The following is a 41,179-nucleotide window of genomic DNA, read 5'->3' as shown; positions in this document are numbered from 1 at the left end:
GATAAAATGCTTCCTTGTTTCCATTTTGAAATTCCAACATCAAATTTGACTCGCGAGTCATGGTAAAACCTCCTTCTCCCTTTACTGAGTTGGTAAAAGGGGATCTGCCGACACTATATAGTCGACAGAAGTCAATAATTGGTTCAATGTTTGAGGTTGTTGATAAGAGTCGAATTATGTAAAATGTTTCCAAGTTTGTTTCGACATCGAATTTATAGAACAAATTGTATAGTTATAGACAGAAAAAAAGAGATAGGGATTGACTGCTGTCTATGAATTCATTATTAATTGAACCTTTAAGTAAGTCGATGAAATCTCCAGATTATCGCAATGTTCTTCTGTCCACTAAAAGACGAAAAACCATTGATTCCAACAAAGCGTTGAGCCGGCAAATCAATCGAAAAAAGGCGACAAACAACAAGATTATTAATAAGTTTTTGCTTGAACAAATAATAGAAGATCTGCGAAAGCGATTAAACCAATTGGCAAGTGAAAGAAGCCTTTCGGATCACCTAGTCATTCAATTAAGCCAGGAGCTAGATTTATATATCGTACAGTATCAGAAAATGACTCAGAAAAGAGAGTACGATAGATAAATAAATGGGAATGGTAGGTGTCGGTTTTGGCAGAGCAAGACATACCACAATACATAGCAAAAGTGTTGCTAGAAAAATATTTGCTAGACAGACTTGATTTCAAGCGGTTAGAAGAAACGTTTCGATTTGGGGAAGAAATGGCAAGTTATCTTCCCTATTTGACTAGAGAAGATCAGATCACCTATTATTTCAAAATGTCGCTTCATGCATTTAATACCAAAAGGTACAAGCAATGTGTTGAATTAACAGAGATTGGTATTGAATTATCCAGGGAAGACAGTGAACTCAAGGCAAGAGCATACATTGCAATGATCAATTCGCTTCTTTATTTAGGGGAATATGACGGGGCAGAATCTTATTTGCAAGAATTTGAAGCCTTTCCATACGATTTCGTGCAAGAAACGGCGGAGCTGTCCAGGGCATGCATCAAAGCGAAGAAAAAAGAATATGATGTTGCGATCCCCATGTTAAAAAAATGCCTGAATAAAATAAGGGAGAGTTCCCGAATCCATGTTGTAAATGACTTGCTGGAAATATATTTGGATATAGGCGATTATACAGCATGTGCTGAACTCATTGAGCGGGAAAAAGAGTTTCTCACCTTTGAACCTGATACTCCTTTCAAACATTATTCTTTAGGTCTTTACTTTCATAATAAAGCGTTTATCCTGACGAAATTAAAGTCGTTTGAAATCGGTAAAGAGAGTTATTTGAAAAGTCTGATCTCGTACGGGGAAGTCAATGCCATTCCTGAAATCACGGCTTGTATGAATGATATTCTTTCACATTATACTTTCCTTTTACAGCAGATGACCAAAGAAAAAGCTTTATTGGATGATACGGTGGTCCAAGTTAGCCAAGAACTGGATTGCTACATTGTCAAATACCAACAATTGGTTCAAAGAAAATATGAGTATAAGTAAAAAACCGTCAGAGCGCGTCTGACGGTTTTTCTATTTCAAGCGTTACTTAACCTACAGTTACTTCGTTTTCGTCTTTCAGTTGACGAAGAACAGTTTGGAGGATACCGCCATTGCGATAGTAGTCGATATCAACCAGGCTGTCGAGACGAACGATTACGTCGAACTCGAATGTGCTTCCGTCTTCACGAGTTGCACGAGCTTTAACTGTTTGACCTGGTGTTACTTGATCGCTCAAGCCAACGATGTCGAATGTTTCACGACCAGTGATACCAAGATCTTTCCAGCTTTTGCCATTAGCAAATTGAAGTGGAAGAACACCCATACCTACGAGGTTCGCACGGTGGATACGCTCGAAGCTTTCAGCAATTACTGCTTTCACGCCGAGAAGGAATGTACCTTTCGCTGCCCAGTCACGGGAAGAACCAGTACCGTACTCTTTACCAGCAAGAACAACAAGTGGAGTATTGGACGCTTGGTACTTCATGGAAGCATCATAGATTGACATTACTTCACCAGTTGGGAGGTAAGTCGTTACGCCGCCTTCTGTTCCTGGAGCTACCTGGTTGCGGATGCGGATGTTTGCGAAAGTACCGCGCATCATTACATCATGGCTACCACGACGAGCACCATAGGAGTTGAAGTCTTTGCGCTCAACGCCTTTGTCTTGCAAGTAGATACCTGCCGGGCTGGTTGGTGAGATGTTACCTGCAGGGGAGATATGGTCTGTTGTTACAGAATCGCCCATGAGTGCAAGTGTTTTCGCACCTTTGATATCTTCAATGTGTCCGATTTCTCCCTCAAGATTTTGGAAGAAAGGCGGTTCTTGAATGTAAGTTGATTCCGTATTCCACTCGTACAGATCGCCTTGTGGAGTTGGGATTTCGTTCCAACGTTTGTTAGCAGAGAATACATGCTCATATTCTTGACGGAACAATGCTGGGTTCATTGCTTTATCCATTGCTGCGTTAATCTCTTGCGGAGTTGGCCAGATGTCTTTCAAGAATACAGGTTGACCGTCTTTGCCAGTACCGATTGGGTCTTTGGTCAAGTCGATATCAACTGTTCCTGCCAACGCATATGCGATTACGAGTGGAGGAGATGCAAGGTAGTTTGCTTTTACCAATGCATGGATACGACCTTCGAAGTTACGGTTACCAGAGAGTACCGCAGCAACGGTCATGTCGTTATCGGTGATTGCTTTGGATACTTCATCTGGAATAGGGCCGGAGTTACCGATACAGGTAGCACAACCGTATCCAGCTACGTTGAAGCCGATTTGCTCAAGGGAATCAAGCAAGCCTGTATCAATCAGGTACTGTGTAACTACACGGGAACCTGGAGTGAGTGAGCTTTTCACGTATGCAGGTTTGGTCAAGCCTTTTTCAACCGCTTTCTTCGCAACAATACCTGCGCCGAGCATTACGCTTGGGTTGGACGTGTTGGTGCAAGAAGTAATGGCTGCGATAACAACCGCACCTGTTTTCATAGTGCTTGTTTCACCATTTGCATGGTTTACAGTCACAGATTGGTTGATCTTCTCATCTGTAAGACCGAAACCGCCTTTATCGATAGAAGTGCGAATGCTGTTGTTGAAGGATTCCTTCATTGCAGTCAATTCAACACGGTCTTGTGGACGTTTTGGACCAGCCAAGCTTGGTACTACAGTGGACATATCCAATTCAAGTGTCTCGGAGAATACAGGATCTGGAGTTGCATCTGTACGGAACAAGCCGTTTGCTTGCGTATATGCTTCAACCAATTGGATGGTGTTTTCATCACGACCAGTTTGACGGAGGTAGTTGAGTGTCTCACCATCAACTGGGAAGAAGCCCATTGTTGCACCGTATTCAGGAGCCATGTTCGCTACAGTTGCACGGTCAGCGAGTGAGATGTTGGAGAGACCAGGACCGTAGAACTCAACGAATTTACCTACAACGCCCTTCTTACGGAGCATTTGTGTAACAGTAAGTGCCAAGTCAGTTGCTGTAGCACCTTCAGCAAGTGTACCTGTCAATTTGAAACCAACTACTTCCGGAGTTACGAAATACATTGGTTGTCCAAGCATTCCTGCTTCTGCCTCGATACCGCCTACGCCCCATCCAAGAACACCAAGACCGTTGATCATGGTAGTGTGGGAGTCAGTACCTACGAGAGAATCAGGGAAAGCAACTGTATCGCCATCTACTTCACGAGTAGCAACTACAGTAGCCAAGTACTCAAGGTTAACTTGGTGAACGATACCTGTTGCTGGAGGAACCGCACGGAAGTTATCGAAAGCGGTTTGTGCCCAGCGAAGGAAGCGATAACGCTCTTCGTTACGTTCAAACTCAAGATTCATGTTTGTATCAAGTGCATCTTTTGTTCCGAAAGCGTCAACCATTACGGAGTGGTCGATAACGAGATCAACTGGAACGAGCGGGTTGATACGCTTTGCATCTCCACCGTTACGCTTCATGGCTTCACGCATTGCAGCCAAGTCAACAACGGCAGGAACACCAGTGAAGTCTTGAAGCACGATACGTGCAGGCATGAGCGGAACTTCTTGGTTCGCGTCACGGCCTTTGGTCCAGTTAGCCAATTGGTTCACGTGTTCTTTGGTAATAGCGCGAGCGTCGAATTGTCGAACAGCCGCTTCAAGCAAAACTTTGATAGAGAAAGGAAGTTGGGATACATTACCGATACCTTGCTCTTCCAAGCCTTGCAAACGGTAATACTGGTAAGTTTTGTTGCCTACTTGTAAAGACGATTTTACTGAGAAAGCGTCATTTTTAGCCAAGCGGATTACCTCCCCTTTAGAATAAATTCATTTTAGAAAAAGAAGCGTGTTTCATCAGATGAAACATCGTTTCGATTCTTACTCTACTTTCATTATACTTGAAGATTTCTGATACGACCACCCTAAATTCACACAACTGTCAAATTTAAATTTAAGGATTCAAACGTTTTCTGGGACCATACGCAAGAATTTAACATTGCATGCCAGAAGTCCCCTTCCTCTAAAGGTGAGGGATGAATGGCATTTTCTTCTTTTTGTACTCTCTTTCCTTATGGTACCCTAAAAGAGAACGTACATTCTCTAGAAAGGAGGCATTCTCTTGATCCGAACCATGAAAACAACCTTTATCACAAATTCCTATGATTGGGAACGTCTTTTTGCCTGTAATCGGACTTCTGCTCATGTATGGAATGATTGCTTAGAGATAGCGAAACAGTATCATCTGGAACAGGGAAAATGGATTGCGAAGACAGAGTTACAGAAAGCAACAAAAGGAAACTACGCTCTCCATAGTCAAAGCATCCAGGCGGTCTGTCATAAATACCTATGGTCAAGAGATAACACGAAGAAAGCAATAGACCAGGGAATTTCATCTGCCAGATATCCTTGCAAACAAAAGAAACACTACAATACCAAATGGGCAAAAGATGGATTCAAGCTACATTCGAATGGAAAAATAGAGTTATCGTTAGGGAATCAACAGGGAAAACGAGTAAAACCAATCGTTGTTTGGATCAGGAATATCCCACAGGGTCAAGTGAAAGAAATTGAACTTGTTTTTGACCGCACACTGAAGGTTTGCCTTTCGTATGAAGACGGGATACAACCAGACAAAAATGATAACCGACATACCGCAGCGATAGATCTGGGGGAAACTCACTCGATTGCAGCTGTTTGCGAAAATAACCAGGCGCTCATCATAACGGGCAGAAAATTGAGAAGCATCAAACGGTTGCGCAACAAGAAACTTGCAGAGATCCAAAGAAAAATGAGCAAGTGCAAGAAGTACAGTCAGCAATGGAAGAAATATAATCGAGCGAAACAATTTATTATGAGTAAAAGCGAAGCCCAATTAAAAGATACTTTACACAAAACCACGAAAAACTTCGTCGATTGGTGTGTCAAACAACAAGTGAAACAGGTGGTTGTTGGAAAAGTAGAAGGTGTACAACGTCAAACGTCTGCCAGAAAAAAGAAAAATAAACGAAAGTTGAGAACCACGGTAAGCCAGAAACTTTCGCAATGGCAGTTTGGCAAGATCAAGGAATACCTTACGTACAAGCTGGAAGCCAAAGGAGTCTCCCTGTCAGAAATAAATGAAGCGTACTCATCACAAACATGCCCTGTTTGTACCAGACGAAAAAAAGTGTCTGGAAGAATCTATTCATGTCCATGTGGCTATACACAACATCGAGATATCCATGGAGCAAGCAACATATTATCACAATCACTTTATGGAGTGTTCCAGCAGGTGGTTATGAATATACAGACAAAGTATCTACGAGTATCGTAAGAGAAAGTAGTAGATGGTGTGTCACCACCCTTGCCAAAAGGCAAGTTGCTGATTTCTCCAACGATATAGACTCATATCCATCAGGGATAGGACGGTTCGAATGAATCGTCGTTGAGATATATAATTGGTAAGATCAGAAACCCCCACCTCTGCGGCGTAAGCCGAGGTGGAGGGAGTGTTCATCTTCCTATATATCTGTCATACAAAGTACGTGCTACAGAGGCATCATCTGTCCCTTGAACGAGCACCCTTCCATCAGGAAAAATGACAAGCGTATACGGTTCCTGGTGAAAGCGAAGCAGAAATTTGTTACGCTCTACCGTTCCGATTGGAGCCAGGCGCTGTTCCATTGCTTCCAGATTCAATCTGGCGTTTTCACTTGGTGAAATTTGCACTGTGTTGCGACCGCAAAGGGAAGCGGCCATATTCGTTTGCGATCCAGGCTGGAGATACGTGAATTCATGTTTTTGACAGCAAGGGCAGTCCGGGCGACGCATTTTCCCAACACGCATTTGGGAATGTTGGTTTTGCCAGATGTCGAAGTGCTCGAGATTGGGATTAAAGGCATCTTCTGCTCCGACTAGAATTTTGAAAGCTTCTGTTGCTTGATGGGAGGCTACAATATGTATGATTGGCCCAATGACGCCAGCGGTATCACAGGTTGGGGCATCTCCCGCCTGAAGGGGTTCTGGAAACAGACAGCGTAAGCAAGGAGTGATGCCTGGACGAATACTGGTGAACATTCCTTTGGAACTGACTGCGCCACCATACACCCATGGAATAGTATGCTTAACAGAGACGTCATTGATTAAATATCGAACGTGAAAATTATCGGTTGCATCCAAAATCAAATGCACATCAGTGAGAAATTCTTCCGCATTATAAGCGGTAAGGTCGGCGATAATTGGCTCGATGGTCACTTCTGAATTGATTTTGCGAAGCTTTTCAAAGGCAGCCATCGCTTTGGGGAGATGCTGATTGGCATCTTCCTCGTCGTACAGCATTTGTCGTTGCAGATTGCTTGGTTCTACGAAATCACGGTCAATGATTCGAACGAAGCCAATGCCAGCACGCACCATATGATTGGCGAGCACCGTGCCAAGCGCACCCATGCCGACGATGGCCACACGACTGTTCGAGAGCTTTTCTTGTCCGCTTCGCCCAATCGGGGAAAACAGGATTTGGCGGGAATAACGGGTTTGCAAGAGGAAATCCTCCTTTCAGCAATTAGCTTTCGTTAGGTAGGTATGATGGGGGCCCCATCAGACACCCGCTTTAGCTTTCGTCTGATGGGTACTCTAGCGGATTCCAAGGGCCTTGTTGATGACCTTTCCACTCGCTTCCATCTTCCCAGTTTTCTTTTTTCCAGATCGGTACGATTTGTTTGAGACGTTCAATGGCATATCGGCCTGCTTCAAATGATTCGTTGCGATGCGGCGTGGCTACAGCGATTACAACAGCAATGTCTTCGATTTCCAAATGACCGACACGGTGCTGCATCGCTACTTGTGTGCCCGGCCAACGTTCCTGGATTTCCTGATCGATTTGCTTCATCTTGGCGACAGCCATCGGTGCATACGCTTCATACGTCAGTGCAACGGTGCGTTCCCCATGGGTAAATTCACGTACTGTTCCTACGAAAGTAAGGATGGCGCCAGCATGTGGATTGGAGACGAGCTTCACTAGTGCGTCTGCTGAGAGAGGCTTGTCCGAAATAGAAAACCGAGCCTCTTCTCCTCCACTAACTGGGGGTAAAAGTGCAATTTCGTCTCCTTGCTTGATCACTTGATCTGGAGTGGCATATTCATGATTTACGGACACGAAGCAGGTAGGCACAAGAGAGGCGATCGATGGTTGTTCGGTCGAGATTTGGCTCAACAATTGGCTGACCGTGGCTTGTTCCGTCAGCTCTACTGTGATTTGACGGGTTCCTGCCCGCTCAGCAAGCCCAGCAAACAAATGGATAGTTACTTGCATAGTAATTCCTCACTTTATTTTTGGTTTCATTCGATTATTTCAGAAATTCCTTATCTCAATTAGACGATAACATAAACATTCGACACGTGCCAACGAACCATAGAAATATCAGGGGATTGCGTATTTAAAATCAGGGAATAATCAAATGAAAATCAGGGAGTTATCTGCATGTTGATGTTGTTAAATGTATTGATTTCTGGCAAGCAGTAGGGTACGGTTAAGGGTAAGAAAACAGGAATGGGAGGGGAGCCAAATGACAGAGCAATTAATTGACCGTTATGGGCGAATCCATGATTATTTGCGCATCTCCGTAACTGACCGGTGTAATTTGCGTTGTGTGTACTGCATGCCTCCAGAAGGGGTTGAGTTTCAACCTCACGAACAAATCCTGCGCTACGAAGAGATTGTTGAAGTAGTAACTGTGGCTGCTAGCCTTGGGGTAAGAAGGCTTCGTTTGACTGGCGGAGAGCCGCTTGTTCGAAAGGATATTGAGAAGCTCGTCGCAATGCTTGCGGCTGTTCCGGGGATTGAAGATATTGCATTAACAACAAACGGCATCTTTTTGGCACAAAAAGCAGAGAAGTTGAAAGAAGCTGGCCTGACTCGTGTGAACATCAGCCTTGATTCAATGAAACCGGATCGTTATCGGGAGATTACCAGAGGTGGGGACCTTGGACGTGTAATGGAAGCGATTGAAGCGAGTGTCCGAGTGGGATTCGAACCCATCAAATTAAATGTAGTAATGATGAAAGGCTTTAACGATGATGAGATTGAGGACCTCCTGCGACTGACGATCGAACAGCCGGTGAATGTCCGTTTTATCGAATACATGCCAATTGGCGAAGCGTCTGACGAATGGCGCACCCGCTATTTGCCATTGTCTACTATACTAGAACGGGCGAAAGCGATGGGACTGACTGCAGATGCCTCGGAAAAAGTGTTTGGCAATGGGCCAAGCGAGAATTACCGCCTTCCAAACGCCAAAGGAAGCTTCGGCTTGATTCATCCGGTAAGCGATCATTTTTGCGGAAATTGCAACCGTTTGCGTCTGACCGCAGACGGCAATCTTAAGCCCTGTCTGTATTGGATTGATGAATTGAACGTACGTCCTTTCATCGGTGATCCAGAGGGGATGAAAGAATTGTTTTACCGTTCGCTCGCCATCAAACCAGAAACTCATGAAATGGCGCAAGCGTTGGAGAAACAGACACAGACCCATACGCCGACCTTGCGTCGGATGTCACAGATTGGGGGATAACGAGACGTGGTAATGGAAGACCAACTTACTCATTTTAATGAACAAAAAAGAGCGCAAATGGTTGATGTATCACTCAAAGATGTAACTGAGCGGATTGCCATTGCCCGCAGTCAGGTGCAAATGAAACCAGAGACACTGGCCCGAATTCAGGCGGGTCAAATTGGCAAAGGCGATGTACTCGCTGTGGCGCAGGTTGCTGGCATTATGGCAGCCAAGAAAACATGGGAACTCATTCCGATGTGTCATCCATTGCTGTTAACAGGCGTGGATATCAGCTTTGAGTACAGGGATGAAACGACGTTAGCACTGAGTGCAACGGTGAAAACTACAGGAAAAACAGGCGTTGAAATGGAAGCACTGACGGCTGCAAGTGCCGCAGCACTCACGATCTATGATATGTGCAAGGCGATGGATAAAGAAATGATCATAGGCCCTACCTATCTGTCCAGCAAAACAGGCGGGAAGAGTGGGGAATTCAAGAGAACGGATGAACTGGCTTAGGTTATTCACTATAGACTCGTCACATCAAGCAAGGATTGCTAATGTGCAAGTATCTACGAAAATCTAATTGTATTACCTGGGTACATCTGGTACGATTGTTTAAAGAAAGCAATCGTACCATTTTTTATCAAAACTGTATATACCGGGAGCTTGGAGAAAACCAGGCTGAGAGGATAACTAATCTGTTGTCGACCGTTAACCTGATCTGGATAATGCCAGCGGAGGGATCGTGCATAAGTCACGTTTCACAATTGTGACGTACATTGCAAATGGTAAGCCGCTGATCGTAGCGGCTTTTTCTTTTTCTCTTCGAAGTCCCGGATGTCGTGAAGAAGGAGGTATGTAAGCGGGGAAAATGATGCACTAATCAACAAGCATAAAAGAGAAATCAGGAGAGAGGGATACATAAAATGAATCGGAATCGGTTATTGGTGTTATTGGAGATTGCCATTATGTCGGCACTTGCCTTCGTGCTGGGAGAGCTGAAGCTGTATGAAATGCCACAAGGAGGATCGATCTCCCTTGTGATGTTGCCTATCGTGTTGATTGCTCTTCGTAGAGGTCTGGTCGCAGGTTTGGCAGCTGGATTTCTCGTAGGGGAGTTGAATCATCTCATCGGTGGCTATGTCGTTCATCCTATCCAGCTTATCCTCGACTATCCACTTGCCTATACAGTAGTCGGGCTGGTAGGGTTGGTTCGTCATATTGGCTGGGAAACGAAGCGGATTGTGATGACCTGGACGTTTTTACTGTTTGCAATCAGTTGCCGCTTTTTGCTTCATTTTACGTCGGGTATTATCTGGTTTGGAGAATATGCGCCAGAAGGTGTTGCTGTAACAACGTACTCATTCTTATACAATATTTCATACTTGCTTCCCGAGTTGATTATCACAGGAACAGTATTGTCGATCCTGTTGAAAAAAGCGCCGCACTTGTTTATTAGCCCTGTGCAGACGGGAAGGGTCTTTACACAAGAAAAATTCAACTAACGAAAAAAAGCAACCGCTACCGATTGAACAGTCGATGGCACAAAACAGATGATGTTCGGTTGAAAATGATGATGCTGTCCAATTAATAACACCCTGTTACATGGTGATCACGTAACAGGGTGTTTTCGTTTTCTTAAGTCTTATAACTTCTTTTCATCCAGGGTAACGACCTGCTCCTTCAATTCTTGCAGGTACCTCTTTATGGTCTCTTTTGTCACACGGTATTTGTCTGCTGCCATTTGATCGACCATCCACTCGTTGATCTTGCGGGAGTGGTGAGCCAAATCCTTATAATTGTTTAAATCAAACGTAATTTTTTGTTCATGCTGAAATTCGTAAATCTTCACATTCGGCAAGCTGCCTACCTGATCAAACAAATACTGTTTGACGTAGAGCTCATTTTCGAAAAAGGCAGGGTCTTTGTCGTAAAAGTAGCGATGCTGCAAGATTGAATAAGGTGGATAGAACAGGACGAATTGAACCTCAGGGTGTGCCTTGATTACGGAGAGGACATTTTCGTCCATGTTTCGTTGCACATTTCCTAATTCATACTCACTCGGTTTGAACGAACCGCCTTGCTTCAGCTTGTCCCATTCTTTCAACACATTTTGTTTTCCGAATAACCCAGGGGTTTCCCACGTGTTCAGTCGGTTCAGATCAGGATTCTTCGATTTTGCCATTCCAAGAGAGACTCCGAGCGAACGAAATGCCTGTTTGGACGTGTCCAGGTTAATCAGATAGTTCAAATCGTTGAATGGATTGCGATCATACAGATAATACGGAAAGGCACCGAACTCTTGGCGTACACGGTCTGGATCGCCACGCAGCGAGAAGTAGTCCACTCCCCACATGACTGTCTTCACTTTTCCGGTACCAATAGCGAGATTCGTAATCATGTTTTGTTCCTTGGCGGTTGATCCCGACATAGAAAGCTTCATCAGGTTCGTGCCAAGCTTTTCCTGGACATAGGAAGGCCAAAAGTTCTCTGTCATTGATGAGCCAACCATAATCGTGTCATAGTCATAGTTCCTGGCAAGACCAGGGTTTTGATAGCGCTGCTGGTCAGAAAAATCAGGTGTCAGATAGGTTTTATGATAAAACTGAAGCGGATCTACCCAGTAATTGAGTCCAACCAATAAAAGCAGCATGCTGAGGGTGGCATATAGTACCGAGGTGCCCCATTTTTTATACGATTTCATATAGCACCTCCCGTTAGAATTGGAAATACAGGAATTCGGAAACCCGATTCAGACCGAAAATACCGGCAATCAGCAGTAGTGGAACGATGATGCCCCACTTCCAGTTCGGCTTGAATTCCTTTTCCCATTCCAGACTGTTTTTCCAGGTAGATACGAACAGATAGGTAATAGCAAGAATCGCTACTTCCTTGATCCCTGCTGGCAGGGCTGGAGAGATAGCCGTCATTGAAAACCCGATATTTTGGATATTCACCATCCCTTGTAGTACAACCATCGCCTGCTGGAAGCTTTCTGCACGGAAGAACACCCATGCCACGACAACGAATAAGAACGTGAGCAGTCGAGCAGGCAGCCAATGCATTTTGAATCCGAGGGAACGCCAGAAATGGTTGACGACCAATGCTAGCCCGTGCATCAATCCCCAGACGACAAACGTCCAGGCAGCCCCATGCCAAAGCCCGCCCAAAACCATAGTAGCCAGCAGGTTCACATGGCGACGGAATTTTCCTTTGCGGTTTCCGCCCAAAGCAATATATAGATAATCACGCAAGAAGCGAGACAACGTCATATGCCAGCGACGCCAGAAATCGATGATCGAATCAGCCTTGTACGGCGAATCAAAATTTTGCGGCAAACGGATATTGAACAGAAGAGCGATACCGATCGCCATATCAGAGTATCCGCTAAAGTCAAAATAGAGCTGGAAGGTATAGCTTAAGGCAGTCGACCAAGCCTCGATAAACGTGAGTGAAGCGGCTTGAAATCCCGGACTTGCCCAACCTGCCAGTGTGTCGGCGATTAAAACCTTCTTGCTAAGACCGATAGCAAAGATCAGGAGACCGTGAGCGATGTTTTGCCAGTTGATCACTTTTTTGCGTGTCGAAGCAAACTGCGGCATCATCTCTTTATGATGAAGAATCGGTCCTGCAATCAAATGCGGGAAGAAGGTGACGAACAAAATGTAATTGATTAGATTGTACTCCTTCACTTCTCCACGATAGGCGTCGACCAGATAAGCGATCTGGGTAAAAGTAAAAAAGCTGATTCCCAGCGGCAAGACAAGCTGCAGCAACGGAAATTGAGTCGATAAGGCACTGTTCAGATTGGTGAGGAAGAAGTCAGCGTATTTGTAATAACCCAAGAGAGCCAGGTTGCTCGCAACACCGAATGTTAACAATAGCTTGTTACTGCTTGTCCCGTGTCGTTTGGTCAGGAACGTACCGACCACATAGTTGAACAGGATGCTGCCCATCATTAATGGGAGATTGGCAATGTTCCACCAACTGTAAAAAAAGAGAGAACAGACGGCAAGCCAACCGATCGCTACCTTGGTCAGACGGTATTTGTTTAACAGGAAATATCCAATAAAGGATATGGGCAGGAACAAAAAGATAAACTCGTACGAATTGAATAGCACGACAGCGCATCCCTTCGAATGTAGTTTTAGAGGAAGTTTATCCTCCTTTTTGAACAAGATCTTATGTCAAATTTTTTTTACTTAACTAAATATAAACGTGACACTTGCGAGCGTCAACGTTTGGCAGATGTTGGATGGGTTAGAGAGAATAGCTCTGTCAAAAGCTACAGGTGGAAGAACTCGTACTCAGATTGGAGCGATACATCAATGGAAACGGTTGTTGTACAAGGTCCCAAGGGGCGTCCGATCACAGGGAATCTGGTGAAATTTCGTCAGGACCCGCTCAGTTTTTTGCAGGCGGCAGCAAACGATTTCGGTGAACTGGTCAGTATTCGTTTTGGACCGACCCGAACCATTTATCTGATTAACAATCCGGAGCTGATCCGGGAAATCCTGGTTGCCAAAGAGAAGCATTTCAAGAAGGCAAAAGGCTTGCAGGTAGCCAAAGTGGTGGTAGGCGAAGGGATCCTGACGAGTGAGGGGGAGAAGCATTTACGGCAACGCCGATTGATGTCGCCGTTTTTTCAGAAGGGGAAAGTATCTCGTTACGCTGACTCCATGGTTGAACATACGGAAAAGGTGATCGACCGGTGGAGAGATGGCGATGAACGAAATATTAGTCAGGACATGATGGAACTGACGCTGTCGATTATTACAGAGACGATGTTTGGTACAGATGTAAGTGACGAATTGGCCGACATTGGCGACTCGATTGAGATTGGTTTGCATTACGTCAGTCGCAAAGCAAGTTCCTTTCTTGACCTGCCTTTGTCATTTCCGACTAAAATGAATCGGCAATTTCAACAATCTGCTGAGACGCTGGACAGAGTCATCTATTCCATCATCGAAAAAAGACGAAACTCTCCGGATCAAGAGCGGGAAGATTTATTGTCCAAGCTGCTCTCAGCTCGTGACGAAGCGGATGGGACAGGGATGACCGACGAGGAGGTACGGGATGAAGTGATGACCATTTTTTTGGCTGGTCATGAAACGACTGCCAATACACTCTCGTGGACATGGTATCTGCTCGCTACTTATCCAGAAGTAGAGCATAAATTCTGGGCAGAGCTTGACCGTGTACTTGGCGGACGCAAACCTACCTATGAGGATCTGGAGAACCTGCCATATCTAAATCACATTATCCAGGAATCACTTCGCCTTTATCCGGCTGCGTGGGCGATCAACAGGGAGGTCGTGGAGGACGTAGAAATCGGCAATTACCGATTTGCCAAGGGAGATACCGTGATGATGAGCCAATTCGTAATGCACAGAAATCCCGATTATTTTCAGCGTCCAGAGGATTTCATCCCGGAGCGTTTTGAGGAGGACCTCCTGAAAAAGATTCCACCATTTGCCTATTTCCCGTTTGGCGGAGGCTCTCGGGTATGCATCGGCAATCACTTTGCGCTCATGGAGACAGCATTGATTCTGGCTACGATCGGGCAAAAATACGAATTGCAGTTTTTGGGAGACCCGGCAACTGTGGAGCCCGAGCCGCTGGTTACCCTTCGGCCCAAAAACGGGATTCCGATGACGGTGAAGAAGAGAAAATAACCCTAAGATGGCTGTCCCAAGCGGAAGCCATCTTTCTTAATGTGAAAATATTTCTTGATGCGAAATATTTTTGCGTATGCAATACTATTTCGTGTGACGAAATACTTTGCAGGAGGAATCTATGGATGGTTTTAAAAATCTGAGAGTCTTGTTACCCAAAGTGAACAATACGTTTTTCAGTATAGTAAAAGATGAACTGGAACAATGCGGGATAACACTTCCACAAATATTTGTGTTAGGCGAGCTCAAGGACGCTCCCAAAACCATCGGTGAGATTGCCAAGTCTGTTGGCCTGTCCTACAGCACCGTATCGGGCATTGTTGATCGCCTGGAACGGGACGGATTTGTCCAGAGAGAAAGAGATCACAGAGATCGCCGGGTGGTTTGGGTATCTGTAACAGATAGTCCTGAATGCTTTGATCAAAAGGTTCCGTTTATGAAAGAAAACTATATTCCAGACATATTTGACGGCATCAAAGATTCAGAACTGGAACAACTGAATCAATCATTGGAGCTATTAGACAACTTCCTAGAAAAGAAGCGAGCATCACTCGCCCAGGAGAGAGGTAGTGAGAAAAAATGAGTCTGTCGGGCATTTCGATAAAAAGACCAGTCACCATCGTCATGTTAGTCATGGCCCTGCTCATCTTTGGATTCGTGTCATTGCCTAAACTTGCGGTAGAACTGTATCCTGAGTTGAATTTGCCTGTTGCGGTTGTCGTTACAACTGTGAACGGCAGTTCTCCCGGTGAAGTGGAAAAGCTAGTATCCAAGCCGTTGGAGGAAGCGTTGGGTACTGTTGCTAACGTAAAGGAGATCAGCTCCAACTCCATCGAGGGCGCTTCACAGGTCATTCTCCAGTTCAACTGGGGCGTCGATATGGATCAAGCCACGCTGAACATGCGTGATAAGGTTGACTTAGTTCGTGGATTGCTCCCTGATGAGGCAGGGGCACCAAGAATCCTAAAGCTTGACCCGAACTCCATGCCAGTCATGACGATGACATTGAGCGGTGACAAGGACGTAGAAAAACTGAAGTCAATTGCTGAGAATCTGATCAAACCGAGACTGGAGAGAATCGAAGGGGTCGCTTCAGTTGGGATCAACGGGGGAAAAGACCGGATCATCGATGTTGAACTGGACCCGGCAAAAATCGCTTCATATGGCATTACCATCGATCAGGTTCAACAGGCTATGATGAGCACCAATCTCTCCGGTACAGCAGGTGCGGTACGTGAGGGTGACCAGAAGGTAAGCATTCGTGTGGATGGCGAATTCGAAAACGTCGAAACGATCGGAGAAACACCAGTCCGTGTCGGCAATGCGACCATCCCACTGAAAAATATCGCAACCGTCTCAGATACGTTTAAAGATGTAACCCAGAAAACGTATATCAACGGAGAGCCGAGTGTTGGCTTATCCGTCACCAAAGCATCAGGTGGCAATACCATCGAAGTTGCTGATGCTGTGAAAAAAGAGTTGGAAGAGTTAAAGAATGAGCTTCCTGCCGGCGCCAATCTGACAATGATTATGGATACGTCGACATTTATCAAGGATTCGATCTACACGGTGGGAGAACACGCCTTGATCGGTGGTTTGCTCTCCATTGTCGTTTTGCTCCTGTTCCTTAACAGTGTCCGTTCTATGCTTGTAGTAGCAGTCGTAATTCCGATCTCGATCGTTGCGACCTTTAGCTTGATGTATTTCACAGGTCAGACGATCAACCTGATCTCATTGTCCGGTTTGACGCTCGGTCTCGGGTCACTCGTTGACTTTGCCGTCGTTATTCTGGAAAACATTTATCGCCATCGCCAAGAAGGAAAAGGAATGATGGAGGCTGCCAAGCTCGGTTCAAGTGAAGTTGGAACGGCCGTTATGGCTTCTGCACTAGCACAGATCGCAGTATTCTTGCCAATCGTTTTCGTAGAAGGACTTGCATCTGAGTTGTTTGGACCATTGGCTCTGACAGTTGTGTATTCCCATATTGCAGCGTTGTTAGCCTCACTGTCACTGGTGCCAATGCTAAGTTCTCGCTGGTTGAAAAAAGTGCCGGAACATGATTCGTATGAGTCCCATTCGTATAAAGGGAAAAATCCGATGATCTGGTTCAACATTGGCTTCAACAAATTGGCCAAAGGGTACGGACGTATTCTCGGCTGGGCACTTTCACATCGGAAAACGGTGTTTGCTGCAACGATTGCCATGTTTATCGGAGCGCTAGCGCTGACACCGCTGGTTGGTGCCGAGTTTATCCCGAAAATGGACCAAGGGAAAATCACGGTCTCTGTCGAGTTGCCAAGTGGAACAATGCTTGCCGAGACGGAGAAAGTGGTCTCAGAAGTGGAGAAACACCTGACCAAAATTCCTGAGATGACTCAGTTGTATTCATCCATCGGTAGTAGCGGTGGCCCTGCCCTGATTGCATCATCGTCGGGGAACAAAGCGCAATTGGAAATCTCACTGAGTGAAAAAGAAAAACGCACCCGTTCTACTGAGCAAGTCATCGAAGAGTTGCGAAAAGAGCTTGCCATTCCGGGAGCAGAAATTACAGTGAAAGAAACAGACCAGTCTGGTGGCCCTGCTGGCTCTGCCATTGATATCAGCCTGCGTGGTGATGATTTGGGTGTACTGGAAGAGATCAGCGCGATCATCGCTGAAGAAGTGAAAACCGTTCAGGGTACACGGAATATCACGACTTCACTGGAAGATAAGGTAAAGCAATTCCAGGTAAAAGTTGATCCACAAAAAGCAAGTCAGTACGGTCTCTCTACTTCACAAATTGTTACGAGTGTGAGAACAGCTTTTGACGGAACAACCGTCAGCCGTTTCCGTACAGGTGATGATGAGATCGACGTGCGACTCAAGCTTCCAGAGAGTTTCCAGGAGGATATCTCTTACCTGAAAAACCTGCGCATTACGACGCCAACAGGCGGTCAAATTGCACTTTCTTCTGTAGCTTCCATTGAACTGGAAGACACAGCGAACATGATTACACGTACCAATCAGTCACGTCAGGTTCGCATCACGGGGGATATTGCTGAAAGAGACTTGAACTCGATTATGTCAGACTTGCAACCTAAACTGGATGCCTTGAATCTGCCGGAAGGCTACTTCATCGAGATTGGGGGTCAAAGCAAGGACATGGCCGAATCGTTCGGAAGTTTGGGACTGGCTATTGTCTTGTCCATCGTGCTCGTCTACATGGTTATGGCGAGTCAGTTTGAGTCATTATTTAGCCCGTTCGTTATCATGTTCTCCATTCCACCTACGTTTATCGGGGTTGTGGTTGGTCTCTTGGTAACAGGAAAGGCACTCAGCGTTCCTGCATTGATCGGTTACATTCTGTTGATTGGTATTGTCGTGAACAATGCGATTGTCTTGATTGACTACGTAAACAACCTTCGTGAAAAAGGAGTTCCTCGCAACGAAGCCGTCTTGCAAGCAGGACCGATTCGCTTGCGACCAATCCTGATGACAACACTGGCAACGATATTAGCGATCCTGCCGCTTGCTTTTGGTGGAGGATCCGGTAATGAATCACAGGCACCGATGGCGATCGTTGTAGTATTTGGTTTGAGCTTCTCGACAGTGATCACCCTTGTCCTGATTCCTGTCGTCTATACCTTCATGGATGACATGGTGAACAAGATGCGAGGATGGGCCAAACGTAGATTTCAGAAGAAAGTGAAGCCGGTTGAGACGGGATTAGGAGGAGAGAACGTATGAAGCGAGCAAAGCTAGGAATTGCGGTCGTCTTGTCCGCTTTGCTGTTGGTTACAGGATGTACGTCCAAGGATGCACCTTCCACGACAGAAGAGAAAATTACTCCCGTACAAATAGAAACAGCAGCAACGGGAACCGTTGAGCTTGAATCAGGCATTACAGGTAAGCTGGCACCTAGCCAAGAAGTGAAAATCTCACCCAAGGTAAGCGGAAAAATCAAATCGTTTAACGTAACTCTTGGACAAATGGTTACACAAGGACAAGTGCTCTTCACACTGGATCAAACCGATCTGGTGAATGCCGTGCAGCAGGCAGAAGCGGGCTATAAACTGGCACTTGCCAACCTGCAACAAAGCCAAAGCAGCTCAGGTCAAGGGGTGGAGCAAGCCAAAAACAGCCTCGCACAAGCAGGACAAGCTTTGGAAGATGCCCGTCGCAACGAACAACGGATGAATTTGTTGTTCCAGCAGGGAGCAATTTCATTACAACAATTTGAACAGACAAAACTGGCATTGGTAAATGCCCAGACTGCTTATGCGAATGCGCAAAAAGCGTATGATACAGCGAAGCAATTCTCTGTTGTTACCGTATCCGAGGCATCTGTCTCCCAAGCCAAAGTCTCTTTGGAAAACGCACGTGAACAGCTAGCAAACGCAAGTGTTACTGCACCTATCTCTGGTTACGTAGCATCTGTGAATGGAGCAGTTGGTGAGATGGCCGCACCTCAAGGGGGCGCAATGGCAGTCGTTACGATTGTGAAAACCGATCCATTGAAGGTAAAAGTGAACCTTTCGGAAGCTGAAATCGGCAAAGTGAAGGTAGGTTCCAATGTAAACGTGGAGATAGAAGCATTGAACAAAACGATCACGGCATCGGTTACTGCGGTTAGCCCTGTAATGGATCAGACGCAAAAAGCGTATCCGGTGGAGATTTCTATCTCGAATCCAGGAAATGAATTGAAGCCTGACATAGTGGTGAAGGTCAAATTCATGGATGAGAAGAATACGAAGCAAGCGCTGGTTATCTCTCGCAAGGCTGTATTTGAGCAGGAAGGCAAAAAATACGTCTACAAAGTAGATGGCGAGGTTGCCAAGCTCGTTGAGGTAACTTCCGGCAAGGAATCCAGTGATACGATTGAAATTCTGTCAGGGATTGCTGCTGGTGACAAAATCGTTGTAAGAGGTCAGACGCTCTTGCAGGATGGAGCAAAAGTCAAAGTCCAGTCTGATTCAAAGTAAAAAGGAATTTCAAAAATCATTGACAAGAACAGCTCAAAGTGGCTAGTATTAAAAATAATTTGATAACTTTCTTATCCAGAGTGGTGGAGGGACTGGCCCGATGAAACCCGGCAGCGGATCTTGGAATGCCTGTATTTGCAGGTACCTAAAGAGCTGTGCCAATTCCAGCAGGAGATTTCCTGGGAGATAAGGCCGTGACAGAATCGACCACGAACCCCCTCCTTTTACGAGCAGGGGGTTTTTTTGTTAAGTTTTCATATGAAAGGAAAGAAAAGCACATGCGTATTCAACCAGCCACAATCATGAATCAATTGCCCACGCAATTCTTTTCCACTTTGGTAGCAAAAGTCAATCAACACCTGGCCAAAGGGTATGACATTATCAACCTAGGGCAAGGGAACCCGGACTTGCCGACACCGCCCCATATCGTAGAAGAGTTACAACAACAGGCTGCCATTCCGCTTCATCACAAGTACCCGCCTTTCCAGGGACGCAGGGAGTTGAAGCAGGCGATTGCGCACTGGTATAAACAAGAGTTTGATGTTGATCTGGACCCGGACGAAGAAGTAGCGATCCTCTTTGGAAGTAAAACAGGTCTGGTGGAAATCTGCCAGGTTCTGCTTAATCCCGGAGATGTAGCTCTCGTTCCCGATCCAGGGTACCCGGATTACTGGTCAGGAGTTGCGATTGCAAGTGGCCGGATGGTGATGATGCCTCTTCGAGCAGAAAATCAATTCTTGCCTGACTATGGAGGGCTCTCCAAGGAGGATGTAGAGAAGGCGAAGCTGATGTTTCTCAACTACCCGAACAATCCGACCGCTGTCACTGCCCCTATGGAGTTTTATCAGGAGACAGTCCAGTTTGCCCGCAAAAATGAAATCGTCGTTTGTCATGACTTTGCTTATGGAGCGATCAGCTTTGACGGCAAAAAGCCAGTCAGCTTCATGCAAGTTCCGGGGGCAAAAGAAGTCGGGGTAGAGTTTTATACACTGTCCAAAACCTACAACATGGCTGGTTGGCGTGTGGGAGCAATGGTAGGGAACAAAGAACTCGTGCGATTAATCAACCTGATTCAGGACCATTATTTTGTCAGTTTGTTCGGTGCCGTTCAGATGGCCTCTGTACGGGCTCTCACAGACTCTCAGGATTGTGTAAAGGAATTAGTCTCCGTTTATGAGAACAGACGAAATACTCTATTCAGAGGCCTTGATGAGATCGGTTGGAAGGCAACACCGTCACAAGGATCGTTCTTCGCATGGCTGCCAGTACCGAATGGCATGGGCTCTGTTGAATTCTCTGACCTCTTGCTGGAGCAGGCACATGTAGTAGTAGCGCCTGGCGTTGGCTTCGGGCCGACAGGTGAGGGATATGTGCGGACTGCTCTCTTAACAACCGAAGACAGATTACAGGAAGCTGTCCAGCGGATTGCAAAGCTTGGGCTATTCACCAATCATCGCTAAAATTGTCATTCTCAAACCTATCTATTTCGCCCCCTTTTCCAAGTAAATGGAAGAGGGGTTTTCTTATCCAGTAAAAACCTAGTTAAAAAATCTACTAAAAATGATTCTCATTATTGACTGAGAACCATTTTCGTTATATCCTAAGAGAGGACAGAGAATGAGAATTACTTTCAATTACTAACGTGAATGTGAGCGTTTGACAGCAGGAGGTTCACAACATGAGATACGCAATCAATGGCTACACAGACATGCAGACTGTCGTGAGTAATGAACGGAAAATTGGCGGGGCCGTCGAAATCGGTACTCTTCGTCTTCGCAGTGGAGAAGAGTTCAAAAATGTCGTAGTTACCCGTTTGGAAATGTCCAATGGTCAGTTTTGCTCTCTTGGCTTTATTACCGAAGAAGGAAGACGATTGATCGTTCATATCAATGACATAAGCATGGCTGCAGACGCTAGACATTCCCATGTACGTGATCTCCAGAATGATTTATTGCGTGAGCAGAAAGTAGCAGAGCGTTTGAAATACTTGAAACGTTTATGCGAATTGAATTGTGGCAGTTGTAACCTGCCCTTCCGTGAAGAAGTACTTTTACTTGTTGAAGACATTGGTTTGGAACTTGCGAAGCAGCACGTCGATCTGTCTTTCTTGCCGGCTGCAGATCGCAACAAAGTAGTCCGCATTGCATAAATCTTTCATAACAATTGTAGATAATGAGCGGTTTTCCTGCGGAGAATCGCTTTTTTTGCGTTTCGTGAGCCGAATGAGAAGGAAAGAAATGGGGAAACTATCGGAGAATTCGAATCAGACAAGGGGGCATGAAACGGTATGGAACAACTGTTTTTTACAACGGTAAGTGCAAACAGTGAAGAGGACTTGCAAGAAGAACTTCGAGAAATTGAAAAAACGTATCATGCCCGCAATCAAACGGGAACAAACCTCACCTATGAGGTGGTACCGAATCCTTCAGAAGTGAAATTTACGGATTTACGTCCGCAAGTGTTTAATGTAACAGCATTTACGGAAGGTGACGAGGGGTAAAATCGACAAAAAATCACCGCTGATAAACCTCAGTCGGTGATTTCTTGTCTAAAGGAGCAAGATGCAGATGAAAACTGTTCAAGATCCCGAAAAAATCAATAAAGTAAAGGAATTTTATGAAAATGTGACAAAAAGCCACTACGACTTTTTGGATTTTTGGTTGAAAAACACGTTATTTCATTGGGACTTCTGGCTTTCCTTGTTCTTAACAATCATCCCATGGATCATATGGATCAAATATAGAAAAAAGGAAAGTACAGGGCGTTTGATCACCTGTATTTTATTTGTGATTTTTTTATCTTCGTGGTTGGATTTTATCGGAACAACGTATGGATTATGGTTTTATACGGGAAAAGTTATACCGACGATTCCCTCTTATATCCCGTGGGATTTCAGTATTCTTCCGATCGTTATCTCATTCTTCCTGCAAATCAAGCCAGAGTATTCCTATATCAAGAAGGCTTTTCTGTTTGCTGGAATAAGTGCGTTTATAGGGGAACCGATTTTTATTTGGCTGGGATTTTATGTTAATCTTCGGTGGAATGTGTTTTATTCATTTCCAATCTATTTGTTAATATATATTGCAGCCCATAAGTTTAGTAAGATCCGCGGCTTTGATCCTATCTAAATCAAAGATTAAACCGCTCAATTTGATCCCACAGCTTTTCCTTTATCAAAATTTCTTTTTGCTTAGGGCCAATCAGATCAAAATGGGGATATGGCGGGCGGTTGTGAATGTACTTGGGGTTGAGCCCGTTGGCGGTGCACCATTCGGTCAGCTTCTCCAGATTATTGCAGCCCACTTTGGTTACTGTTTTTATATCCGGAAAACGGGGATCAAGCCAATAATGCGTCAGATAAGCAATTTCTTCTCTTGTCACCGCTTCTTTCCATCGATTCAATTCTTCTCTCCTAATTCCGAGTGCCAATACCATTTCATCCTAACTATTTAATGTAATTTCATAATGTACATCCAGTCTCTATTCCCAATGACAAACTTCTAGCTTGTTACCATCTTCATCAGTAAAGGAGAAGTAGGTAGTTCTATTATCTTTTTCCAGTTTGTCGACTTTTACCCCGCGATTTTTGAGAACCTCGTAGGTTTCCTCAATATTATCCGAGAACAAGATCGGAAACGAACCGGATGCAGAGTGTATCATCTCTTCATCTGCCCGCAACTCATACAGGGTAATCGGTGTACCAGTTCCCACCTGCAGCACGACGTATTTGTTTTATGACAATCATACCACTGAATGGCAAAAAGTAGAAATAGACCTGCGTGTAATTACTAGAACAAGTAGCCAATTGTTGGTATTATGTGATAGACGGAAATTTGATGAATGACTGAGAAGCAGGGAAGTTTGCCGGGCAAGAGTAGAACCTTTGAAATACAGGTAACAAGGGATCAAGACTCCGATACAGAACAAGATGTGATGATTCAAAAGTATTATAGAGTCGTTAAGCTTGTCTCAGAAAAAGAATTATTACTGTGCTATGAGCAGGTAGAAGCACTGTTTACACAATCAGACGAGAATGGAGGGAAGGAACTTGTCACCCGTAATCTTCCGAAGAATCTTTAATCGAATTCTTCAGATAAAAATGACAGAGATTGGCTGGGCGCTGTTTTTTTTGGTTACGTCCAGTTCGTTCATTGTCAATTATTTGGAACCTGAAAAGTTCAAAACGCCGTTAGAGGGGTTATATTTCACGTTAGTTACCCTGTCTACAACAGGTTATGGAGATTTTTATCCGACGACCACGCCTGGCAGACTCTGGACGATGTTTTTGATTGTTTTTGGTGGAATTATTTATTTGATGGTAATCGGAAAAGCAGTGGATATGCTGGTAGACTTGAAGCAAAGAAGGGTGGAAGGTCGTGTGGATTACAAAGGGAAAAACCACATAGTGATCATCGGGTGGTCACGGTATGCCAACATTACGGCGAACGTGTTTATCAATCGATTAGAGGGAGATGTTGTGCTGGTCGATGATAAAGTGGAGAAGATCCCTATTGATGACAAGTCGAACTTCTTTTTTATCAAAGGAGTGCCTAGCAGGGACAAGGTGCTGGAGAGAGCGAACATAAAAGATGCCCGCCAGATTCTGATTTTTGCTGAAGAGAAGATCAAATACGACAGCCCGTATGACGCAGATGCACGAACAGCTTTTATTGCCTCATCTGTCGAGCGATTGGCTCCGCAGGTTCCTACGAAAGCCGAGATTATCCTAGAAGAAAATATTCCTAATTTCAGGCGAGCAAATCCGGATATCGAGATCCGATTGTCGGGCGAAACCTTTGCGAGCACAATGTATAACGACTAATCCAGCGAAAAAGGCTCCCAAAAAGGAGCCTTTTGTATTTTGTCTACTCTTCTTCCTCGATGGTACAGATAGCACTCGGCCGTTTAATTCGCAGAGCGACACACTCATACACCCGGAAAAGATAATTCATCTGCTCTTCATCCAGGAACGTGGTATCGAAGTCTTCGGCAATTGCAAGGTCAAAATTATGACGACCGGTAGCGACAATCACTCCCCGATTTCCACGAATGACAGGGGATTGGTAGACGCCGTCCGTTATTAGATTGCGAATATGCTCGATCTCCAATACATTCGTTCCTTGATGAACACGGTGGAGCAGAGAGTACAGTTCCGGGGATACCACCATTGCGTAAGGGCCGCTGTGTCCCATTTTCAATAACTTGTTCCGTGCTTCATTCACATCAGCGAATGCTTTGCCTGATTCCATCCAATCGCTTTTGATCAGCGTTAATCGCCCTTTTACATTCATCAGTCCAGGATGCTCGAATTCATCTGAGCCGTTAAACAATAAGTCGTCTTCCATGAGAGCACAGCCGGTAGCCGCATTAGCAGCAGCACTCATATCAAGCGGCAGTTGAAGCGTATGAGCTTGAGCAACATCACGCCAATACAACATAAAATCTTTGTACAGAATCGGAATGGTCAGACTTACCCGACGACTGGGCTCTGAAAGCTCCAATGCCTCGCCACGAAGGCTAAGGTTGGCGAATGTGGACTCGTCGTAAATGTCGTTGGTAATTGTTTGAATTCCTTCTCCGAGAGGACCGTAAATATCGATAAACCGTCTCCCAACCAGTTGACGTTTCGCCATATCGATAACGGTTTGATCCAGTTGTCTCCATTCCTCCTGAGAAAGGGGGGAATCGGGATATTTTTGTAGCTTGTTCATATATGCCTCCTAATTAATTGCTAATCGAACGAAGACTCCCGACTGTCAGACCTTTTTTACTCGTGACAATCGGTAAAGCAGTTGATGCAGGGGAGGAAGCCTTGAAATGGTCAACCTCGTGAATGGCGTGTCCCTCGTCATGGTCATCGATGGAAATGGACTTTTCATCTGAAAGTTGGTTGCTGATCTGGGTCATATATTCTTTGACAGTAAGGTAGTCATTTTGAGTCATCCCGTGTAGTTGTTCCAACAGTGATCGTGAAGACTCATCCTGGAAATGGTACAAGGCAAGCTCAAGATGTTCCCGAAAATTATGTAATCCGAAACGTTCCAAATTGAGGTCAGACAGTAAGTAGGAAAGCTCTCGGTCACTCAGACCATCCAGAGCACCGTCTTGTTGAAATGCTTGCAGGTCTGGAATCAATTGATTGAGTCTGCCAACTCGTTGTTCTTCTTCTTCAAAGATGTGGTGATAGTACAATCGGTTGTGTTCATCCTCTGCGGTCGTAATAATCGGTTCGAGCAATCCCATAAATTGACCAGCAGCGTCTCTGGTTCTTTCGAAAATCTGCTGAAGCTCCCCAAGATTTAACATAATAATCCACCTCCTCGTAAATTAGTCATGTCTTACCAGTTTGTACAAATTTGGGAGGGATTAACCTTGCATAAAATAAAAAAGCCTTGTGATGAAACTCCATCACAAAGCTACTTTATCTGCTGAAAGTGTGAGATCGTGCAGGAATGAATCTGTGTCCTTGGTCTCAATAAAGGCGTGCAGGATCTCTTCATTTTGCATTATGCTGAGAAAATCACGAACGACTTCGGGATCAAACTGGGTGCCAGCGTTTTCTTCCAATATTTGAATTGCCTTTTCGAGAGGCATGGCTTTTCGATAGGGACGATCAGAAGTCATGGCGTCGAAAGCATCTGCGACAGACATGATTCTGGCCATTTCAGGTATTTCTTGTTCTTTTAGCCCGTAAGGATATCCTTTGCCATCATAGCGTTCATGGTGGTAAGCAACCGCAGGAATTAGCGGAGCGAGTTCTTCAATTCTCTCCAAAATTTGTACTCCTAATGTGGGATGTTTCTTGATTTGTGCAAATTCTTCGTCAGTCAAGCGATCGTTCTTGTGTAAAATAATCGAAGGAATCCCTACTTTTCCAATATCATGAACCAAGCCAGCCAGATAAATACGCAAGATGTCACGTTCAGACAGATTGCGTTTGCGGGCAATTTCTCGTGACAAGAGTGCTACTCGCTCACTGTGTCCGTGTGTATACAAGTCCTTTGCTTCCAATGTCTTACTAAGTGCGCGAATCGTATTAAAATACATTTGCTTATGGTGGAGTTCTTCTTGATGTAGATGATTGGAAAGCAGATGTACGCTGAACCATCCACCTAAAATCAAAGCTCCGATGACGACTGCACTTATAATCATAATCAATTGAAAGGCTGCTAACTGTTGTGGCAAGATATGTTTCATTTTTTCAATTAAGTGATACTCATATCCGAATGTGGAAAAAAACAGTATGAATAACAGCGATGAGAAGACTAAGTTCCATCTTCGGATTAATTTCGTCATATGTAACCCTCCGAGGTCCCTGCACAGGAATGAATCAAATTCTGGATGAACGTGCTACATTATAGAGTCTAAATGTTTCATAAGAAGATGTCCATTGTGAAAAACTATGATTAGTCCGTTCAGGATTGATATTGTTAAAATGCCATAAAATTGACAAAAGCGGAGGGAACAATGGGGAAATTACATGCACTCGATGAATTGCCACTTGCCAATTTGGACAAAAATCAGTTGGATGAGTTGAAAAAGGCCGAGGCTCAGTTAAATCAAGAAGGTGATCAGGTGTATTTGATTGCGTTCAAGAAAGAAGCGGGTAAATAACTTTTTGCTCCAAAAACGATGAGAAAAGGAAGTAGCGTGTTTGCGCTCTTCCTTTTTTTCAAGCAAGCGGGAGCGAGTCGGACTGGGATTACTTTCCTATTCCCTTTTGAATATGAGGCTTCAGAGAGTTGATGCCAATGGCAAATCCAAGTGACTGACTGGATTGAATGATAAAGGCGTTAAGCCCGATTACTTCGCCATGAAGATTAATCAGTGGTCCACCGCTGTTGCCGGGGTTAATGGCAGCATCGGTCTGAAAGATCTCTTCATAATATCGTTGGGAGACCTGTAAACGGCGGTTTTTGGCACTGATGATACCGGCAGTGACAGAATTCTCTAATCCCAGTGGAGCACCAACACTAATCACCCATTCACCAACGCTGGCTGTAGATGAATCGCCTAGTGGCAAGGCATAAAGTGGAAAATCAGTTTGTATTTTGAGGATAGCGAAATCTCGTTTGGCATCTGCATAAATCATTTTCCCCTCGAAAAGGCGTCCGTTACAAAGCTTTACCATGATTTTTTTGGATTTGCCAATGACATGTTCACTGGTGAGAATATATCCTTTGGGGTGAATGATAAATCCAGAACCAAAGCTGCGTTCTGCCAAATTCTCTGGTGTAGCTTTAATACCAAGGAAATTTTGGATTAACTTATCGATGTCTGTCGTAGGAGCAACGTCTTGTGTGATGATGGAGACTACGCTGTCTTTCACCTGTTCCACTAGGGGTACGAGAAAATTGAGTGGGTGAAGGCTGTTTATCGTTCCGCTCCGCTTAACCAAAGTTGACCACTTTTTTCGTTTCACCGTCGATCCCCCCTGATTAGGTATGTATCATTGTATGGCAAGGGGCGGACAATGGGACGCCCATTTTTTGATTATAAGGTTGGGGCCCCGCCCGACGATGCTCAGGACGTGCGAGTGTCGACGATGCAACACGGATGTTGCGTTTAGTCGACCGCCAGCTATCTTCTTGTGTCGGGTGGGTTTTCTTAGGAGATGTGTAAGATAAGGCACTGTTAATAAAATTATAAAATCGAGCAAAAAGCATAATGTGGTAATAAAGTTTTTTTTAGTGTATTGATATATTAAAGAAATTACTTTTATAATGGTAAAGACCGACTAAAGCAAGAAATAAGTATAAAAACTAAAAAAAATAAAAATGGACAATCAGTTTTGGAGGGGCAAATGGACGTAAAAACGATAATTCTAGGTTTTCTCTATTATGGCGAAATGAGTGGATACGATATCAAACAAGCTTTCTCTAATAACATTGGTTATTTTTACGATGCAAGCTACGGAGCGATTTATCCAGCCCTTCGTAAAATGGAGCAAGATGGCTATGTGACCAAACGTGAAATTGTACAATCGGGCAAACCAAATAAAATTCTATATAGCATTACCGAAGAAGGAAAACGCTTGTTCCATACGGAGATCAATACACCAATTCAACCAGCAATGCTCCGTTCCAATATGCTCGTGAAGCTTTTCTTCGGGGGATTGCGTTCTGCTGAAGAACGAAACAATTTGATTGAAGACGGTGTTTTGTACCAACAAAAGGTATATGACCAATCAAAGAAAAAGTTCAAAGAAATTGAAAATGAACTGGATGAGTACCAAACCCTCTGTTGGGAGTACACATTGGATTTGTTGAAATACAACATTCAATTCCTGGAGAAAAATCGTGATCGCATCAAAAATGGCGGTCAAAAAGTAAGCCAATAAATGAGAAAAAAACCAGCACGATCATGTGCTGGTTTTTCTTTATTACTTCAAGTTTTCTGGATTCAGGCATTCCAGTTCTGGAATAACGAAACGTCCATCTTTGCGGATCAATACGTCGTCAAAGTAAATTTCTCCGCCGCCCCATTCAGGACGCTGGATCAATACGAGGTCCCAGTGAACAGTGGATTTATTGCCATTTGGCGCTTCGTCATAGCTTTGACCAGGGGTGAAATGGAAGCTTCCGTCGATTTTTTCATCAAACAGAATGTCTTTCATTGGATTCTGGATAAACGGATTCACACCGATGGCGAATTCTCCCACGTAGCGGGCACCTTCGTCTGTATCAAACACTTTGTTGATTCGCTCGGTATCGTTGGCAGTAGCTTCTACAATTTTACCGTTTTCAAAAGTGAGCTTCACATTATCGTACGTGAAGCCATTATATGGAGAAGGAGTGTTATAAGAGATAACACCATTTACAGAATCCTTCACAGGAGCAGTAAATACTTCTCCGTCCGGAATATTGTAATTGCCTGCACATTTAACGGCCGGAATTCCTTTGATGGAGAAAGTCAGGTCAGTTCCAGGTGCAGTAATGCGTACTTTATCTGTTTTTTCCATTAAAGCTACAAGATTGTTCATTGCCTCAGACATTTTGCTGTAATCCAGGTTGCACACTTTGAAGTAGAAATCCTCGAATGCTTCTGTGCTCATGTTGGCAAGCTGTGCCATCGATGCATTCGGGTAGCGTAGGATGACCCATCTTGTTTCAGGGACGCGTACGTCGAGAACCGGACGCATGAACAAGCGATTGTACAAGCTCATGTTGTCAGTTGGCACATCCGATAATTCGTTGATATTGTCGCCGCTGCGAATTCCGATATAGCAGTCCATTTTTTTCATGAACGTTACATCAGCTTCACGCATAACAGCTAATTGTTCTTCTTTAATTCCCATCATCAATTCACGTTGAATCGATTGGTCGATTAATTGCACATACGGATTTCCACCCGCTTCATACACTTTTTGGACAACTGCTTTTACTAGCTCGGGAACCTGACCAACGGCGTAAATCAATACATTTTCCCCTGGTTGTACACGAGTAGAGTAGTTGACTAGATTGTGTGCAAGCTGCACCAAACGAGGATCTTTCATAATGGTATGTACCTCTCTTTCGTCTGCATTCTTCTTTATAGATTGTACACAAAAACGTTAAGAAAGCGAAGTCAACTAATAAAAAAATTTCTTGCGTAAAAAGAGTTTTTTTATTCAAAAAAAAACGGCCACTCTCTCTAGAGTAGCCACAAAGGAAACGCACATACAGGATTCGGTACTCTTAACTTATGCAAAACACAGCATTTCTTGACAGGAAAAACAAAAAACAAAACGGTCGTGAACGTTCTGTTGACCGCAAGCGGTCATATCCACCTTCTATGAAACACGACCATTTTGTAATTATCGAGGAAATGCAAAAAGAGCCGGCAATTGCCAGCCCTGCATTTTATATTCTGGCCCTGATTAGTCTTCAGAAGCACCAACGATTACTAACAGGATGAAAAGCACCAGAATTAACGCAAAATCGTCGAAACAACCGTTGAACATGCTGCTCATGGAAGCCCCTCCCTTATGAGTGATAAACGTATGATGTAGGTTAGCTGCTTAGTGAAGATTAATCTTCAGAAGCACCAACGATTACTAACAAGATGAACAGAACAAGAATCAATCCAAAGCTCTCTAATCCACCACCATTAAAAATGCTACTCATGTGAAATCCTCCTTTGTCATTAGGTGATATCGGCTTACATCCATAACATATGGGGGGAAGCGGAAAGCTGGCACGGCATTCGCCTATTTTTGCGCAAGTTAACTTCTGATCCGGAATTTTGGGCGATAGGTTTATTATTCTGAATTCAAGGAAAAGCTAGAGGATACAAAATGACTTCAAAAAACGAAAGGATGAAAAACCTATGAGAAGAGGCACATCCCTCGCTCATCTTCGTGAGGACGAAATGATCACGATCCGGGTCGGTGAAGGGTTCAAATCAATCGTCTGGAAAGCCCAATACGACATGGATTTCAATAAAGAGTGTCTGTTTTGTTCCTCAGGCAAAATTATTGGTTATCGGGTGGAGGACGAATTTGGCCATTCAGGAAAAGTCGCCATTTGTCCTCAATGTGAAAAGGTGAACGTAGTCTATACGTAAAAAATCTAGCCACCCTAGAGATAGAGCGGACGAGGTACTAGCCAACGAGTTAGTACCTTTTTTGCTGAGGGCACATATCGTAATAGAAAAAAGGGCTTTAGAGAGGGTGTCTGAATGAAGAATAATACAATAGGGATCTTAACCTGGCGAAGCGGTACCAAGTTTGCCGAACCTGGCTATTTTCGCAGACTGATTCGTGAGGGCAAGGAACTGGGAGCAACGGTGTTTCTCTTTTCTCCTGATGATGTGTTTGAGTCGAGTCGACAAGTTCGCGGTTTTGTTCTTGCCGGAGACGGAAGTTGGACAAGTAAAATGTTTGCATGGCCCGATATTGTAATTGACCGATACCGTTATTACCCCAAGCCTAAGCATAAGAACTACTTGTCATTTCGCAAGCGGTCCTTATTTTTTTATGCCAATAGCAGGTTTAGCAGCAAGTGGAATGTCTATCAAGTTTTAGTGCAAGATGAGCAAATGCGAAAATGGCTTCCTGAGACAGCAGAGTACAGCAGGGAGAACCTGCTTTCTCTGATCAACAAGCATCCGGTGGTGTATCTCAAACCAAACAACGGAACGGGTGGACGCAGCATTGTCAGTATCAAACAGGTGAATGGCACCTTTCATCTTCTGGGCCGAAGCAAACATAACAGCAGGAAAGTCATAGCGCAATTGTCAGGAAATGATCAGCTTGTGAACTGGGTGGAAAAATGGATTGAGAACGAAAAGCTTGATAATGAATTTTTCCTTGTGCAGCAAGGCCTAGAGCTGAATTTGGTACCAAATCGTACCGTAGATACCCGCTTGCTGATTCAAAAGGATGAATTTGGGGAATGGAAAATCACTGGCTTAGGGGTTAGAGTAGGTGGAGAGAAAAGTTCCACGTCCAACCTGCATGGCGGAGGAAAAGCGGTGGATGTGCTTACATTTTTAACTCCACGTTTTGGTACAGCACAGACAAAAACAATCTTGCTGGAATGTCGCAATCTGGCCTATCGCTTGGTTGAGGTCGTCGAGAACCACTATGGCAGGATGATAGAATTTGGCTTGGATATTGGTATTGATGTGAATGGACGGGTCTGGTTAATTGAGCAAAATCCGAAGCCAGGCCGAGATATTTTCAAAGGATTGAAACAAGGCCACTTATATCGGTTAGCGGTAAGAAGACCATTACAATATGCAATGTATCTGGTAAAACAGGAAATGAAGAAAAAGGATATTGGATAAGCGAGCTAAGCTCACCCGGTTGTTTTTGCAAAAAAGAGCTTATTCTTGACTATTTCTGAAAAAGCCGGGTGGGCTTCCACCAAGTACCACGCAAAAACTTGCAGGATTTTAAGTGAAGTAAACGAATTTTATTTAGGGTGATTTAATTATTTTTTTCTGAAGTTTTGAGAGAGGGGAATTATTCATGCAGAAGAATTGCAGCCAATGTGGATGCGAAATGGGCATCATGCTGCGTAACGTCGTGTACCGCAACCGTGTGAAAATTCAAAATGTACCAGTTCACGTTTGTCATAATGAGGACTGTGAATACTCTCAGGTTGTAGATACCGTCAAAAAAGAACTAAAACGATTAATGGAAGATTTAGGACCTCGTCCGTCACGTCAAGAGGTTGAATTTAATCAGGTGTCGGAATTTTCCAATATATTAGTAATGGTCGCTGATAAATATGACGATGTAGATGTTGATGTGCGATATGTGATTGAAGAGAGAATTAATGAACTTTTGGATATTTTCCTGTTAGCACAATCACTCGGTGATCAAGACTGGATAACCGATACTAGACGCAGATTGACGCAGATCATCGCATAAGATTTTACATCAGATACATACTCGAGCCTCAGGTTGCCTTGCGTTTCCAACATATTCATGTTGAAATAGAAGGGAGGGTTTCGGGTCGATGTATCGTCTGGATCGTGCTTTCTTCCCGCAACCTCTTACTGATTAAACTGCGAGGAGCGAGAGGAATGCCTAACTTAATAAAACTAGAATCTGTTGAAGAATTGAATACATTTGTGGCCCAGCCAGGCAAACGACTCCTGTTAAAACACAGTACGGTTTGTCCAATCAGCACGGCTGCATATAATGAATTTGAAGCTTTTTTGACAGATCACACGATTCCGGCGGCATTGATTTTGGTACGCGAGGATCGCCCTGTTTCGAATGAAGTTGAAGCACGATTTGGCATTAAGCACGAGTCACCGCAACTATTTCTTCTGGATGACCAGAAAGTCACATGGCATACCTCTCATTGGAAAATTACCAAACAGGCGATAACAGAAGCTCTTGGATAAAAATGTTAATGTCTGGAGGAAACCGGTATGGAACGGTTAACTGAGGAACAGATTGCCGTGGAGCTAGAACCACTGGATGGATGGCAGCGAAAAGATGAAAAGTGGATCGAGAAAAAGTATCGCTTCCAGCAGTTTATGGACGGAATTGCTTTCGTGAACAAGGTTGCTGATTTGGCTGAACAAATGAATCACCATCCCATGATTTCGATTGATTACAAGCTGATTACCCTGCGCCTGTCTACGTGGAGTGCTGGAGGACTGACCAGTCTTGATACCCGTATGGCAGCCGAGTGTAATCAATTATCCAAAGCTCTCCGCTATTAGTGGATCGAGCTTTTTCTTTTTCCATTTTTTTCTTGCATTAGTAAACAGTTAATAATATACTTAGCATACTAAGTAATTTTGTGAGGTGTAAGCGTTGAATTTGCAGGATAGCATGGGTTTTCTGGTCAATAAATTGGCGCACAAAATGGCCACCGGGCTTGATTCACGCCTAAAGGAGCATGGAGTTACGATCTCACAGTGGACCATTCTTGCTGTTCTCTGGAAGCACGAAGGAATTGCCCAGGTTGAGATTCAGCAACATCTCGCCATCGAGGGATCTACTGTAACAGGTATCATCCAGAGAATGATTCGGGAAGGTTTGATCCAGCGTAAAGTTGATCCAGAAGACCGCAGAGTGCAGCGCGTTTATTTGACTGACAAGGGAAGGGCCCTGGAAGAGAAGCTTGTGAAGGAGGCCATGGCGGTTAATGAACTGGCACTTCAAGGGTTTTCAGAGGATGAGCAAGCATTTTTCAGTCGACTATTGAAGCGATCGTTGAGCAATTTTTAGGAAGTGTATAACAGTTAATGCTTAGCATGCTAATTAAAAAGAAAGGGTGATTACATGAAAAGTTTCAGTATTCGTTTGTTTGGAGTAGTGCATGTGATTGGTTTGGCAGCTTTTCTAGGCAGTGTATTTGCGTTAATCGCTGTTGCGCAAAGTCATGATTCGAGTGGGAATTGGATGGAAGTTGCGGCAGGTAGAGCAGATGTGATGACGATCATTACGTATGTTACGAAGCCAGGTCTTGTCGTAACGTTAATCAGTGGAATCATGCTGCTTGTCCAGATGAAAGGGCTTCTGCGCAATCGATTGATGAGATGGAAAGGGATACTCGTGCTGCTGTTGGTGATCAATTCTCATTTTATTGTGATTCCTGCGGCACAGGAGTTATATGAGATTGCGGTTTCAGTTAGTTCAACACAAATGCAAACGCCAGACAGTTCGGGTCTTGTTTCGACGGAGAGGTTTCAAGCGGTACTTTTCCGGGAGAACATCGCTGGAGCAGTGAATCTGCTCTTGTTTATCTCACTAACCTACCTTGGACTACAATTGACAAGAAGCAAAAAAAGGCAGCCATAATGCTGCCTTTTACTTATTCCATTAGTTACCCGAGAAAACTGCTTGTCCTTTCAAAGCGACTTTGGCAGCGCAACCTAGACTTTCCCTCAATCGTCAGGTGAAAAAGTGGTCAACCAGCGTTACATAAGAGGCTGCAGCGTGTTTGACCACTTCCTGGCGAGGAGGGAAAGTTGGGCAGTTTATCTTCTCTGCAAGCTGTCAGGGAGACCAGGAAAGGACAAGCAGTTTTCTCATTCCCAATATAACTCTAAGCGATCACCCGTCTGTATTTCCGACTGAAAGGAAGCGGGCTCTCCATTAATCAGCATAACCAGCTTGGTCACTCGAGCCTGATCCGGCTTGTCCAGCGAGAAATCAACATAGCGAAACACATCATTAAATACCGGATTTGGTCCAGGTACTGACTGCACATGTATAATTGCGCCGTCATGAATTTCATCGGTTAATGAAGCCTTCTGACCATCCATGTTGACACTCATGATTGCCATTTCGATGGTGACTGGCTTGTCATTGAACCACACTTTCATTTCTTGCTGAACCCACTCTTCAGGAGGAATCATGTCTTCAATTTTTGGGGCAGGAATGATTTCGTCCAATACGGTTATCTCATCGCCCGTCTGAATCCGGCTTTGGCCGATGGCATCTTTTCCATTAATCATGATTTTTCGATTGTGTCGAGGGAGCGTGAATTCCCGATTATTTACACTGAACTGAATCAGGGAAGATTCCATCTCCGTTTGGGCGCAAGCAATTTCTTGCCCTGCTTCATAAAGCACTTCATCGACGGTGCGAGGGATCCGCACTTCTATAACATCTCGATCACAAACAACGTAGTCAAGCTCCATTTTCTCACCATTAACCATGGCGATCGGGCCAAGCGAAACAGGATTTCCATTCACTGTCACATCGAGCGTATCGATTTCCTGCAACAGATCGAGTATCGATGCACGAGCCTCTTCACCGTCTTGTCCAGGTACAACAATCAGTGAGTCACCATCTGTAATCGCTTGATCGAGTGAGGTTGCTTCCCCATTGCAAGTGAGCACAGGTGCCGTACCATGCCCGCCCGGAATAATTCGCATGCGGTTGTTTACAGTTACCGTCTTAGCCATACCGGGACGTCCAAACAGACGCCGGATGTCAATTCCCGCAGTCAACAGAGCATCACCGATTGTCATTTTCCTCAGGTCAAAAATGCGCACTGGCGTTTCATTGACACTGATCGTGACGTATCGGATCGGATGGCGTTGCGCAGCGACGGCGATTCCGACTGGAGTAACAAATTCCGGACCGTTGATGAGCGGATGAGAGCCCACGAACTGCTTAATTGCATCGGCACCACGAACGGCAACACGGGCAGCAGGAATTGACAGGTGTTCTGCCACTTTTTCCGGCAGTTTTGGTGTCAGACTTCCACCGCCAACCAGCATGACTGCTTGGGGAGCCTTTCCGTTACATTCGATGATTTTGTCAGCAATTTTTTTAGCGAGATTGGATATGTCACTGTCGATGGCTGAGATAATCTCTTCTTTCGTCAAGCTGTGCTCGATTCCCAAAATATCTGTGAAGGTGACTGGCTCGTCGGTTGCCAACGAACGTTTCACTGTTTCAGCGATAGGAAAATCGAGCAAAAAGGCATTCATCAGCGCATCCGTAATTTCATCCCCGGCGATGGGCACCATCCCATACGCAGTAATTGTCCCTTCTTCGGTAAGTGCAATATCAGAAGTTCCCGCACCAATATCGACGAGCGCAATGTTCAGACGGCGCATGGTTGTAGGAATCAAGACGTGAATGGCAGCGATCGGCTCCAACGTCAAAGCGTGCATTTCAAGATCGCAACGTTTCAAAGCAGACAGTAAGGAATCGACAACTACCCTCGGGAGGAAGGTTGCAATTACATCTACACGTGCTTTTTCACCACGCTGGTCAATCAAACTGCCAATGATTTCATTGTCCAAAAAATAGTTAACAACACTGTATCCTACACAGTAATAATGAGTGGAATCCCGGTCATTCAAGTCCCTTGCCAATTGAGATTGCGCTTCCTGTACAGCCGAGAATTCCAAACGGAGCACATCATCTCTGGTCAGCCATGAGAGAGGGGAGATATCTATTTCAATTGTCGTACGACGGGTGCGCAGCGATCGACCAGCAGCAGCAACTGCTACCTTTGTGAGCGGGCCGTGCAATTCACTCAGTTGATTTTTCACTTTTTCGATTACTTTGGCTACTGCTACAACGTCGTGAATCTGACCGTCCAGCATGGATCGCTCATCGTGCTCCTGTATGACACAATCGACAACCCTGAACTGATCATCAACGGGTTCAACAATCAGACCGACAACACTCCTGGTTCCTATATCGAGGGAAAAAATTCGTTCTTGTGAAGAGTCGTGTGACATGAGTAGTCACTCCTTATAAAGATACGTATACAGCTACATTGCTTAAAATCTAATTCAAATAGGAGGACAAACAGAACCGAGAAGTTCAAGGCGCAGAAGGACCGAGGTCGACTAAATTCCCAACGTCCTGTTGGAACGTCGACACTCCCGCGTCCTGTGGAGCGCAGCAATAACGTAGGTGAGTCTACGTGAGCAGCGGAGGGACGATGCGGCGCAACCGAAATTCGACAGTTATGTTACCCGGACTATTTGAAAATCCTCTCTTACATAATATACTAGTTTCTTATTATGGTGGTATAATCCTGTCGAAAATAGCTAGAAAATGTAGCAATTCAGGTAGCAATGGAAGCGCTCTAAATATTTTTACAATTCGCTTTCGCGCTTTTTGGCGCTAAACTGCTGACAAACAAATTTGTTTCGCTTATAATAGTCCCTAACCTTTGGGAGAGTATAAGATGAGATGATGAGAGGTGGAGTAGTAAGATGAGTAACGAGCAAGTAGAGAAAATTCGCAAACAGTTAGATGATATCAACCTTGAGATCTTGGCATTGGTTAATAAACGTGCTGAATTGGTTCAGGAGCTTGGTAAAGAGAAGCTGAAACAAGGTGTGAACCGTTTTGATCCAGAACGTGAACGCCAAATGTTAAATCTTCTTGTTGAGAATAATAAAGGTCCATTTAAGGACGAAACCGTAGTTCATCTCTTTAAGCAAATTTTCAAAGCATCACTTGATTTACAGAAGGACGACAACAAAAAAGTTCTTTTGGTTAGCCGCAAAAAGCAAGCAGAAGACACTGTACTCACAATCAAAGGTGTAGAATTCGGCGGCAAACAACCAATTATGATTGCTGGCCCATGTTCTGTTGAAAGCTATGAGCAAGTTCGAGCTGTTGCCGAGAATCATGTAAAACAAGGTCTGCGTGTATTACGGGGCGGAGCTTACAAACCACGTACATCACCTTACGACTTCCAGGGTCTCGGAGTAGAAGGGTTAGAAATCTTGAAACGAATCGGGGATGAATTCAACCTCGTAACCATAAGTGAAATCGTAACACCAGCCGACCTTGAGCTGGCTACCCAGTACATCGATGTGATCCAGATCGGTGCACGCAATATGCAAAACTTTGAGCTGTTGAAAGCAGTAGGGCGACTCAACCACCCAATCCTGTTGAAGCGTGGGCTTTCTGCAACCATCGAAGAATTCATCTATGCGGCTGAATACATTCTGTCCGAAGGCAATACACAAGTGATGTTGTGTGAACGTGGTATCCGTACCTATGAAAAAGCTACCCGCAACACGCTCGACATTTCGGCGGTTCCTCTCTTGAAACAAGAGACACACTTGCCAGTTTTCGTGGATGTGACGCATTCTACCGGTCGTCGCGATCTCTTGTTGCCATGCGCCAAAGCGGGTCTTGCTGTAGGCTCAGACGGTATCATGATTGAAGTGCATCCTGATCCAGACGTGGCTTTGTCCGATGCCAAACAACAACTGACAATTCCGCAATTCAATGAAGTAATGGATCAACTCCGTACATCTGGTCTGTACAAAGATCAAATTAGCGTACGTTAATTTAAACAAGCTCTCACGAGTTACGAAATGAGCATAAGCGGTTCCTGGCAGAGGGCTTTCTCTGTCAGGGACCGTTTTTTTCTTATTAAAATATATTTTCATAACATCTTCATGCTTTATCTATGAAAAACGATTGCAACACAAGGTTCCTTAGCGTATCATATGTGCTAGTAAATTATGAAAATGAGAATGAAAACCAGAATATGGGTGAAAGAGAGAGGATCGTCATGCCAATAACAATCTATGATGTAGCACGTGAAGCAGGAGTATCGATGGCTACGGTTTCTCGTGTTGTCAACGGAAACCCGAATGTGAAACCAACGACTCGAAAAAAGGTATTAGCCGCAATTGAACGTCTGGGATACCGCCCGAACGCTGTTGCCAGAGGACTCGCAAGCAAGAAAACAACAACTGTGGGTGTTATTATTCCGGATATATCCAGCCTGTTTTTCTCCGAGTTGGCAAGGGGTATTGAAGATATTGCCACCATGTACAAATACAATATCATTCTCTGTAACTCCGACCAGCGCCTCGAGAAGGAACTGCAATTGATCAACACCCTGCTTGAAAAACAAGTGGACGGCCTATTGTTCATGGGTGGAGAAGTGAAGGAAGACCATCTGCAGGCTCTGTCTACTGCTGCAGTTCCCGTTGTACTGGCTGCCACAAGAGATGCAGACAATGTACTTCCATCTGTTACGATTGATCACTTCCAGGCAGCCTATGATGCTACTCAATCCCTCATTGAGGAAGGACATCAACGAATTGCCATGATTACTGGACCATTACATGACCCGCTAGGCGGTCTGGTTCGCTTTGAAGGATACAAACAGGCTCTCGCCGATGCCAATATCCCATTCAAGGAAGAGTTGGTGGCAAACGGCAACTACCGCTATGAATCCGGGTTAGCACGCATGAGTGAATTCCTGCAGTTGGCAGAACCGCCTACAGCCGTATTCGCTGCAAGTGATGAGATGGCGATTGGTGCGATTCATGCCGTACAGGATGCAGGATTGCATGTTCCAAACAACATCGAAGTAATAGGCTATGACAACATTCGCCTGGCTGAGATGGTACGTCCACGTTTGTCTACCGTTGTTCAGCCGATGTACGATATTGGAGCGGTAGCGATGAGACTTTTGACGAAGTATATGAATAATGAACACGTAGAGCAACACGTCGTATTGTTGCCTCATCGAATCGAATACAGACAAAGCACCAAAAATGTGAGCAAGTAACAACAGGAGGAATTGGCATGCGTATCGGGATTATCGGTGCAATGGACGAAGAAATCGCCTTGTACCTTGAGGCGATGGGAGAGACAGTCGCAACAACAAAGGCTGGCATTACCTATTATGAGGGGCAACTGGAAGGCCAAACGGTCGTGTTGTGCAAATCAGGGGTCGGCAAGGTAAATGCAAGTGTCTGCACTCAAATCCTTATTGATCAGTACAAGGTAGCTCAAATTATTTTTACGGGTGTAGCAGGTGCGGTGAATCCTGAATTGAACATCGGTGATATTGTCGTTTCAACTGATTTGGTGCAACATGATATGGATGTTACAGCACTGGGTTTTGCCCTTGGCCAGATCCCGTTCACTGACAAGTGGGTATGGCAAGCCGATGACAGACTGCAACAGCTCGCCATTGAAGCAGGCAAATCCATCAGTGAAGATGTGAAAGTAGTTAGCGGTCGCATCTTGTCCGGCGATCAGTTCGTTGCCAATCGTGAAAAGGTGGCAGGATTGTATCAGGAATTCGGCGCTGCTTGCACAGAGATGGAAGGGGCCGCAGTAGGCCAGGTTTGCTCGATGAATGAGATTCCATTCGTCATTGTTCGTTCCATGTCAGATAAAGCGGACGGGTCAGCTCATGTGAATTTCGTGGAATTTACAAAGTTAGCTTCCCAGCGCTCTTACGAAATGGTTGTCGTGATGCTGCGCAATCTGATACCTGGTGTGATTGTCTATTCTACCAAGGGTTGTGTAGACTGCGAACTGGTGAAACAACTGCTTACGGAGAAGGGCATCGCTTTTGAAGTGCGAGATGTGATGAGCAAGCGAGAATATCAGGAGGAAGTGGAGAAATTCGGATTCATGGGAGTTCCAGTCACCGTGGCAGGAGACAAAGCGGTGAAAGGCTACCAGCCGGACGAATTGCTTGCACTGGTACAGGCATAAGGATAAAGTAAAAAAACAAAAGGCGTGTGAACTTTGGTCAAGACCCCATTTAGTGGACATTGAAAAAAGCTCCTAAACCGCAAGCTGGCGTCGGTACTCAATCGGCGTC

43 protein-coding genes and 1 riboswitch are annotated in these 41,179 nt (G+C 44.7%); of the genes, 28 read left to right on the top strand and 15 right to left on the bottom strand.

Going from position 1 to position 41,179, the window contains the following annotated elements:
- The first annotated feature begins 272 nt into the window (after positions 1-272).
- Positions 273-596: an aspartyl-phosphate phosphatase Spo0E family protein gene (locus ACPW7N_RS23630; protein ID WP_425653968.1), complete on the top strand. Its 324-nt coding sequence runs from the start codon at positions 273-275 to the stop codon at positions 594-596.
- 26 nt (positions 597-622) lie between these two features.
- On the top strand, positions 623-1,519 hold the full coding sequence (locus tag ACPW7N_RS23625; RefSeq protein ID WP_425653966.1) for a Spo0E family sporulation regulatory protein-aspartic acid phosphatase: 897 nt from the start codon (positions 623-625) through the stop codon (positions 1,517-1,519).
- A gap of 46 nt (positions 1,520-1,565) precedes the next feature.
- Here the strand turns inward: ACPW7N_RS23625 and acnA are convergent, their stop codons facing one another.
- Positions 1,566-4,295, bottom strand: coding sequence for an aconitate hydratase AcnA (gene acnA / locus ACPW7N_RS23620; RefSeq protein WP_425653965.1), 2,730 nt, complete (start codon positions 4,293-4,295; stop codon positions 1,566-1,568).
- 319 nt (positions 4,296-4,614) lie between these two features.
- On the opposite strand from acnA, the gene ACPW7N_RS23615 reads away from it, so the two are divergent.
- Entirely contained in the window at positions 4,615-5,808 is a 1,194-nt protein-coding gene (locus ACPW7N_RS23615) for an RNA-guided endonuclease InsQ/TnpB family protein (protein WP_425653964.1), read from the top strand.
- Between the two features lie 179 nt (positions 5,809-5,987).
- On the opposite strand, the gene ACPW7N_RS23610 is transcribed toward ACPW7N_RS23615, so the two are convergent.
- Together ACPW7N_RS23610 and moaD are read right to left on the bottom strand one after the other, a co-directional pair.
- Positions 5,988-7,013, bottom strand: coding sequence for a ThiF family adenylyltransferase (locus ACPW7N_RS23610; RefSeq protein ID WP_425653962.1), 1,026 nt, complete (start codon positions 7,011-7,013; stop codon positions 5,988-5,990).
- 70 nt (positions 7,014-7,083) lie between these two features.
- A complete protein-coding gene (moaD, locus tag ACPW7N_RS23605) occupies positions 7,084-7,785 on the bottom strand; it encodes a molybdopterin converting factor subunit 1 (protein ID WP_425653961.1) in 702 nt (233 codons plus the stop codon).
- A gap of 253 nt (positions 7,786-8,038) precedes the next feature.
- Between moaD and moaA the strand changes: the two genes are divergently transcribed.
- The 3 genes from moaA (at position 8,039) to thiT (ending at position 10,533) form a co-directional block, all read left to right on the top strand.
- A complete protein-coding gene (gene moaA, locus ACPW7N_RS23600) occupies positions 8,039-9,043 on the top strand; it encodes a GTP 3',8-cyclase MoaA (protein WP_425653960.1) in 1,005 nt (334 codons plus the stop codon).
- A 12-nt stretch (positions 9,044-9,055) separates the two neighbouring features.
- Positions 9,056-9,544: a cyclic pyranopterin monophosphate synthase MoaC gene (moaC, locus tag ACPW7N_RS23595; protein WP_425653969.1), complete on the top strand. Its 489-nt coding sequence runs from the start codon at positions 9,056-9,058 to the stop codon at positions 9,542-9,544.
- Between the two features lie 410 nt (positions 9,545-9,954).
- Positions 9,955-10,533 (top strand): energy-coupled thiamine transporter ThiT, encoded by a 579-nt coding sequence (gene thiT / locus ACPW7N_RS23590; protein WP_425653959.1) that lies wholly within the window; start codon positions 9,955-9,957, stop codon positions 10,531-10,533.
- A 140-nt stretch (positions 10,534-10,673) separates the two neighbouring features.
- Here the strand turns inward: thiT and ACPW7N_RS23585 are convergent, their stop codons facing one another.
- Positions 10,674-11,732 carry a hypothetical protein gene (locus ACPW7N_RS23585; protein ID WP_425653958.1) on the bottom strand — a complete coding sequence of 353 codons (1,059 nt, stop codon included), beginning with the start codon at positions 11,730-11,732 and terminating at the stop codon, positions 10,674-10,676.
- 13 nt (positions 11,733-11,745) lie between these two features.
- Complete coding sequence (locus ACPW7N_RS23580; RefSeq protein WP_425653957.1) at positions 11,746-13,149, bottom strand: MBOAT family O-acyltransferase; 1,404 nt, start codon at positions 13,147-13,149, stop codon at positions 11,746-11,748.
- A gap of 207 nt (positions 13,150-13,356) precedes the next feature.
- On the opposite strand from ACPW7N_RS23580, the gene ACPW7N_RS23575 reads away from it, so the two are divergent.
- The 8 genes from ACPW7N_RS23575 (at position 13,357) to ACPW7N_RS23540 (ending at position 22,792) form a co-directional block, all read left to right on the top strand.
- Positions 13,357-14,703, top strand: a complete 1,347-nt coding sequence (locus tag ACPW7N_RS23575) for a cytochrome P450 (RefSeq protein ID WP_425653956.1) — start codon at positions 13,357-13,359, stop codon at positions 14,701-14,703.
- Between the two features lie 121 nt (positions 14,704-14,824).
- On the top strand, positions 14,825-15,286 hold the full coding sequence (locus ACPW7N_RS23570; protein WP_425653954.1) for a MarR family winged helix-turn-helix transcriptional regulator: 462 nt from the start codon (positions 14,825-14,827) through the stop codon (positions 15,284-15,286).
- Positions 15,283-18,429 (top strand): efflux RND transporter permease subunit, encoded by a 3,147-nt coding sequence (locus ACPW7N_RS23565; protein ID WP_425653952.1) that lies wholly within the window; start codon positions 15,283-15,285, stop codon positions 18,427-18,429. The genes ACPW7N_RS23570 and ACPW7N_RS23565 overlap by 4 nt, the downstream gene beginning before the upstream one ends.
- On the top strand, positions 18,426-19,664 hold the full coding sequence (locus ACPW7N_RS23560; protein WP_425653951.1) for an efflux RND transporter periplasmic adaptor subunit: 1,239 nt from the start codon (positions 18,426-18,428) through the stop codon (positions 19,662-19,664). Before ACPW7N_RS23565 ends, ACPW7N_RS23560 begins: the two co-directional genes overlap by 4 nt.
- A 68-nt stretch (positions 19,665-19,732) precedes the next feature.
- Positions 19,733-19,857, top strand: a riboswitch (SAM riboswitch).
- Between the two features lie 85 nt (positions 19,858-19,942).
- Positions 19,943-21,124: a pyridoxal phosphate-dependent aminotransferase gene (locus ACPW7N_RS23555; RefSeq protein ID WP_425653950.1), complete on the top strand. Its 1,182-nt coding sequence runs from the start codon at positions 19,943-19,945 to the stop codon at positions 21,122-21,124.
- A gap of 218 nt (positions 21,125-21,342) precedes the next feature.
- The gene (locus ACPW7N_RS23550) at positions 21,343-21,813 is read left to right on the top strand and encodes a hypothetical protein (RefSeq protein ID WP_425653949.1); all 471 of its coding nucleotides are present in this window, start codon (positions 21,343-21,345) and stop codon (positions 21,811-21,813) included.
- Between the two features lie 138 nt (positions 21,814-21,951).
- Positions 21,952-22,164, top strand: a complete 213-nt coding sequence (locus ACPW7N_RS23545; protein WP_425653947.1) for a hypothetical protein — start codon at positions 21,952-21,954, stop codon at positions 22,162-22,164.
- Positions 22,165-22,231: 67 nt separating this feature from the next.
- Entirely contained in the window at positions 22,232-22,792 is a 561-nt protein-coding gene (locus tag ACPW7N_RS23540; protein ID WP_425653945.1) for a CBO0543 family protein, read from the top strand.
- A 1-nt stretch (position 22,793) separates the two neighbouring features.
- Here the strand turns inward: ACPW7N_RS23540 and ACPW7N_RS23535 are convergent, their stop codons facing one another.
- Together ACPW7N_RS23535 and ACPW7N_RS23530 are read right to left on the bottom strand one after the other, a co-directional pair.
- Complete coding sequence (locus tag ACPW7N_RS23535) at positions 22,794-23,093, bottom strand: hypothetical protein (protein ID WP_425653943.1); 300 nt, start codon at positions 23,091-23,093, stop codon at positions 22,794-22,796.
- A gap of 51 nt (positions 23,094-23,144) precedes the next feature.
- Positions 23,145-23,375: a VOC family protein gene (locus ACPW7N_RS23530; protein ID WP_425653941.1), complete on the bottom strand. Its 231-nt coding sequence runs from the start codon at positions 23,373-23,375 to the stop codon at positions 23,145-23,147.
- A 129-nt stretch (positions 23,376-23,504) separates the two neighbouring features.
- Here ACPW7N_RS23530 and ACPW7N_RS23525 point away from each other — a divergent pair, with 129 nt between their 5' ends.
- Complete coding sequence (locus ACPW7N_RS23525; protein ID WP_425653938.1) at positions 23,505-23,744, top strand: hypothetical protein; 240 nt, start codon at positions 23,505-23,507, stop codon at positions 23,742-23,744.
- Positions 23,713-24,486 (top strand): ion channel, encoded by a 774-nt coding sequence (locus tag ACPW7N_RS23520; RefSeq protein WP_425653935.1) that lies wholly within the window; start codon positions 23,713-23,715, stop codon positions 24,484-24,486. Before ACPW7N_RS23525 ends, ACPW7N_RS23520 begins: the two co-directional genes overlap by 32 nt.
- A gap of 43 nt (positions 24,487-24,529) precedes the next feature.
- Here the strand turns inward: ACPW7N_RS23520 and ACPW7N_RS23515 are convergent, their stop codons facing one another.
- The 3 genes from ACPW7N_RS23515 to ACPW7N_RS23505 form a co-directional block, all read right to left on the bottom strand.
- Entirely contained in the window at positions 24,530-25,375 is an 846-nt protein-coding gene (locus ACPW7N_RS23515; RefSeq protein ID WP_425653932.1) for a family 1 encapsulin nanocompartment shell protein, read from the bottom strand.
- A gap of 13 nt (positions 25,376-25,388) precedes the next feature.
- On the bottom strand, positions 25,389-25,970 hold the full coding sequence (locus ACPW7N_RS23510; RefSeq protein WP_425653929.1) for an IMEF encapsulin system ferritin-like cargo protein: 582 nt from the start codon (positions 25,968-25,970) through the stop codon (positions 25,389-25,391).
- A gap of 102 nt (positions 25,971-26,072) precedes the next feature.
- The gene (locus ACPW7N_RS23505; RefSeq protein ID WP_425653926.1) at positions 26,073-26,960 is read right to left on the bottom strand and encodes an HD-GYP domain-containing protein; all 888 of its coding nucleotides are present in this window, start codon (positions 26,958-26,960) and stop codon (positions 26,073-26,075) included.
- A 171-nt stretch (positions 26,961-27,131) separates the two neighbouring features.
- On the opposite strand from ACPW7N_RS23505, the gene ACPW7N_RS23500 reads away from it, so the two are divergent.
- The gene (locus tag ACPW7N_RS23500; RefSeq protein ID WP_425653924.1) at positions 27,132-27,278 is read left to right on the top strand and encodes a hypothetical protein; all 147 of its coding nucleotides are present in this window, start codon (positions 27,132-27,134) and stop codon (positions 27,276-27,278) included.
- A gap of 88 nt (positions 27,279-27,366) precedes the next feature.
- On the opposite strand, the gene ACPW7N_RS23495 is transcribed toward ACPW7N_RS23500, so the two are convergent.
- On the bottom strand, positions 27,367-28,086 hold the full coding sequence (locus ACPW7N_RS23495) for a S1C family serine protease (RefSeq protein WP_425653922.1): 720 nt from the start codon (positions 28,084-28,086) through the stop codon (positions 27,367-27,369).
- 381 nt (positions 28,087-28,467) lie between these two features.
- Here ACPW7N_RS23495 and ACPW7N_RS23490 point away from each other — a divergent pair, with 381 nt between their 5' ends.
- Complete coding sequence (locus ACPW7N_RS23490; RefSeq protein WP_425653920.1) at positions 28,468-29,004, top strand: PadR family transcriptional regulator; 537 nt, start codon at positions 28,468-28,470, stop codon at positions 29,002-29,004.
- Positions 29,005-29,046: 42 nt separating this feature from the next.
- On the opposite strand, the gene ACPW7N_RS23485 is transcribed toward ACPW7N_RS23490, so the two are convergent.
- The 3 genes from ACPW7N_RS23485 to ACPW7N_RS23475 form a co-directional block, all read right to left on the bottom strand.
- Positions 29,047-30,159: an aminopeptidase gene (locus ACPW7N_RS23485; protein WP_425653917.1), complete on the bottom strand. Its 1,113-nt coding sequence runs from the start codon at positions 30,157-30,159 to the stop codon at positions 29,047-29,049.
- Positions 30,160-30,522: 363 nt separating this feature from the next.
- On the bottom strand, positions 30,523-30,615 hold the full coding sequence (locus ACPW7N_RS23480) for a YjcZ family sporulation protein (protein WP_425653915.1): 93 nt from the start codon (positions 30,613-30,615) through the stop codon (positions 30,523-30,525).
- A 58-nt stretch (positions 30,616-30,673) separates the two neighbouring features.
- Positions 30,674-30,769 (bottom strand): YjcZ family sporulation protein, encoded by a 96-nt coding sequence (locus ACPW7N_RS23475; protein WP_425653912.1) that lies wholly within the window; start codon positions 30,767-30,769, stop codon positions 30,674-30,676.
- 202 nt (positions 30,770-30,971) lie between these two features.
- Between ACPW7N_RS23475 and ACPW7N_RS23470 the strand changes: the two genes are divergently transcribed.
- The 7 genes from ACPW7N_RS23470 (at position 30,972) to ACPW7N_RS23440 (ending at position 34,911) form a co-directional block, all read left to right on the top strand.
- Positions 30,972-31,208 carry a hypothetical protein gene (locus tag ACPW7N_RS23470; RefSeq protein ID WP_425653910.1) on the top strand — a complete coding sequence of 79 codons (237 nt, stop codon included), beginning with the start codon at positions 30,972-30,974 and terminating at the stop codon, positions 31,206-31,208.
- Positions 31,209-31,322: 114 nt separating this feature from the next.
- Positions 31,323-32,432, top strand: coding sequence for a YheC/YheD family endospore coat-associated protein (locus ACPW7N_RS23465; protein WP_425653909.1), 1,110 nt, complete (start codon positions 31,323-31,325; stop codon positions 32,430-32,432).
- Between the two features lie 184 nt (positions 32,433-32,616).
- Positions 32,617-33,021, top strand: a complete 405-nt coding sequence (locus tag ACPW7N_RS23460) for a hypothetical protein (RefSeq protein ID WP_425653907.1) — start codon at positions 32,617-32,619, stop codon at positions 33,019-33,021.
- A gap of 155 nt (positions 33,022-33,176) precedes the next feature.
- Positions 33,177-33,503 carry a bacillithiol system redox-active protein YtxJ gene (ytxJ, locus tag ACPW7N_RS23455; protein WP_425653905.1) on the top strand — a complete coding sequence of 109 codons (327 nt, stop codon included), beginning with the start codon at positions 33,177-33,179 and terminating at the stop codon, positions 33,501-33,503.
- A 27-nt stretch (positions 33,504-33,530) separates the two neighbouring features.
- A complete protein-coding gene (locus ACPW7N_RS23450) occupies positions 33,531-33,827 on the top strand; it encodes a 4a-hydroxytetrahydrobiopterin dehydratase (RefSeq protein ID WP_425653903.1) in 297 nt (98 codons plus the stop codon).
- 94 nt (positions 33,828-33,921) lie between these two features.
- The gene (locus ACPW7N_RS23445; RefSeq protein ID WP_425653901.1) at positions 33,922-34,338 is read left to right on the top strand and encodes a MarR family winged helix-turn-helix transcriptional regulator; all 417 of its coding nucleotides are present in this window, start codon (positions 33,922-33,924) and stop codon (positions 34,336-34,338) included.
- A gap of 54 nt (positions 34,339-34,392) precedes the next feature.
- On the top strand, positions 34,393-34,911 hold the full coding sequence (locus ACPW7N_RS23440) for a hypothetical protein (RefSeq protein WP_425653900.1): 519 nt from the start codon (positions 34,393-34,395) through the stop codon (positions 34,909-34,911).
- A gap of 230 nt (positions 34,912-35,141) precedes the next feature.
- Here the strand turns inward: ACPW7N_RS23440 and ACPW7N_RS23435 are convergent, their stop codons facing one another.
- On the bottom strand, positions 35,142-37,316 hold the full coding sequence (locus ACPW7N_RS23435; protein WP_425653899.1) for a cell division FtsA domain-containing protein: 2,175 nt from the start codon (positions 37,314-37,316) through the stop codon (positions 35,142-35,144).
- 483 nt (positions 37,317-37,799) lie between these two features.
- Between ACPW7N_RS23435 and ACPW7N_RS23430 the strand changes: the two genes are divergently transcribed.
- From ACPW7N_RS23430 to ACPW7N_RS23420, 3 genes are all read left to right on the top strand, one after another.
- Positions 37,800-38,891, top strand: a complete 1,092-nt coding sequence (locus ACPW7N_RS23430) for a bifunctional 3-deoxy-7-phosphoheptulonate synthase/chorismate mutase (protein WP_425653897.1) — start codon at positions 37,800-37,802, stop codon at positions 38,889-38,891.
- Between the two features lie 227 nt (positions 38,892-39,118).
- On the top strand, positions 39,119-40,129 hold the full coding sequence (gene ccpA / locus ACPW7N_RS23425; RefSeq protein ID WP_425653896.1) for a catabolite control protein A: 1,011 nt from the start codon (positions 39,119-39,121) through the stop codon (positions 40,127-40,129).
- A gap of 17 nt (positions 40,130-40,146) precedes the next feature.
- The gene (locus tag ACPW7N_RS23420) at positions 40,147-41,070 is read left to right on the top strand and encodes a 5'-methylthioadenosine/adenosylhomocysteine nucleosidase (protein WP_425653895.1); all 924 of its coding nucleotides are present in this window, start codon (positions 40,147-40,149) and stop codon (positions 41,068-41,070) included.
- Positions 41,071-41,179 lie beyond the last annotated feature (109 nt).

The organism is Brevibacillus nigriterrae (assembly GCF_049846925.1).
Classification (GTDB): domain Bacteria; phylum Bacillota; class Bacilli; order Brevibacillales; family Brevibacillaceae; genus Brevibacillus_H.
Note: the sequence above shows the minus strand (reverse complement) of the source record. Positions and strands in the feature narration are given on the sequence as shown.

Bases quoted from the DNA above. Each gene is read 5' to 3' on its own strand.
- ACPW7N_RS23630 (WP_425653968.1), top strand. From the start codon at position 273: ATGAATTCATTATTAATTGAACCTTTAAGTAAGTCGATGAAATCTCCA.
- moaD (WP_425653961.1), bottom strand. From the start codon at position 7,785: ATGCAAGTAACTATCCATTTGTTTGCTGGGCTTGCTGAGCGGGCAGGA.
- moaA (WP_425653960.1), top strand. From the start codon at position 8,039: ATGACAGAGCAATTAATTGACCGTTATGGGCGAATCCATGATTATTTG.
- moaC (WP_425653969.1), top strand. From the start codon at position 9,056: ATGGAAGACCAACTTACTCATTTTAATGAACAAAAAAGAGCGCAAATG.
- thiT (WP_425653959.1), top strand. From the start codon at position 9,955: ATGAATCGGAATCGGTTATTGGTGTTATTGGAGATTGCCATTATGTCG.
- ACPW7N_RS23585 (WP_425653958.1), bottom strand. From the start codon at position 11,732: ATGAAATCGTATAAAAAATGGGGCACCTCGGTACTATATGCCACCCTC.
- ACPW7N_RS23575 (WP_425653956.1), top strand. From the start codon at position 13,357: ATGGAAACGGTTGTTGTACAAGGTCCCAAGGGGCGTCCGATCACAGGG.
- ACPW7N_RS23570 (WP_425653954.1), top strand. From the start codon at position 14,825: ATGGATGGTTTTAAAAATCTGAGAGTCTTGTTACCCAAAGTGAACAAT.
- ACPW7N_RS23565 (WP_425653952.1), top strand. From the start codon at position 15,283: ATGAGTCTGTCGGGCATTTCGATAAAAAGACCAGTCACCATCGTCATG.
- ACPW7N_RS23560 (WP_425653951.1), top strand. From the start codon at position 18,426: ATGAAGCGAGCAAAGCTAGGAATTGCGGTCGTCTTGTCCGCTTTGCTG.
- ACPW7N_RS23555 (WP_425653950.1), top strand. From the start codon at position 19,943: ATGCGTATTCAACCAGCCACAATCATGAATCAATTGCCCACGCAATTC.
- ACPW7N_RS23550 (WP_425653949.1), top strand. From the start codon at position 21,343: ATGAGATACGCAATCAATGGCTACACAGACATGCAGACTGTCGTGAGT.
- ACPW7N_RS23545 (WP_425653947.1), top strand. From the start codon at position 21,952: ATGGAACAACTGTTTTTTACAACGGTAAGTGCAAACAGTGAAGAGGAC.
- ACPW7N_RS23540 (WP_425653945.1), top strand. From the start codon at position 22,232: ATGAAAACTGTTCAAGATCCCGAAAAAATCAATAAAGTAAAGGAATTT.
- ACPW7N_RS23525 (WP_425653938.1), top strand. From the start codon at position 23,505: ATGACTGAGAAGCAGGGAAGTTTGCCGGGCAAGAGTAGAACCTTTGAA.
- ACPW7N_RS23515 (WP_425653932.1), bottom strand. From the start codon at position 25,375: ATGAACAAGCTACAAAAATATCCCGATTCCCCCCTTTCTCAGGAGGAA.
- ACPW7N_RS23510 (WP_425653929.1), bottom strand. From the start codon at position 25,970: ATGTTAAATCTTGGGGAGCTTCAGCAGATTTTCGAAAGAACCAGAGAC.
- ACPW7N_RS23505 (WP_425653926.1), bottom strand. From the start codon at position 26,960: ATGACGAAATTAATCCGAAGATGGAACTTAGTCTTCTCATCGCTGTTA.
- ACPW7N_RS23500 (WP_425653924.1), top strand. From the start codon at position 27,132: ATGGGGAAATTACATGCACTCGATGAATTGCCACTTGCCAATTTGGAC.
- ACPW7N_RS23490 (WP_425653920.1), top strand. From the start codon at position 28,468: ATGGACGTAAAAACGATAATTCTAGGTTTTCTCTATTATGGCGAAATG.
- ACPW7N_RS23485 (WP_425653917.1), bottom strand. From the start codon at position 30,159: ATGAAAGATCCTCGTTTGGTGCAGCTTGCACACAATCTAGTCAACTAC.
- ACPW7N_RS23480 (WP_425653915.1), bottom strand. From the start codon at position 30,615: ATGAGCAGCATGTTCAACGGTTGTTTCGACGATTTTGCGTTAATTCTG.
- ACPW7N_RS23475 (WP_425653912.1), bottom strand. From the start codon at position 30,769: ATGAGTAGCATTTTTAATGGTGGTGGATTAGAGAGCTTTGGATTGATT.
- ACPW7N_RS23470 (WP_425653910.1), top strand. From the start codon at position 30,972: ATGAGAAGAGGCACATCCCTCGCTCATCTTCGTGAGGACGAAATGATC.
- ACPW7N_RS23465 (WP_425653909.1), top strand. From the start codon at position 31,323: ATGAAGAATAATACAATAGGGATCTTAACCTGGCGAAGCGGTACCAAG.
- ACPW7N_RS23460 (WP_425653907.1), top strand. From the start codon at position 32,617: ATGCAGAAGAATTGCAGCCAATGTGGATGCGAAATGGGCATCATGCTG.
- ytxJ (WP_425653905.1), top strand. From the start codon at position 33,177: ATGCCTAACTTAATAAAACTAGAATCTGTTGAAGAATTGAATACATTT.
- ACPW7N_RS23450 (WP_425653903.1), top strand. From the start codon at position 33,531: ATGGAACGGTTAACTGAGGAACAGATTGCCGTGGAGCTAGAACCACTG.
- ACPW7N_RS23440 (WP_425653900.1), top strand. From the start codon at position 34,393: ATGAAAAGTTTCAGTATTCGTTTGTTTGGAGTAGTGCATGTGATTGGT.
- ACPW7N_RS23435 (WP_425653899.1), bottom strand. From the start codon at position 37,316: ATGTCACACGACTCTTCACAAGAACGAATTTTTTCCCTCGATATAGGA.
- ACPW7N_RS23430 (WP_425653897.1), top strand. From the start codon at position 37,800: ATGAGTAACGAGCAAGTAGAGAAAATTCGCAAACAGTTAGATGATATC.
- ccpA (WP_425653896.1), top strand. From the start codon at position 39,119: ATGCCAATAACAATCTATGATGTAGCACGTGAAGCAGGAGTATCGATG.
- ACPW7N_RS23420 (WP_425653895.1), top strand. From the start codon at position 40,147: ATGCGTATCGGGATTATCGGTGCAATGGACGAAGAAATCGCCTTGTAC.